Source organism: Streptomyces sp. PTL18, from assembly GCF_059510295.1.
Genome location: NZ_JCAJZO010000016.1, coordinates 108245 through 160262, shown reverse-complemented (window position 1 = coordinate 160262; position 52018 = coordinate 108245). Strand labels below are relative to the sequence as shown.

The window sequence follows — 52018 nt, the reverse complement described above, 5'->3', positions numbered from 1 at the left end:
GTGAGCGGCTGACAGTGCCGACCGCTGCTCGCCGAGACCGTCCCCGATCGGCCGCCTCAGCGCCCGGCGGTGGTGTTCCAGTCGACCAACTGGACGATCACACCGTTGGGGTCCCGCACCTGGAAGGCACGCTCACCCCACTCCTCCTCGGTCAGCGGCATGGTGGACCGTGACACCCTCGGCACGCAGACGCGCCAGCTCGCCTTCGAGGTCGTCGACGACGAAGGCGAGGACGAGTCCGGCGGCGTGCTCGTCGCGCTGGTCCGCCGGGAATATCGGAAGGCCCCGGGCAACGCCTCCACCTCGACGTGAGGCGATGTCCGGGCCGTTGACCAAAGGTGTCGATGGTCGGCGTGCGCCTACAGGTCGAACTCCCCTCCCCCTCCGTGCTCCTCACCCGGGCTGCCGTCCAGCGCAGCCGCACAGTGGTCCATCGCCTCTACCAGGTCGGCTGCTCCACCTGCCCGGCAACTGGCCTGCTCACGTGCCCGACAACTACTGCCGCAACGGGCAACGTTCGCCCCGTCGCGGCGTCCGGCACGCTCCCCCCAAGCTCTTCGAGCAGGGGGTGCCCCCAGAGCACGCACCGGACGACCGCCCGCGGCCTTCTGCACGTAGGCGCTCGACAGCAGGGCGCTGTTGGCGCGGACGGGCAAGTTGGACGGCATCGCGATGCCCTGACCACCGGCCCCGGGCTGCGGCACGCCGACCGCGGCAGCCCGCGTGGTCGACACGCTCGGGCTCCTCGCCGCCCGCTGACCGCACCCCACCGCCGAACCGAGGTCTCCGGGCGCCGGCGCTCCAACCGGGCCGATGACGTACAGGAGATGCCCGCCGGTCAGGTGCGCCCGTACGGGTGCGCGGCGACGGTGTGACCGCCGCCAAAGGTGTGGCGGTCACACCGTCGTGGAGTGCCGTGCGTGTCAACTGGTGGTGAGCATGCCTTCGCGCAACCGGGCGAGCGTGCGGGACAGCAGGCGGGAGACGTGCATCTGGGAAACACCGAGGCGTTCGCCGATCTGCGCCTGGGTGAGTTCTTCGACGAACCGCATGTGAATGATCTGCCGGTCCCGCTCACCGAGTTCGGCGATCATGGGGGCCAGGGCGTGGAAGTCCTCCACCAGTTCCAGTGCCTGGTCGTCGGTGCCGATGAAGTCGGCCAGCGCGGTCTCACCGTCGTCACCGTTGTTGATGGCGGCGTCCAGGGAGGAGGAGTTGTAGCCGTTTGCCGCCAGGCGGGCCTCGATGACCTCCTCCTCGGTCAGGCACATCAGCTCCGACAGCTCCTTGACCGTCGGTGCGCGGCCGAGGCGGCTGCGCAGTTCCTCAGTGGCTCGCGCGAGCTGGACCCGGGCCTCCTGCAGGCGCCGCGGCACGTGCACCGCCCAGGAGGTGTCACGGAAGAACCGCTTGATCTCACCCACGATGTACGGAATGGCGAAGGAGGTGAACTCCACCTCCCGCGAGAGTTCGAACCGGTCGATCGCCTTGATGAGGCCGATCATGCCGACCTGGACGATGTCCTCCATCTCCTCCGGCCCGCGGCTGCGGAACCGGGCCGCCGCGTAGCGGACGAGGGACATGTTCATCTCGATCAGGGTGTTACGCGCGTACTGGTACTCGGGTGTGCCCTCTTCCAGCACCGCCAACTGGTCGAAGAACACCTTCGACAACGCACGAGCGTCCTTGGGTGTGACCCCGGACGGGTCGGCGAGTTGCGGCAGTCCGGCTATGTGCGCGTCGGTCGTCGCCGTGGTCGCTGCCGTCACGTGTTTCCCTCCCGGATCCAAGCAGGTCCCCCTGCCTGCACAAGCTGACGAGCCGTCGTGTACCCGGGCATCCGCCGAGCATGCCTGCCAGACGCGCGGCTTGTCAGCACCGGGTCACCGGCGCCGGTGACGACCACAACGCACACGGCCAGGGGACCGCAACGGTGCAGCGGCCCCCTGGCAGGCTCGCCTGTCCCGGGGATGGCCGGAGGCATCGCCCACACGGCGCGCCCTCCCGCACCGCTCGGGCTACCCGGAGCGGCGGCGGGTTCCCGCGCGCCGCTTCAGCACCCGGCGCTCGGTCTCGCTGGTACCGCCCCACACCCCGATGGCCTGGTTGGTGTCGAGCGCCCACTGCAGACACTCCTCCTGCACGGGGCAGTGGCGGCAGACCGCCTTCGCCTGCTGTGTCTGGAGCAGCGCCGGACCCGTGGTGCCGATCGGGAAGAAGAGATCGGGATCCTCGTGTCGGCACGCGGCGTGGTCTCGCCAGTTGTCCATGAAAGTCACCTGCGATCGAAAGTCGTCCGTGCCCTTGCGAAACGTGTACGCGCTTCGGGTCACCTGCCGACCAGCGGATGAAACTGGGCAGAAAGCCACGCATGGGCAAGCTTCGCGGAATCCTCACAAGTACACGTTCGGCGCAGGCGGACACGAGTGCGCTGTCGGCGTGCGTACTGCAACCGTTGCCTGGTGAGCCACTGCATCGGAGCCGGGCCGGTCTCCTGCCGGAACCTCCGGGCCCGGCCCCCGGCCGGGCAGTGGGTGGTTCAGTCGGCGGACGCCGGGAAGCGCACGGCGAGCAGGGCCCGGTCGTCGGGCATCTCCGTGTCGGGCTGCTGGTGGAGCAGCAGCGAACAGACGCCCCGGGCGTCGAGGCCCGCGGTCGAGCGCGCTGCCTGAAGGAGCTGCTCCAGGCCGACGTCGAGGCTCTGGCCACGTCGCTCGATCAGACCGTCGGTGTAGAACACGAGCGTGGCGCCTTCCGGGACGGTCGTCTCCACCTGCGGGTAGTCGGTGAACGGGACGGGGCCGAGGGGTGGGGCGAGCGCGCCCTCGAGGTACCGGCTGGAACCGTCGGCGTCGATCAGCAGGGGCGGAGGGTGGCCGGCCCTGGAGTAACGCAGGGTACGGGTGCGGCGTTCGTAGGCGGCGTAGCAGGCCGTGGCCATCAGGCCGTGGTGGTAGGTGCCGAGGAAGTCGTTGAGCTCCGCCAGGACCGCGGGTGGGCGGGTGCCGCTGCGCCGGGCGATGCTGCGCAACACGGTGGTGGTCTGGGCCATGGCGGTGGCCTCGGCGATGCCGTGGCCGGCGATGTCGCCGATGGTGAGACCCACGGTGTCGTCGTCGAGAACGTGGACGTCGTACCAGTCGCCGCCGACGTCGACCAGTTGGGTGCCGGGGGCGTATCCGCCGGCGATGTCCAGCCCGTCGACGGGCGGCAGGTTGGGCAGCAGGCTGCGCTGGAGGCGTTCGGCGAGCCGGTGTTCGTGTTCGAAGAGGCCCGCCCTGCGCACCGCCTGGGCGATCTGCTGGCTGATGGCGACGGTGTGCTCGGCGTCCTGCTCGGCTCCCGGAGCGTGGTGGATGACCAGGGTGCCGAGGGTGACGCCCTCGGACTGAAGCGGCAGGCGCTGCTCGGCGTCGCGCGTCAGCCCGGCGGCCGGTGCGGTGTACGGCCGGTCGAGATCCACCCAGGGAGCCGTCGTCACGGGCAGCGTGTCGGCCGGGCCGAGGGACGGGACGATGCGCCGCGGGTGCAACTCGAGCGTCACGTCCGCGGCGTCGAGGGCCTGGGGTGCGCACTTGTACACGGCGTCGCAGACGTCCGTGAGGGTGGCGGCGGCCGCCAGGGCGGCCGTGAGCCGGTACAGGCGCTGCATACGAGCGCGGGCCCGCTGCTCGGTGCGCAGCACGCGGTCCCGCTGCTTGGCGATCGCGTGCCGGTAGGCCATCTGCTGGTTCAGCAGGCTGACGCGTTGGCTGAGCGCCACGAAGCGGTCGCTGACGTCGAGCCGGGACAGGTGCAACTGGACGGCCGGCTCGGGGCCTTCCCACCAGGTGGCCCGGCCGCCGTGACACCGCAGGCGGACGGGGTCGCCGGCGCTGTCGAGCACGGTCATGACGCCGGGCAGCGGGGATCCGCTGCGCGACCACTGCGCCATCCGCTGGACCAGGTCCGCGGGGTCCAGCACCAGGTCCGCGAGTTCCACTCCGGTGCCCAGCGTGTCCACCGTACGGCTCGTGGCGGGATTGGCGGCCACCACCCGGCCCGAGAACGTGCAGACCAGGAGGGCGTGGGGCAGAGGCCTGGCAACGGCCTGGAACTTCGCCAGGTCCATCTCAGCCACCCGCTCCGGGCACCGTGTCGACCGCTTCGTCCTCGAGCGCCGGAGCGTCGCCGAAGTACTCGCGACCCGGTTCTTCGCCCAGGTCGAGTTCGGGTTCGAGGTACACCACTACGCGGCAGCCGGTCGCGCCGCGGGCGATCGTCTCCTCCAGCTCGACGCGCGCGTATCCGAGGTTCTGCGCGGCGATGGTGCCGAAGACGTTCGACGTCATCATGCACATCGACTCCCGCCCGAGCACCTTCTCCGCGAACGGGCAGCTGCGGCTGCCCAGGACGATGGTGTGCTCGTCCTCGGAGATGAGGTAGAAGTCGCCCTTGATGCGCTGTTTGAGATCGACCAGCACGTCGGCGACCTGTTCACGGGTGAGTTGCTGCAGGCCCATGGCCCTGGTGTAGGCCTCGTTGATCTGCAGCCCCACCGACTGGCCGACCAGGCTGATGTAGCCGGAGGCCTCCTCGAGTCCCACCACGGACTCCAGGGACGTCGCCAGCTCGCGGACCAGACCACGCATGAACACGTCCCGGTCCAGATCCACGTGCGCGTCCTTGGCCAGGTTCACGACGGTCCCTCCCTGCCGCGGAGTACCGTGCGCACGGTCTGCGCGAATGTCGACTGACAGGTCCACCTGCCATCACACGGTCCGCTCGCGAGCATAGCGCCCCGCCCACCGCCGCACGAACCCCCGGTTCCGGATCCCCTCGAGGCGTACGCGCGTGCTGTCGTACAGGCGTTCACGGGGTGTGCTCCCGATCAGGCACCCGGTCGCCCGCCCCTCCCCGCACCGCCCGCGCGCCGTGGGCCGCGGTGCGTCCGCGAACACCGGGGCGCTCCCGCTTCCCGGGGCGAGCACTCCCACCGACGGGTGTCCCGTCCACCGTGCGGGAGCGGACTTCACGGACGACCGGCTCCGCTTCGCCCGTCGGGTGCAGCCGCTGCCGGCGTCCGTCGAGCAGCAGCGGCAACTCCTGGAGCGCCGGCGGCGCCTCGTCCCTCCGAGCGCGGGGCACGACGTGGCCGCGTCCGAGAACCTGGTCACCCCGGTACCGCCGTCGGCAGCAGTCGGGCGATGGCCGGTTCCAGTCGTGGCAACGCCCGTTGGCCCATCAGCGCCAGGGTGATCGCCGCCGCGACACCGGCCCAGCCGAACGGTCCCAGCGGTGTGCAGCCGAACAGGTGGCTGACACCGGGCGTCTGGACGAGCGCGACGAGTGCGACGGCGGAGCCGAGGGCGGTCACGCGGACCAGCGGACTGTCGCGGCGGTCGGCCAGGGTCTGGGCGAGCTGGGTGCCGACCACCCCGCACAGGGCCATCGTGCCGTCGCGGCGGACGCTGCCCGGTGTGAAGCGGCCGATCAGCCAGGCCGCCACCGCACCCAGGCACGTGGTCAGCGCGCGGTGGCGGATCTGCCGGATCAGGGGTGCCCCCAGGACCTGGGGCACTCCGTCCACGGACACCGTGCCCTCCTCGTCGTCCCGCTCCCCCGCCGTGGGCTCCTGCCGCCGCGGCGTCACCGCCACCGCCATGGCCGGAAACAGGTCCGTGAACAGATTGACGAGGAGCATCTGACGCGTGCTCAGCGGGGCGGTCCCGGACAGCAGGGTGCCGATGGCGCCGAAGCCGATCTCGCCGGCGTTCCCGCCGATCAGGATCGCCACGGCGTCGGCGACGCTGCGCCACAGAGCGCGGCCCTCGCGGACCGCCTCGACCAGGACGGTCAGGTCGTCGTCGGTGAGCACCAGGTCGGCGGCGTTGCGCGCGGCGGCGGATCCCCGGGCACTGATGCCCACGCCGACGTCCGCGGCGCGGATCGCCGCGGCGTCGTTCGCGCCGTCGCCCACCATCCCGACCACCCGGCCCGCGTCCCGCAGGGCCTCGACGACCTGGAGCTTCTGCTCCGGCGCGACACGGGCCACGACGCCAGCGCCGGCCAGCATGCGGACCCTCACCGACCGGTCAGCGGCGGCCAGTTCCTCCCCCGTGACCACGACGGTGTCCTCCGGCCAGCCCAGTTCGGTCGCGATCGCCCGGGCGGTCTGCGGATGGTCACCGGTCAGCATGACGGGCCGAACGCCGGCCTTCCGCAGACCGCTCACCAGGGCCGGGGACGTCTCGCGCGGCGCGTCGGAGAGCGCCAGCAGTCCGGCGAACTCCAGCCGCTGCAGCGGACGTCGGATGGCGTCGGAGTCCTTCTCGTGCTCGCCCAGGGCGCGCCGGGCCACCGCCAGGACCCGCAGGCCCTCCCCGGCGAGCGTCCGGGCCGTGGCAGAGGCGTGGTCCGGCAGCCCGGAGCAGGCGGGCAGGACGGTCTCCGGGGCGCCCTTGACCACGAGCGTGCGCGGGCCGTCCGCGGCGCGGCCCACCGCGGCGGCATACCCGCGCGCCGCCTCGAACGGCAGGCCCTCGGCCTGCTCCCAGTGCGGATCGGCACCGGCCGCGTCCACGACGGCCGCGTCGGTGGCGTGCACCGGCCGCTCGGAGCCGCCGTTCAGCCGGGGGCAGGCGCGCGCCGCGTCCCGTACGATGCCCGCGACCGCCGCCTGAGTCACCGCGTGGACCGTGCCGTCGGCGTCGGCGACACGGGTCAGGCGCAGCCGGTTCTTCGTGAGGGTGCCGGTCTTGTCGAAGCAGACGGTGTCCATGCGGCCCAGTGCCTCCAGGGTGCGCGGGGTGCGCACCAGGACGCCGCGGTGGCCGAGCCGCCGGGCGGCCGCGAGCTGCGCGACCGTGGCCACCAGCGGCAGCCCCTCCGGGACTGCGGCCACGGCGACGGCCACACCGCCGCTGACCGCCTCCCGGACGGGCGTTCCGCGCAGCAGCGCCAGTGCCGTCACCGCTGCTCCGCCGCCCAGCGTGAGCGGCAGTGCCTTGCGGGTGAGTTCCTGCAGCCTGGCCTGCACTCCGGCGGAGGGCGGGGTGCGCGCGGCGAGCGTCACGGCACGGGCGGCCTCGGTGCTTTCACCGGTCTGCACCACAACGCCCCGGGCCTGTCCGGCCACCACGGTGGTGCCCTCGAAGACCATGCACCTGCGGTCGGCGACAGGGGCGCCGGGGGTCGGGTCGACCTGCTTGGCGACCGGCAGGGACTCCCCGGTCAGCGCCGACTCGTCGATCTCCAGGCCGTCCTCCCGGAGCAGGCGCGCGTCGGCGGGCACGACGTCGTCCGACTTCAGCTCGATCACGTCGCCGGGCCTGAGCCGGGCCGCGTCCACCGTCCGCGGGGCCTCCGCCGCGTCCTCGTGCGCGGAGGCGACGCGCGCCTTCTGCTTCTGCTCGGCCAGCAGACCGGACAGCGCCCGTTCCGCGCGCAGCCGTTGCATGCCGCCCACGAGCGCGTTGAGGTCGAGCGCGCCGACGACGAGCGCCGCGTCGACGACGGAGCCGAGGATGGCGGAGGCGGCGGAGCCGACCGCCAGGACCGGGGTGAGCGGGTCGTCGAGTTCACCGCGCACCGCCCGGGTGAGCTGGAAGGTCCAGCGCGCCGGGGCCAGGGCGGGCAGCCGCCCGGCGGTGCGCGTCGCCTTGCGCAGCCGGGCCGTGACGAGGTCGAACGGGTCCGGTTCGCGGGCCTGTTCGGTCGCCAGCCGGGCCCGGGTCTCCTCGGGCGGCAGTTCGTGCCAGGGCACGCGCGGACGGGGGTGCGGGGCGCGGGCCGCCGCCACGCCCAGCGCGGCGCGCGCCCCGGACACCAGGGCCGTCGCCGCGCTGACGTCGACGGGGACGTGCCGCAGGCCGGGCAGCAGGCCGCGCCGCCCCCGGCCGGCCTTGGACTCGCCGACGGCCACGAGCAGGCCGGAGAGCGCGGCGCCGGAGCGGGCCAGGGTCTGCGCCCGGCGGCCGACGGCGCGGGCCGCGGGGACCGCGGCCAGCAGCCGCCACACGTCGCGCAGCCCGTGCAGGGCCAGGACGTCCGCTCCCCATACGACGGCGGCGTCCCGGTCCGTGAGGGCGACGGCGACGTCGCCGGCGAGCAGCCCGGCCAGGACGGTGCGATCGTCGGCCGAGGCGGGCCGGGCGACCGTGACGACGCCGCCGGAGTCGCCGCGCAGTTCGTGCACCACGTCGTCCCATGGACGCCGCGCGTCCACGACCTGGTCGGCGAGGCCGGTGAACTCCCGCAACGCGGGGTCGTCCACGACCACGACGCGCAGCCCGGCCCGGCGTGCCGCGTCCAGCACCGCCTCGGCCCACGGGTCCGCCCCGTCGCCCTCGGTGCGCAGCGCGCTCGGGTGCAGCACGACCGTGCCGGCCGTCTCCAGCTGCCCCAGCCGCCGCGGGTCGCGTACCAGCACGCCGTCCCGGGACAGCGCGCCGCTCAACACGGCGCGGAAGGCGGCGGGTCCGTAGCGCGCGGCCTTCGGGGATCCCGCCAGCACCGCTTCGGCGGCGTCGTGGAGGTCGCGCTTGACCAGCAGCGTCACTGCGGCTCCGACCAGGCTGCCGGTGGCGGCGCGGGAGGCGTACTCCTGGGCCGGTGCGGGGCGCAGCGGCGGACGCGGAACCTCGCCCGCGGGCACGCCGGACCGCTCCGGGCTGCACACCTCGTCGTGGACCGCGTCGAAGGCGGCCGCGCGAGCCACCGTCTCCGCCAACTGGCAGAACCGCAGTGCTCCGTCGAGCACCAGCGACGTGGGCGACTGCCCGGCACCGTGCGCGGCCGCGTTCGCCCAGGCCAGCGCGAGGTCCATGCCGGTGCGGCCGAGTCGGGCGCGCAGCAGCCCGCGAAAGCGCGGGTTCTCGCGCAGCAGTGTCACGGCCGCGGTCACCAGGCGCGGCGACGCCGGCAGGCCAAGGGCCGACCCGCTCACCGCGGCCGCCGTGCCGGCCATGTCGGCCGCCAGCGCGGTCGCGGCGGCCCGTACCCCGGCGGGCTCCGCCGGATGCGGGAACTCCTCCGGCAGGTCGTCCGCCCGGACCAGCCCATGGCGTTCCGCGAGACCGGTGGCGTGCTCGAGCACCCGGTCGGTGGCCGTTTCCTCGGTCGCGGCCACCACCAGACGGGCCAGCCCGCCGTCCCAGTACGCGAAGGCCACGTCCGGGTGGTCCACCAGTGCCGCGGCCACCCGACGCGCCCTCGTGGCGACTCCCTCCGCCCGCCGCTCCTCCCCGGGATCCGCCCGCCGCAGCGCGAGATGCGCCCGGGTGCCGGACCGCCACGGGCGGGGGCGGCCCGGCAGCGCGTGCCGGGCGACGCGGGCGACACGGACCGCGGCGTCCGCGCTCCGCACCCCCGCCCGCTCCGCCTGGGCCGCGGCTCCCGCGGCCGCGCCCACGGCGGTCGGGGCCGACCGCTCCAGCAGGTGGGCCGCCGCCGGCACGACACGTGCGGCGGCGGTCGAAGGACTCGTCAGCAGTGCGAGGACCATGACGCGCCCTCAGCGGGTGGTACGGGCACGGCGTGTGCCGGAACCCTCGCGTCCGGGGGACGCCGAGGGCTTCCTCGGGGAGGCGGCCTTCGGTGCGGAGGGTGCGGACTTCTTCGCCCGGGACGCCCTTGCCCGCGTTGTGTCGGAGGTGCTCCCCCCGCCCCCGGCTGTCTGGGCCGGGGCCTGTCCGGATGTCTGCGGCCGGGGCTGCGTGAGCCAGGCCACGGCCGCGCCGGCCAGGGCGACGGGCCATTCGACGACACCCACGGCGCCGAGCACTCCGGCCCCGGCGTAGACCGCCGGCCGCCGCCCCCGGGGCGACGCGGCGCCGACCTTCTCCAGCGTTCCCTCGGCCGCCCTGCCCACGATCCCGGCGCCGGGAAGCCGGCCCAGGACCGAGGCCGCCTCGCGCACCGGCCGCGCGACGGCCCTCGGCGACACCGGCCGGGACGACGACTCCTGCTCTGCCATGACTCACCTCATCCGTGGTGACATCGCCTTCTTGCGGGGCCCGGGTTCCCGCGTCGACGCCGACCATCCCCAGGTCTTGGTCACGTTGCGGCCATGGCTGCCGGGTGATGGGCCCCAGAGCGCGGCGCCGGGCCGGCGACGGGCCGGGCGATGGGCCGCAGCAACGCGGCGACGGGCAGCGACGGCTGGGCGATGGGCCGCAGCAACGCGGCGACGGGCAGCGACGGCTGGGCGATGGGCCGCAGCAACGCGACGACGGGCAGGGACGGCTGGGCGATGGGCCGCAGCAACGCGACGACGGGCAGCGACGGCTGGGCGATGGGCCGCAGCAACGCGACGACGGCGGGAGGGACGTTCACCCTCAGCCGGCCAACGCTCAGTGAGCCTCGTGGGCGAACTTCTGCGTGCCGAGATAGATACGGGTGGTCGTACCGGCCGGGCCGGTGTGCAGGCGGACCAGGTCGGCGAGGACGTTCACCAGCAGCAGGCCCCGGCCGCCGGGCCGGACCTTGGGCGGAGGGATGCGTCCGGCCAGCGGATCGGTGTGCACCCCGGCGTCATCGACCTGGCACACCAGTTGCCGGGCCTCCGCCCACAGACGCAGGGTGCCACGGCCCCCGCCGTGCACCACGCTGTTCGTGGTCAGCTCGGCCACCGCCAGCTCGAAGTCCGCCGTCCGGCCCGTCGCCAGGCCCAGCAGGGCCGCCTGCTCGGTGGCGAAACGGCGGGCGGCGGGCAGCGCGGCGGCGTCGAAGGCGAACTCGGCGGCACCCAACGGGGCGGGAGGCAGGGGCTGGTTGTACCGGCTGACGACCTGCTCGGGCGCGTAGGCGCCGCTGTTCCGCTCCTCGCCGCGCTCGATGACCGTCGGATGGGTGGCGTGCGCGTCGGCGAGCACGACGGAATCCAGGCGGGAGGTGTCGTACGGGCACAGGATGCTCACCGCCCGCCCCTCGAAGGCCGCATTGATCAGGGCCTCGTGCTGGACGCACGCGGGGTACTCGGTCGCGGTGCGGCCGGCCCAGATGGGCTCCCCGATGATCCGTACCCGGCCCGTGGGGTGGGCGTCCGCGAAGGCGTGCAGCACCCGGGGGATGATCCGGCCCGGATTGCGGCCGGCTTCGGTGATGTCCAGGAACTCCACGGCGGCGCTCTGTTCGCCGAGGGCTTCTCGCAGCAGACGCAGGTTGTCACCCGGCACGGCCACTGCCACGGGCTCCCCGGCGGCCAGCCCGTCCCGCACGAACGACACGGTGCCGGCCAGGTAGTCGTCCCGGCCGGAGTAGAACAGGGCGGGGTGCCGGAACCGGTCGCCCACCGTCGTGTCACTCATGACTGCGCCACCTCGATCATCGACAGCTCGGGCCAGAACAACTCCAGCGTCCGCCGCAGACTCGCCGGGGACCGCCACAGCACGATGCGTCGTCCGTTCCCCAGAGCCTGGGCGGCCGCCACCAGTGACGCGGCGCCGCGGACGTCGATGAAGGTCACCGCGGACAGCTCCAGGTGGCGCACCGGCTCGTCTCCGCCCACGAGTTCCCCCAGCAGACGCTCCCACGTCGGCTGCGTCGCCAGGCTGATCTCGCCCATCGCCCGCACTCCGGCCCGGTCCGGTAGGGGGCAGCCCTCCAACGCGGCCGCCGGCAGGGGCTGGGAGGCCGCCTGCCGCGTGCCGTGCGGTGTCTCCATCTCTTCACCTCGCGGCTGCTCCGGAACCCAGCCAGTATGGCCCACGGTCCGGCGAGGCCACGCGGCGGCATCCCGCGGCGAACACACGCACGGCGCCGGTCAGCCGAGGGCCCGGTACGCGGAAGCGGTGGTCAGGGTGCACGCCGGGCGAGACAGGGCGTCGCACGTCCGGACGTGACGCGTTCGGCCCGCACGACGAGCACTGTCCTGTGGTGCGAGCGGGGTGAGTGATGGCGACAGCTCTTCGGGTTTCCCGCGCGCGGCGCACAAACGTCGCCAGTGGAGTGACGGCTGATCGGGTGCCGTTCGTGGCTGGAGAGCCGCGCGCCACCGCGGGCTTCGGCGTCGGTACCGGGCCCCTGGCGTGCGACCGCGGGACGCGAGCACGGGTGCGGGCGCCTCTCAGCGTGGGTGAAGGTCGCCGTCGGCTCGGCGGCAGGGCCCGGTGCACGGTGGTAAGCGGGATGCATGAGACCCTCGCGTATCGCCGCCTGCCTGTGCTCACTTCTCACCGCCGTCTGCACTCTCACCGCGACCCCGACGGCACACGCCGCTCCTCGCGGGTACGCCACCGGGTATGTCGCTCTCGGCGACTCCTACTCCGCCGGTGTCGGTGCCGGCAGCTATGTCGCCTCCAGCACCGACTGTCTGCGCAGCAGCCACTCCTTCCCGGCGTTGTGGGCCGCGGCCCACGCGCCGTCCAGCTTCGACTTCCCCGCCTGCAACGGCGCCAGTGCCCGGGACGTGCTGAACAGCCAGCTCGGCCCGCTCGACGCCCGCACCGGGCTGGTCACCCTCACGGTCGGCGGCAGTGACGCCGGGTTCTCCCATGTGATGACGACCTGTGTGCTGCACAGTTCGGCAACGTGCCTGGACGCCATCGAGGAAGCGCTCCACCGCATCGACGGCGTCCTCCCCGACGACCTGGACCGCCTCTACGCCGCCATCAGGGCCAAAGCCCCCCAGGCCCATGTCGTGATCCTCGGCTACCCGCATCTGTACCGGCTCAACGGCAGCTGCAAGGCGGGACTGCCGGACACCACGCGTTCCGCCCTCAACGGCGCCGTCGACCGCCTCGACAAGGTCATCGACGAACGGGCCACGCACCACGGGTTCACCTACGTCGACGTCACCGGCGTCTTCACCGGCCACGAGATCTGCTCCACCGCCCCGTGGCTCCACAGCGTCAGCTGGCTTGCCCCGACCGAGTCGTACCACCCCACCGAACAGGGCCAGTCCCGGGCCTACCTGCCCGCCCTCACCCGCGCCGCCTGAAGGCGCCCACCAGCACGGCGAGGTATCTCCACCGCGGCCGCCTGCGGCGCACCACCGCAGGCGGCCGCACCCGTCGACGTGCTCACCGACGGCGGGACCGACACCGTCGAAGCCGCCCAGGTGCTGCGCGACCACGTCTTCGTCACCCAGGGCAGCGGCCCGGAGCGCCGCCCCGCGGACGGTCGAGTACGGAGACAGCGCGACCAAGAATGGCGCAAAACCGGGTAAATCCACCTGAATGGGGGAACCGTCACTATAAGGAAAAAATCAATCCTCGTGGAGAGGCACAGCGATGTCGTATCCGCAGCAGTCCAGTGGAATGGGCACGCATCCCGAGCTAGCGGAGATGCGGGAGCGGCTCGAGCGCACGGCGGCCAGCGGCGGAGCCATCGCCCTGGAGGGGGCGATCGTTCTGGCGGGTGTCTATGCCGCCATATCACCTTGGGTCGTGCACTTTTCCGGTCAGCCCTTCATCGCCGTCAACAACCTGATCGTCGGCCTCACCGTCGCACTGATCGGGCTCGGTCTGACCCTGGTGCCCGAGCGCATGTTCCGCCTGGCGTGGGTGGTCGCGCCTCTCGGTATATGGCTCATCATCTCGCCCTGGGTGGTCACCGCCACCCACGGCGCGCGGGCCGGCATCGTCGCGAACAACTGCGCGGTCGGTGCGGTGACGGCTGGGCTGGGCCTGGCGGCCATGGGCCTGACCATCGGCGTCGCCCGTCGCGCCCCACAGTGAGACGGCGGCACGGCACAGGCCACGGGGAAGCGTGCCGGCAGCACGTGAGCCGCGCGCCGGCACGCTCCCGGAAGTCTCGGCGGCAGACGGCCCGATCGGGCCGTCTGCCGGGGCGCGGCTCAGCCGGGTGAGGCGGAGTCGAGGAGTTCCGTCACCCGCGTCAGCACGTCCGCGCGGAACAACGTGCGGGCGTGGGCGATGCGGCGCTCCCGGTCGGGGCCGGGGACGGTGAGGCGGTTCAGCGCGTCGAGCAGCTCGTACTCCGTCTCGGCCACCTCCGTCAGCCCGAGGGCGGCCATGCGGCGGACACCTTCCTCGCCATGGCCGGGCAGGGGACGGAACCCGACCACCGGCAGGCCCGCGGCGAGGGCCTGTACGGCGGTCTGGCCTGCGGCGTTGTCCACCAGGGCGCCGGCCGCGCCCATCAGGCCGGGCATGTCGGCGACCCAGCCCAGTGCGAGAACGCCTGGGATCCCGGCGAGGCGCCTGCGGAGCCGGTCGTTACGACCGCACAGCACGACCGGGAGGAAACCGTGCCCGGCCAGCAGCCCGGCGGTGGCGGACAGACCTGGGCCCGCTCCCCAGGCGCCCGCGGAGAGGATCACCGGGGCCCGGCCGGGAGCGAACCGCGTGAAGCGCCCGGACCACTGCGCGGCGGCGGGGCTCGGGGCGAGGAACTCGGGGGCCACGGCAGGCCCGGTCACCTCGGCCGGAGCGGCGATGTCCTCACGTACGGCGCGGGCGGCCTCGTCGGTGACGCAGAAGTAGTGGTCGTTCCCCGGGTGGAGCCACTGCCGGTGGACCGCGAAGTCGATCAGGAAGACGGCGCTCGGCACGTCCAGCCTGCCCTGGGACCTGAGATGGCCGGTCAGTTGGGCCGCCAGGTGGAAAACGGGGACGACGGCATCCGCGCCCGTACGGTTCACGAGGTCCGACAGGCGGCTGCCCGCGAGGCGGGCCAGGGGGACGCCACTGGGGCGGCGGCCGGGGCCGCGACGCAGGAACGCGCGGTAGAGGACGGCGTACGCCCACGGGAAGTGCCGCACCGAGGACTGGTAGAAGCGGCGCAGACCCGCACCCAGGCCGTAGGGCAGGAGGGTGAGCACGTCGACGACGTCCGCCTGCCGGCCCTGCTCGCGTGCGCGTCGCGCGAGCTCCACGGCGACCGTGTCGTGCCCGGCGCCCATGCTCGCGCTCACGATCAGGATCCGGCGCGAGCCGTCCGGGGAGGCCGGCGGGCCGGCCGGGCCGGTGGCCCCTCCCGCCGAACGTGCCGCTCCGGTCGCCCGGCGGCGGGCAGGGGTCGTGGCGGTTCGCGTCGCTCGTCGTCGAGACACGGGGGAAAATACACGCACTGGTACTGATTGTCCCGAGTCGAATGTTCCAAACACGCCCCGTGTCGCGAGTTTCGGGGCGTGATGAGCGGGATACTCACCGTCCGCTTCGTCCGCTGCCAATCCTCTCAGCCCAAGGGTGCTCGAAGACAGGAGCACTCGACCAGCAGCCGTCACAACCCGTCCGTCCGGTGTTCGCCGTCGCAGCCGAGCCGAGGTCAGCCACCATGTCACAAGCTCCCTCCCCTCCCCGATCCGTCCCCGCCCTCTCCGCGGCGGCCCCGGCCGTCGGCGCCACCCCCCGGCACGCCGGTGCCCGGGCGGCCCGCCCGGGCACGGCGCTGGTGACCGGCGCCTCCTCCGGCATCGGGGCCGCCGTCGCCCGCCGGCTGGCCACCGAGGGGGGCTGGCGTCTGGTGCTGAACGGGCGGGACGCGACGCGTCTGGCGCAGGTCGCCGAACAGACCTCGGCCACCGGCTATCCGGCGGATCTCACCCGTCCGGGAGCCGGCCGGCAGCTCGCCGAGTTCGCCCTGGAGCGGCTGGGCCGTGTGGACCTGCTCGTGGCGTGCGCCGGGATCGGCTGGGCCGGCGAGTTCAGCAGCATGCCCTCACGCGCCATCGACGAGGTGATCGACGTCGATCTGAGCGCCACGCTGCACCTGGTGCGGCAGCTCGTCCCCCGGATGGTCCAGGCGGGCTCCGGACGTGTGGTGATCGTAGGGTCGCTGGCGGGCGCGGTGGGCGTGCGCGGTGAGGCCGTCTACTCCGCGGCCAAGGCGGCGCTCGCGGCGTTCGCCGACGCCCTGCGCTACGAACTGCGCGGCAGCGGTGTGCGGGTCAGTCTCGTGGTCCCCGGTGTGGTGGACACTCCCTTCTTCGAGCGCCGGGGCGCGCCCTATCGCAGGTCCAGGCCCAGGCCGGTGCCGCCCGAGCGGGTGGCGGAGGCCGTGTGGTGCGCGGTGAGCCGGAACCGTGACGAGGTGTACGTTCCCCGCTGGCTGCGGCTGCCCGCCCGGATCCGTGGTGCGGCGCCCGGCCTGTACCGGCGGCTCGCCGCCACGTTCGGATGAGTGGCGGGTGAGCGCTCTCACCGTCGTGCTCGCACTGCTCACGGCGCTGTCCAACGCCTCGGCCTCGGTGCTGCAACGGCGGGCGGCGACGGACGAACCCGCGAACGGCCGGGGAGTGCGTCAGGCGGTGCGGTGGCTCGCCCATGTGCTGCGGCGGCCGTACTGGCTGGCGGGTGCCGGGCTGCTCGCCCTGTCCACCGTGTTCCAGGCGGGCGCGCTGGCCGTGGGCAGCCTGGCCGTCGTACAGCCACTGCTGGCCACCGAGTTGCTGTTCACCCTGGCCGTGGGCAGCGTCGTCTTCCGCAGCCGCCCGAGCCGGCGCACCTGGCTGGCGTTCACCGCCCTCGCCGCCGGCCTGGCGCTGTTCCTGGGGACGGCCGCGCCCTCCCCCGGGCGGACCACGGCTCTGCCGGGGCGCTGGCTTCCGGCGGGGGTGGCCGTGGTGTGCGCCGTGGCGGCCGGCGTGGTCTCGGCCCGTGCGGTGCGGGGCGCGCCGCGTGCCGCGCTCTTCGGGTTGACGAGCGCGGTGTCGTTCGCCGCCACGGCAGCGCTGCTGAAGGAGGTCATGGGGCGGCTTCCGCAGGGCGTGGGGGCCGTGCTGACGCAGTGGCCGCCGTATGTCACGGCGCTGGTCGGTGTCGTCAGCTTCCTGTTGTTGCAGAGCACGTTCCGGGCCGGGTCGCTGACCGCGTCCCAGCCGGCGCTGACCCTCGGGGACGCGATCGTCGGGGTGGCGCTGGGATCGGCGCTGTTCGACGAGCAGATCGCGCTCGGCGTGCGGGTGCTGCCCGAGGTGCTCGGCTTCGCGCTCATCGGTGCGGGCAGTATCGGACTGGCGGGCGCCCCGTGGGCCGGCGGCGCCTGGGACTCGGCACCGAACGGGGGCTCCCGCCCCGACGACGCCCCGGTCCACCACCGCCCGGAGCCCGGCGAGGCCCCGGATGCCTGACGACAAGGAGGCAGTTGCCCGATGACTCGTCCTCACGGCCCCCGGGCCGCCGGTCGCGCGGTGGCCCTCCTGGCGCCGGTCGCGGCGGCGGTGGCGGCCGGGCACATCGGCCCGGCCGCCACCTGGCTGCCCGGCCTGCGCCGCCGTTTCCTCCCCGGGCTCGCCGGGATGGGCCGCCCCGAGCACATCGCTCTCACGTTCGATGACGGACCCGATCCCGGCTCCACGCCGTACTTCCTCGACGCGCTGGACGACCTCGGCGTCCGGGCGACGTTCTTCGTGCTGGGCGAGAGTGTGGTGCGCTGTCCGGCACTGACCCGCCGGATCGCGGAGCGGGGGCACGAGCTCGCCGTGCACGGCTGGAACCACGGCCGGCCATGGCTGCCGTCTCCCGCACGCGACATGGCGGACCTGGCTCGAACGGTGGACGTGGTCCACGAAGCGGCAGGCGCTCGCCCCTGGTGGTACCGGCCGCCGTACGGCATCCTCACGTCGGGACGCTGGGCGGCGGCCCGGCGGACCGGCCTGCGGCCGGTGCTGTGGACGGCGTGGGGCAGGGACTGGACGGCCGACGCCACGCCCGCGTCCGTGCGTGCCACCGCGGGTGCGGAGTTGCGGGGCGGCGGCACCCTTCTTCTGCACGACTCGGACCACGCCGCGGCGGTCGGCTGCTGGCGCGCCACGCTCGGGGCGCTGCCCGGCATCGTGGACGGCTGCCGTGAGGCGGGGCTGTCGGTGGGGCCGCTCGGCGAGCACGGCGTGGAAGCCGCAGCGGAGGACCTCGCCGCGCGGAAGGCGGCAGCGGGGAGCGTCCGCGGCGCCCGACACCCGTGGCCGGAGGGATCCGCGGCGCGGGCGCGGTCGGGCAGTCGCCGGTCCCCATGACACCGGTCGGCGGTACCTGCACCGTACGTCACGTCATCCGTACGTTGTCCGTACGTCAGCCGTGCCTAGTCCGTGCCTCGTCTGTACGTCGCCCGTACGTCGCCCGTACGTCGACCGCCGGGCGGCCGGCGGCGGGCAGGTCCGCCGGACGACGCCCTGGAGGCACGGCCCGGCTGCTGACGGTCCCCGATGGCCGGGACGCGGCGTCAGGTGAGCAGGCAGCCCCCTGGCGGCACGCTGCACGAAGGCGTCGGTGCCGCCCGTGTCAGGGGCCGCCGGGATGGCCGGCTCGCGGGTCGATCCGCTCGCGGTGCGCCGAGTCCGGCTGCTGCGGGCTTCCGGGGGCATGCTGGAGAGGTGATCCTGCTCGCCGCGCTGTTCGCCGTCATGGGTGCCGCCAGCAATGCGGTCGGTACCGCGTTCCAGCGCAAGGCGGCGTCCACGGTCGCGCAGGGTGGCGGCCTGCGACTGCTGATCGAGCTGGCCCACCGGCCGGCCTGGGCGATCGGCATCGGCGGCGTCGTCGGCGCCGCACTGTTCCAGGCGCTCGCCCTGGTGAACGGCCCGATGGCACTGGTGCAGCCACTCTTCGTACTCGAACTGCCGTTCGCACTACTGGTCGCCGCTCCCCTGATGCATCGGCGGCTGCCGGGCGCGGCCTGGTGGGCGATCACCGGGGTCGTCACGGGGCTCGCCCTGGTCCTCGGCTCCGCCGCTCCCGCCGGGGTGACGGACCAGGCCTCCATGGTCCGCTGGATCCCGGCCCTCGCGGGCTGTCTGGGCGCCATGGCCGTCGCGGTCGCCGTGGCCCGCCCGGGGCGCCCGCCGCTGTTCCGTGCCGCCGTGCTGGCCGCGGCCTCCGCCGTCGGCAACGCCCTGACCGCGGCCCTGCTGAAGTCCGCCACGGGCAGGTTCGCGGACGGCGGCCTCGTGGCGTTCCTGCAGTCCTGGCAGACGTACGGCTTCGCGCTCACCGGTGTCAGCGCGATCCTGCTGCTGGAGAACGCGCTCCAGGCGGGCTGGCTGACCGCGTCGCAGCCGGCGCTCACCATCGGCGACGCCTCCGTGAGCCTGGTGCTCGGCATCACCCTGTTCGACGAGCGGATCCGGACCGGCTGGTGGCTGCTGCCCGAGGCCGCCGGCGTCGCCCTGATCGTGTGGGGGGTGCTGAGACTGAGCCGGGTGGTGTCGAGGGTCCAAGCGGCCGAGGCGCGCACCCCTCAGGCGTTTGCGGCCGCGGGCCACGGGGACTCGGGGCCGCAGGAACACGAGGGGTGGGACGCCCGCGGTCCGCGTAGCCGAAGGGACGGGGCCCGGAGGGAGAGCAGCCGGAAGGCGGGGGCTGAGCGTGGCGAGCCCCGAGGGAGGCATGCGGATGACGGTTGAGGCCACACGCTACGACCAGGGCGGCGACACGCCGCTCGTGGGCTACGCGCTCCTCGCGACGACGTTCACGGCGGGTGCCGCGCTGTTCGCCGCGGTGGCGCGCCGCCGGGGCGTGCGGTTGCCGCAGCAGGTGCCCCCGTGGGACGTGGCCCTGCTGGGAACGGCGACGTTCAAGGCGTCCCGGCTGCTCACCAAGGACAGGGTGACCAGCTTTCTGCGGGCGCCGTTCACCCGGCGGGAGTCGGAGAGCACCGCCGGCGAAGTGATGGACCAGCCGCGCGGCAGCGGCGTGCGACGCGCCGTGGGCGATCTGCTGTCCTGCCCGTTCTGCACGTCCGCGTGGGTGGCCGGGGCGCTGGTGTGCTCCTACGCCACCGCGCCGCGGGCCACGCGGCTGGTGTGCGCGGGGCTCACGGCTGTCACGCTGTCCGACCTGCTGCAGTACGGGTGGAGCGCGACAGCCGAGGCGGCCGAGGGCTGACGTCGGGCGCCTGTCCGGACGTCAGGCGGGCCCTTCGGGGTCCCCGGCCAGGCGTGCGGCGGTCTCCAGCAGCAGGGCGTGGACGAAGGCCTGCGGGAGGTTGCCGCGCAGCTGCCGCTGGGCGATGTCGAACTCCTCCGCGTACAGACCGGACGCCCCGCAGGCGGCACGGTTGCGTTCGAACCAGCGGTGGGCGTCGATCAGCCGGCCCTGCTGGTGCTCGGCCAGTGCCATGACGAACCCGCACAGCAGGAACGCCCCCTCGGCCTCCCCGAGGGGGCGTTCGTCGTGCCGGAAGCGGTAGACGTAGTGGTCCTGGGCCAGTCGGCGGCGGCAGTCGGCCAAAGTGGCACGGGTGCGGTCGTCGTCGGCGGGCAGGGCACCGCGTACGGCCGGCAGCAGCAGGGCGGCGTCGGCCCTCGCGTCGTCGGGGGTCCGCTGCCAATGGCCCTCGGGGTGCAGGCAGCGTCGCGTGGTGGTGTCGAGCAGGGCGTCGGCGAGCCGGTCGCAGCGGTCGGCGAGGGGACGGCGGGGGACCGCGGCGGCCAGGGCGCGCAGCCCGGCGACGCAGCTCAGCCGACTGTGGGTCCACCACTGGGAGTCCAGTTCCCAGATTCCGGCGTCCGGTTCCTGCCAGCGCTCGGCGATGGCGCGCACCGCGATCTCGGCGGCCTTCCACCCGTCGGCGTCCAGTCGCTGCCGGCGTTCGGCCGCCGCGAACAGCAGAAGCGCCTCGCCGAAGCAGTCCAGCTGGAACTGCTCCCTGACCCGGTTGCCGACACGGCTGAAGCCGCCGGGGTAGCCGGGCAGGTCGAGTTCTCTCTGGTCGGGGACGGCGGTTCCGTGCACGGTGTAGGCGGGGGCCAGGCGCGGGCCGTCCTCCCGCAGCCGCTCGCCGACGAAGCGCACGGCATCGTCGAGGAGTTCGGTGGCACCGGTGACGGCCGCGGCCTGCCCGGCGTAGCTCTGGTCGCGGATCCACACGTACCGGTAGTCGTAGTTGCGTCCCGCCTCGGCGCGTTCCGGCAGGCTGGTGGTGGCGGCCGCGACCATGCCGCCGCCGTGGGTGGTCAGCCCGCGCAGGACGGAATAGGCGCGGCGGGCGTCACGCGGGGCGATCGTGTGGTCGAGCGCGGGCACGGCCTCACGCCAGGCGTGTTCCGTCGCGGCCCAGGCCTCGGCGGCCCTCGGCACGGTGCGGGGCAGGGGCGAGGCGGAGCATTCCAGCACCAGGTCGTGGCGCTCGCCGGGCTGGAGCACGATCTCGGCCGTCAGGCCCCGGCCGCGGGCGACCGCGAACGGGGCGCCCTGCCAGCGCATCCGGTGGGGGCCCGAGGTCAGGTACCACACGCCGTCGTCGGTGCGATGTGTGGCGTCCAGCAAGGAGCGGCCGTAGCCGGCGTGCGGCTCGAGCAGGACCTGTACGTGGGCCACGGTGTCGACGGCGTGCAGTTGCCGCAGCAGCACCAGCCGGCCGGGCTCACCGGGGAAGGCGAGGGCCTCGCGGCACTCGATGAGGCCGTCGGTGGTGACCCAGCGACTGCGCCAGATGAGAGTGCCCTCCTCGTAGTGGCCGCCGAAGACGTGGCGGGCCCTCGGTGTGATGGCGTAGACACCGCCGCCGCCGATGAGGGAGGCGAAGACGGCGTCGTTGTGCCAGCCGGGTGAGCACAGCCAGCCGATGTCGCCGCACGGCCCGATCAGCGCGCCGCGTTCCCCGTCGGCCAGCAACGCGTAGTCGTGCAGCGCGTGCGGCGGGAACGGCGTGTTCATGGGTACTGCCTCCTGACCTGGCCGACTGGGGTGGGGCGCGCGGCGTTTCGCGCCACAGGGACCTCAAGCCGTACGGCTACCCCGTTTGAGCTGGGGCATTGGTGCCGACGTGGGTGAGAACCGTCCCGGCGCGACGGGAGAGATCCGGTGATTGGGCTGCGACCGGTGGGGAAACCGGTGCCGCATGTCAACGACCCGGCGACGCCCGCCGTCCCGTCCGGTGCCCCCGCCGCGTCCCGCCGCACCGCCGCGGGCGCGCCCGGGAGCCGCCTCCCTGCCCGTCGGGTCGCGGGCGCGCCGTGGGTGTTCACCCTGTGTCACTCACCCGGATGACCTACACCACCGAGCCGCCGTCGCCGCGCCGACGGACGCTGATCGGGGTACTCGACGGTCTTCCGCGACGTCAGCGGCCCGGCGCCCGCATCAGGGGGCCGAGAGGCCGTCCGCGTAGGGAGGAGTTCTTCATGGCCAGCCCTTTGTCACGGAACTGGGAGCACGCCGTCGTCACCGGCGGTGCGGGGTTCGTCGGTTCCCACCTGTGCGCCGCCCTGCTGGACGCGGGCGCCGCGGTCACCTGCGTGGACGACTTCAGCACGAGTCGGCCGGAGAACGTGGCCGCGTTGCTCGACCGCCCCGGGTTCACGCTGGTGCGGGCCAACGTGGCGCAGGGGCTGACCGTCGACCGGAAGCCGGATCTCATACTCCACTTCGCCTCCCCGGCGTCGCCCGCCGACTACCTGCGTCTGCCCCTGCACACGATGGACACCGGCAGTCTGGGCACGCGCAACGCCCTGGACCTCGCCCACCGCTCGGGCGCGCGCTTCCTGCTCGCCTCGACCTCCGAGGTCTACGGGGACCCGCAGCAGAACCCGCAGGACGAGCGGTACTGGGGGCATGTGAACCCGGTCGGTCCGCGCAGCGTGTACGACGAGGCCAAGCGGTTCGGTGAGGCCCTCACCACCGCGCACGCCGAGGCGAAGGGCACCGACACCGGCATCGTGCGGCTGTTCAACACCTACGGTCCGCGGATGCGCGGCCACGACGGCCGGGCGGTTCCGACGTTCGTGCGGCAGGCACTGGCCGGGGAGCCGCTGACCGTCACCGGTGACGGACGCCAGACACGGGCCCTGTGCTACGTCGACGACACCGTCCGCGGCATTCTCGCGGCGGCGGCGCACGGTATGCGCGGCCCGGTGAACATCGGCAATCCCTCCGAGATCACCATGCTGGATCTGGCCCGTCTGGTGATCCGTATCACCGGGTCGGCGTCGGAGATCCGGTTCATCGAGCGGCCGACGGACGACCCGGCGGTGCGCTGCCCGGACATCACGCTGGCCCGCGACAAGCTGGGCTGGGAGCCGGAGGTGGACGCCGAGGAGGGCCTGCGCCGCACCATCGACTGGTTCCGCGCCACCGCCGGCGGCTGACCCGCGCACCCGGCTCCCGGGGCAGCGGTGTCGCCCCTCGCGGTCCGGGCCCGGTCACCGCCGTCCGCCGTCCCCCTCGCATCCGGCCCTCTCCCCCGCTCCCGTCCGGCTCAGGTATCGCCGAAAGGCATCGGAACCCCATGCGCATCCTCGGAATCAACGCTCTGTTCCACGACCCCGCCGCCGCCCTCGTGATCGACGGCCGGACCGTCGCCGCCGCCGAGGAGGAGCGGTTCTCCCGGCGCAAGCACGGCAAGCGGCCGGTGCCGTTCTCCGCCTGGGAACTGCCGGAGAAGGCCGCCGCGTGGTGCCTCGGGCGCGCCGGACTGCGCCCCCAGGACCTCGATGCCGTCGTCTACTCCTACGATCCGGACCTGGCCCGGCCCGCCGAGGCCATGGGGCTCGACGACCCCTGGGACCATCTGCGGCAGACCTACGCCCGCGAGGTCCCCGGCTTCCTGAAGACGGCGCTGCCGGGCCTGGATCCCGGCATCGTCCGTTTCGTGCCGCACCACATGGCGCACGCCGCGTCCGGCGCCTTCGCCGCGCCCGGCGCCGAGGACTCCTCCGCGCTGGTCCTGGACGGCCGTGGCGAGCGCGCCTCACACCTGGCCGCGCGCCGGGTCGGGAGCCGTCTCGAGCCCCTGTACGCGCAGGAACTGCCGCACTCCCTGGGCCTGGTCTACGAGGAGCTGACCGAGCACCTGGGGTTCCTCAGGTCCTCCGACGAGTTCAAGGTGATGGCGCTCGCCTCGCACGGCCGCCCGCGCATGCTGGCCGAGCTGCGCCGCCATGTGTATCCCACGGGCGACGGCGGCTTCCACGCCTCCGGGGTGCCCTGGCACGAGCTGTGCGCGCCGCGCGGCCCGGACGAGCCGTGGACGCAGGACCACGCGGACGTGGCCGCCGGCGCCCAGACCGTGCTGGAGGAGACGCTGCTCGACCTGGTGCGCTGGCTGCACGGAAGGACGCACCACAGCGTGCTCACGCTCGCCGGGGGCGTCGCGCTGAACTGCGTCGCGAACTCACGGATAGCCCGGGAGGGGCCCTTCTCCCGGGTGTGGGTGCAACCCGCGGCCGGTGACGCGGGCACGGCGCTGGGCGGGGCCCTGCTGCTGGCCGCCGGGCAGGGCGACGAGCCGGAACCGATGCCGGGCGCCGATCTGGGCCGGGACTGGTCGGACGCGGAACTGGGGGCGTGGCTGAAGACGGCGGCGGTGCCCTTCGAGCGGCCCGCCGACATCGCCCGGACCGTCGCCGAGGCCCTCGCGGACAACGGGATCGTCGCCTGGTTCCAGGGCCGTTCCGAGTACGGTCCCCGGGCGCTCGGGCACCGCTCGCTGCTGGCCCACCCCGGACACGCGGGCAACCTGGAGCGGCTCAACGACGTCAAGGGCCGCGAGCAGTTCCGGCCGGTGGCGCCGATGGTGCTCGCCGACCGTGCCGCCGAGATCTTCGACGGTCCGCTGCCCAGCCCGTACATGCTGTTCGTGCACGACGTGGCCGAGCCCTGGCGGGACCGCATCCCCGCGGTCGTGCACGTCGACGGCACGGCCCGCATCCAGACGGTCGACCCGGCCAAGGAACCGCTGGTCGCCCGCATGCTCGGTGAGTTCGAACGGCTCACGGGACTGCCCGTGGTGGTCAACACCAGTCTGAACACGGCCGGCCGGCCCATGGTGGACGATCCGCGTGACGCGCTGGAGTGTTTCGGCTCCTCACCCGTCGACCTCCTCGCCATCGGCCCGTACGCGGTGCGGCGCGGGGACTTCTTCCGTGGCGCCGACGCGAGGGGGACGTGATGGCGGAGCGCGGAGACGACGCGGCGGTCACCGTGTACGCCGACGACGCGTACGCGGTGGTGATACCGACGCTGGGACGGCCGAGCCTGAGCGCGTGCCTGCGGGCGCTGTCCGAGGCGTCCGGGCCCCGGCCGGTGCGGGTGGTCCTCGTCGACGACCGCCCCGCAGACGAGGGCGAGGCGCTCACGGTCGACATCCCGGGGCCGCTGCGCCCGGTCACCACGGTGGTGCGCGGCCGTGCCCGGGGTCCGGCCGCGGCCCGCAACGACGGATGGCGGGCGGCCGGGCGGGTGCCGTGGATCGTGTTCCTCGACGACGATGTGGTGCCCGGCCGTACCTGGGGCGACGATCTCGCCCTGGACCTGGCGGAGGCGACGGAACGGACGGGCGCGATCACCGCCCGGATCGACGTCCCGCTGCCGGTCGACCGCCGGCCCACCGACTGGGAGCGCAACACCGCCGGGCTCGCCACCGCACGGTGGATCACCGCCGACATGGCGTACAGGCGCAGGGCTCTGCAGGCCGTCGGCGGCTTCGACGAACGGTTCCGTCGGGCCTTCAGGGAGGACGCGGACCTCGCGCTGCGGGTACAGGACGCCGGATGGACGGTGACCGACGGGTCCCGCACCACCACGCATCCGGTACGCCCGGCCGACCGCTGGATCTCGGTGCGCCTGCAGGCGGGGAACGCGGACGACGTGCTGATGACCCGGTTGCACGGACCCGGCTGGTGGGGCAGGGCGGGGGCGCCACGGGGACGGCTGCCCGGTCATCTGGCGGTGACAGGAGCGGCGGTGGCGGCCCTCGCCTGCGCGGCCCTGCGCAGGCCCCGGGCCGCGGCGGTCTGTGCCGCCGGCTGGCTGTCCGGTACCGCCGAGTTCGCCCTGGCGCGCATCGGTCCGGGGCCGCGGACCCCGGACGAGGTGACCACCATGGCACTGACCAGCGTGCTCGTTCCGCCCGCCGCCACCTGGCACTGGCTGCGCGGTCACCTCGTCCACCGGGACGTGCCGCCGCGCGGCCCGTACGCGGCCGGGGCGCAGCCGCAGGTGAAGCGCCGGGCGCTCGAGGAACGGGTGCACCCATGAGCGGACGTCACCTGCTGCCCCGTCACCCCGAGGCCGCCGTACGCTCGGCGACCGGCCCCTGGCTGTTCGACGGACCGCGGGGCGGCCCACACCGCGCGCGGGGCGCCCTGCCGGCCGTGGTGCTGTTCGACCGCGACGGCACGCTCGTGTCGGACGTGCCCTACAACGGTGACCCGGCGCGCGTCGAGCCGATGCGGGCCGCGCGCGAGGCCGTCGACGCCGTCCGTGCGCGGGGCATTCCCGTGGGGGTGGTCAGCAACCAGTCCGGCGTGGCCCGCGGACTGCTGACGCGCGCTCAGGTGGAGGCGGTGCGGCGGCGGGTGGAGGAGCTGCTCGGCCCGTTCGACGTGTGGGCGGTGTGCCCGCACGGCCCGGGCGACGGCTGCGGCTGCCGAAAGCCCGCACCGGGCCTGGTGGTGTCCGCGTGCGCCCGGCTGGGCGTCCCGGCGGAGCGCGCCGTCGTCATCGGGGACATCGGCGCCGACATGGGAGCCGCCCGCGCGGCAGGTGCCCGCGGCGTGCTGGTGCCGACCCCCGTGACCCTCCCGGAGGAGATCGAGGCGGCCGAGACCACGGCCGGCGACCTGCTCGCGGCGGTGCGCCTGGTGCTGGACCCCGAGGACGGCTCCGGTCCCGGCCCGCACGCCGCCTCACCCGCGGGGGAGGCGCGATGACGGACACGCGCCCCCTTCCCCGCACCCTGGTCGTGCGCCTCGACAGCGCCGGTGACGTGCTGCTGGCAGGCCCCGCCGTGCGTGCCGTGGCGGCCGGTTCCTCGCACACGGCGATGCTGTGCGGGCCGCGCGGGGTGCAGGCGGCGAGGCTGCTGCCCGGCGTGGACGAGGTGCTGGAGTACGACGCCCCATGGGTGGGTCTGGAACCGGCGCCGGTCTCCCGCGCGGCGACGCGGCAGCTCCTGCAGACCCTGACCGCGGGCTGCTTCGACCGGGCCCTGGTGCTCGTCTCGTACCACCAGAGCCCGCTGCCGGTCGCGCTGCTGCTGAAGCTGGCCGGGGTCGGCTGGACGGCCGCCGACAGCGAGGACTACCCGGGTGCCCTGCTCGACCTGCGGCACCGCCGGCTGCCGCACCGGCACGAGGCCCTGGCCGCGCTGGACCTTGCTCGGGACGCCGGTTTCGCGCTGCCGCCGGACGACGACGGGGCGCTGCGGGTCACCCCTCCCCCGGACGCCACCCACCTCACCGGGTCGGAGCCGTATGTGGTGCTGCATCCCGGTGCCGCGGTGCCGGCCCGGGCGTGGAGCCCCGAGCGGGCGGCGCGGGCCGCGGCCGCCCTGGCCGCCGAGGGCTACCGGGTGGTGGTCACCGGAGGCCGTGGGGAGCGGGAGCTGACCGCGAAGGTGGCCGGACCGCACGGGCTGGACCTCGGCGGACTCACCGATCTGCGGCAGCTGGCGGGGGTGCTGGCCGGGGCGCGGGTGGCCGTGGTCGGCAACACCGGGCCGGCGCATCTGGCGGCCGCGGTGGGCACTCCGATCGCCTCCCTGTTCGCGCCGGTCGTACCCGCCGAGCGCTGGTCCCCGTACGGCGTCCCCCACGTGCTGCTCGGGGACCAGAGGGCGGCGTGCGCCGAGACCCGGGCCCGGCACTGCCCGGTACGGGGACACCCGTGCCTCGACGGTGTGAGCGATGCCGAGGTGCTGGCCGCCGTGGCGGCGCTCGGTGAGACAAGGCCCGCGGCGGTGCACGGCGCGGATCGGGCGCGAAGGACGGACCGGGCGGATCACCGCACGGACGCGTCGCCCCGACCGGGTGACGCGTGCGGCCCGAAGGACGTGTCCCAGGACGCCTCCGGACCCAAGGACGTGTCCGGGCCGGGCCGCGGTCCCGAGACGGAACGAGGAGCGACCGTATGAACATCCTGTTGTGGCATGTGCACGGCTCCTGGACGACGGCGTTCGTGCAGGGCCCCCACACCTACCTCGTTCCGGTGACACCCGGTCGCGACCCCGACGGACTCGGGCGGGCCCGCACGTTCTCCTGGCCGTCCTCGGTGCGCGAGGCGACCCCCGAGCAGCTGCGCGACGCGGACGTGGACCTGGTCGTCCTGCAACGGCCGCACGAGCTGGAGCTGGCCGAACGCTGGCTCGGCGGCCGCCGCCCCGGCCGTGACATCCCCGCGGTCTACCTGGAGCACAACGCACCGGGCGGCGACGTGCCGAACACCCGGCACCCGTTCGCCGACCGCAGGGACCTCACGCTGGTGCACGTCACCCACTTCAACCGGCTGTTCTGGGACTGCGGCAGCACCCGCACCGAGGTCGTGGAGCACGGCATCGTCGACCCGGGACACCAGTACACGGGCCGGCTCGCCCGCGGGGCCGTCGTCGTCAACGAACCGGTGCGACGCGGCCGTTGCACCGGTACGGATCTGCTGCCCGCGCTGGCGGAGGCGGCGCCGCTGGACGTGTTCGGGATGCGCACCGAGGGGTTGGCCGGCCATCTGGGGCTGCCCGAGGAGCGGTGCCGCAGCGCGGACCTGCCGCAGGCCGGGCTGCACCGGGAGATGGCCGAGCGCCGGTTCTATCTGCATCCGGTGCGCTGGACCTCCCTCGGCCTGTCCCTGCTGGAGGCCATGCACCTGGGCATGCCCGTCGTGGCGCTCGCCACCACGGAGGTGGTCGAGGCGGTCCCGCAGGGCGCGGGCGTGCTGTCCACCCGGCCCGATGTCCTGGCCCGGGCAGCCCGGCACTATCTGCACGAACCCGAAGCCGCGGCCGAGGCCGGCGCCCGTGCCCGCCAGGCGGCCCTCGGCCGGTACGGGCTCAAGCGCTTCCTGGACGACTGGGAGCGCGTGATGACGGAGGCTCGCTCATGACCTCATCCCTGCACCCCGTCCAGCCCGGCACCGTCGACGCCGACGGCCCCGGTTCCCTGTCGATCGCACTGGTCTCGGAACACGCGAGCCCCCTCGCCACCCTGGGCGAGGTGGACGCAGGCGGGCAGAACGTCCACGTCGCCTCTCTGGCCGGGGCGCTCGCCGACCGGGGACACCGGGTGACCGTGTACACCCGCCGCGACGACACGGACCTGCCGGACCGGGTGCCGCTGCGCGAAGGGGTCGAGGTGCGCCATGTGCCCGCGGGTCCCCCGGAGCCGCTGCCCAAGGACGAACTGCTGCCGTACATGGCCGAGTTCGGGCGCTGTCTGGCCGGGGTCTGGCGGGTGCGGGCGCCGGACGTGGTGCACTCGCACTTCTGGATGTCGGGGCTGGCATCGCTGCGGGCCGTGCGCGAGCTGGGGCTGCCGCTGCTGCACACGTACCACGCGCTCGGCACCGTGAAGCGACGGCACCAGCAGCTGGCCGACACCAGTCCGCCGCGGCGGATCGCCTACGAGACGGAGGTGGGCCTCGGCTGCGACCGGGTGATCGCCACCTGCCGGGACGAGGTCGTCGAGCTGGGCAGGATGGGCATACCCGCCGGGAAGGTCAGCATCGTGCCGTGCGGGGTGGACGCCGAGCTGTTCACGCCGAAGGGTCCGGTCGCGGAACGCGGCACCCGCCGGCACCGGCTGCTCCAGCTGGGCCGTCTGGTGCCGCGCAAGGGCGCGGCGGTGTCCGTCGCCGCGCTCGCCCTGCTGCCGGAGACGGAACTCGTCGTCGTCGGCGGCCCGTCGGCGGACCGGCTGGACGACGACCCTGAGGTGCGCCGGCTGCGTCGCATCGCCGAGGAGTACGGCGTCGCGGACCGGGTGATCTTCATGGGCGGAGTGGCGCCGCGCGACGTTCCGCCGCTGGTGCGCGCGGCCGACGTGGTGGTGTGCCCCGCGGACTACGAGCCGTTCGGCATCGTTCCGCTGGAGGCCATGGCCTGCGGCAGGCCGGTCGTGGCCAGCGCGGTGGGCGGCCAGCTGGACACCGTGGCGGACCCGACCACCGGGCGCCTGGTGCCGCCCCGGGATCCCGAGGCCCTCGCCCGGGCCGTCGGCGAACTGCTCGCCGACCCCGAGCTGCGGAAGGCGTGCGGCGCGGCGGGCCGTCGTCGGGTGCTGCGCAGGTACGGCTGGGGGCGGGTCGCCGCGGCCACCGAGGCGACGTACTGCTCCGTCCTGGACGCCCAGGCCGCCGCCACGGGGGTGATGTGAGCACGTACCGTCCGCCCGGCCCTCGACAGCGTTCCCGACCCACCGCGGAGCTCCGACGTCCGAAGGAGGTGCGGGTCCGGCCGACGTCCCCGTGACGCGGTACGCCCGATCAGCATGACCGATTCCTCTGCACTTGCACTCGATGCCGCGCACCTGCACTGCCGTTCACTGGAGCAGGCTCTCGTCCGCCTGCGCCGGGACGGTCTGCACCGGATCGCGGAGTGGGGCGGCCGGCTCGCGATCGTCCTTCCCGCAGGCGGCCGGCTGCTGGCCGCGGGCAACGGCGGCAGCGCCGCGCAGGCCCAGCATCTGACCGCCGAACTGGTGGGCCGTTACCGGCAGGAACGGCCGGCCTACTCGGCGATCTCGCTGCACGCGGAGACCTCCAGCGTGACCGCGATCGGCAACGACTACGGCTTCGACCAGGTCTACGCCCGGCAGGTGGCCGCCCACGGCCGTCCGGGGGACGTGCTCGTGCTGCTGTCCACCTCCGGCCGAAGCGCCAACCTGATCAGCGCCGCCGTGACGGGCCGCGCGGCGGGGCTGCGCGTGTGGGCGCTCACCGGGCCGGGCCCCAATCCGCTGGCCGAGGCGGCCGACGAGGCGCTGCGCATCGACGTCGGCACCACGGCGACCGTCCAGGAGGCCCATCTGGTGGCCGTGCACCTGCTCTGCGAGAGTTTCGACGCGGCGCTCGGCGCCACCACCGCGCACACCGCCGCCTCGCGTACGGTCGCCGCGCACGGGAGGGCGTCGTGACGGGACGGGGTCCGCTCGTGGTCGTCGGGGACGTGCTGCTCGACGAGGACATCGAAGGGGTCGCCACCCGGCTGTCGCCGGACGCTCCCGCCCCGGTCGTCGACGTCACCGAGGACCGGCGTCATCCCGGCGGGGCGGGGCTCGCCGCCGCGCTGGCGGCCCGCGGGGGGCGCGAGGTGGTGCTGGTGACCGCGCTCGGCGACGACTCGGCCAGCGAGGCCGTACGCCGTGCTCTGCGCGGCCGGGTGCACCTGGTGGAGATCCCGCTGATGGGCAGCCTGCCGGTGAAGACGCGGGTGCTGGCGAGCGGTCGGCCCCTGGTGCGGATCGACCGGGGCGGCGGCACGCCCGGCGAGCCGGACGCCGCGGTGCGGGAGGCGCTGGCGCAGGCGCACGCCGTCCTCGTCGCCGACTACGGGCGGCACACGGCCGGTGCCGTGCGGGAGCATCTGGCGGCCGTCGTGCCGCGTACACCGCTGGTGTGGGACCCCCACCCCCGGGGTGACACTCCCGTACCGGGGGCCCGGCTCGTCACCCCGAACGCGGCGGAGGCGTCCGCCCTGTGCCCCGGCGACGGGGACTCGCTGCGCGCGTACGCCGACCGGGCCGCCCGGCTCGCCGAGCGCTGGCAGGCGGCCGGTGTCGCGGTGACCCTCGGGGACCGCGGGGCCCTGCTGGCCCGGCCGGGCGACGGCACGCCGATGCTGGTGCCGCCCCCGTACCGGGCCAGTGGGGATCCGTGCGGTGCGGGCGACTGTTTCGCGGCGACCACGGCGGCGGCGCTGGCCGACGGCGCGCTGCCGGAGGAGGCCCTGCAGCGGGGCGTCGCGGAGGCCGCCGCGTTCGTGTCGGCGGGCGGGGCCGGGAACCCGGCGCTGTGGCGGGCCTCGCCCCCTCCTGCGGCGCAGGCTCCACGCACCGACGCCGTCGCGATCGCCGAGCACGTCCGTGCGCGGGGCGGCACGGTGGTGGCCACCGGCGGTTGCTTCGACCTGCTGCACGCGGGGCACGTGGGCCTGCTGGAGAGTGCGCGGCGGATCGGCGACTGCCTCATCGTCTGCCTGAACTCCGACTCCTCGGTGGCCCGGCTGAAGGGGCCGGGGCGCCCGCTGAACACGGTGGCGGACCGGGTGCGGGTGCTCGAGGCGCTCGGCAGCGTGGACGCCGTCGCGGTGTTCGACGAGGACACCCCGGAGACGCTGCTGAAGCGGCTGCGGCCGGATGTGTGGGTCAAGGGCGGCGACTACTCCGTCCAGGACCTGCCGGAGGCGGAGGCGCTGCGGGCCTGGGGCGGGCAGGCGGTCGTCCTGCCCTATCTCGACGGCCGCTCCACGACACTGCTGGCCCGCCGCGCGGCGCGGGCCGCCGTGCCCCCGGTACCTCCGTCGTGACGGCGGCCGAGGCGCACCCCCCGCGGGTGCTGGTGCTGCGGGCGCTGGGGCTCGGCGATCTGCTGACGGCGGTGCCCGCGCTACGGGCGCTGCGGCGGCAGCTGCCCGGCCACCAGATCGTGCTGGCCGCGCCCGGGCGGCTGACGCAGGCGGCCCGTGCGACCGGCCTGGTGGACCGGCTGCTGCCCGCCTCGGCCCCCGGCCGGGCGGTGCCGGCCGAGCTGGCCTGGACCGGGCCCGCCCCCGAGCTGGCGGTCGATCTGCACGGCAACGGCCCGCCGAGCCATCTGCTGCTGCAGCGGCTCGGGCCGCGGCGGCTGTTCGCCTACGCGCACCCGGACACCCCCGGCATCCCGGGTCCGGTGTGGCGGGAGGACGAACACGAGCGGGAACGGTGGTGCCGCCTGCTGGCCTGGTACGGGGTCCGGGCCGACCCGGAGGATTTGTCGGTCCCGGCGCCCGCGCCCCCCTCCCCCGCACCCGGCGCCGTCGTGGTGCACCCCGGGGCCGACGCGGCCGCGCGGTGCTGGCCGCCGGAGCGGTTCGCGGCCGTGGCGCGGGAGGTGCGCCGCTCGGGGTACGACGTCGTGGTGACCGCGGGCGCCGGGGAGGGCGTGTTGGCGCGGAACGTGGTGGCGCGGGCGGGGCTGCCGCCGGACGCGGTCGTGGGCGGCGACGGGGACGTGCCGTTCGACCGGTTGGCCGCTCTGGTGGCCGGGGCCCGCTGCGTGGTGGTCGGCGACACCGGGCTCGCGCATCTGGCCACGGCGCTGGGCACGCCCTCGGTGGTCCTGTTCGGCCCGGTCGCTCCTCGGCTGTGGGGGCCACCGGCCGACGCACGGCACCGGGTGCTGTGGCACCCGGGGGACGACGACGCTCCGCGGCCGGGGGACGCGCACGGAAGGGTGCCGGACGAGCGGCTGCTGAGAATCACCGTCGCCGAGGTCACCGAGGCGGTGCACGGTCTGCTGGAGCCGGGGCCGGGCCGTGAGGTGCGGGGTGAGGGATCCGGAGCACTGACGACGGGTCCGCGGGGCCCGCGGCTGACGGCACGCGGCTGACGGGGACGCGGCGGTGGCCCCGGGGAAGGGGAAGGCCGCCGGTCCCCGGTTCCGGCCCCGGCCGCCGCCCCGTCCGCTCCCGGCGGCAGCCTGAGCGACGCGCCGGACGGGCCTCATGTCCGTCCGGGCATCAGGCCCGGGCGGCGGCGGTGCCAGGGCGGTCCTCGGAGCGGACGGGGCGGCGGCGCAGCCCCCGGAACGGCCCCAGCAGCGGCGGTGCCGGAGCAGCCCCCGGAACGGACGGCGGCTGCGATGTCGGCCCGGCGGTCTCCCACCCCGCCCGGACGGCTCAGGCCGCGGTGCCCAGGTTCGGTATTCCGCGGTCCTCCCTGCGGAGGACCACCGCCGGCGCGGTGCCGCGGCGGCGCAGGGCGAAGCCCGCTCCGATCGTGCCCGCGACGATCACACCGCCGCCGATCAGGGCGCCGCGGGCCCCTGCCGTCTGCATGAGGAGGCCGAGCGCCGGCGGGCCGCCGAGGCTCCAGGCCGTGCTGATGGTCCTCCACACGCCGAGCACACGGCCGCGCAGATGGGCGGGAGGATCGGTCTGCAAGACGGTCGTGCCGGCCGTGTCGGAGACGGACTCCACCACGGCCATGGGCAGGACGAGCACCAGCAGCACCACGAGCGTGGGCGAGAGCCCCGCCAGGACCTGCAGGAGACCGCCCACGGCGGCCAGGGTGCCGACGTGCCGCACGGAGGGCCGGCGCAGCCGGGCGCCGAGCACGGCGCCGATGATGCCGCCGACGGCCAGGACGGTGGACACCGTGCCGAACGCCCCGGCGCCGCCCGCGAGCGGGCCGGTGACCAGGACGGCCAGGGTGAGGCCGTAGTTGCGCCCGAAGACCGAGCTGATGCCGGTGATGCCCGCGAGGGCGACCAGCCGCGGACGGCGCGCGAAGAACGCCAGACCCTGTCGGACGGTCATGTCCGGGGCGGCGGGCCGGCCGCCGCGCCGAGCGGGGGCGGCGGGCCCGGCGTCCGTGGGGGCCCGTACGGCGCCGGGTGCGGGGCGCAGGAACGGGATGACCGAGGCGACGAACAGGAAGGAGACCCCGTTGGCGGCGTAGGCGGCTCCCGTGCCGAAGAACCCGACCGCGACACCGGCGAGCGCGGTACCGGCGAGCCGGCCCGAGCTGTGCACCAGCGAGCCGACGCCGATGGCGGAGGGGACGTCCTCCGGCCGGACGAGGTCGTTGCCCAGCAGGGCGCACGCGGGTCCGTCGACAGTGGCGATCAGGCCGGTGACGGCGGCCAGCGCCATCAGCACGGGCACCTCGAGCCGGCCCAGTGCGACCAGCACGGCCGTCACGAAGGCGACCGCTCCGAGGAGCGCCTGGCTGACCGTGGCGGTCAGCTTCCGCGGCAGGCGGTCGACGGCGGCACCGCCCGCCAGGCTCACGAGCAGGGCGGGGGCGGCCTGGACGGAGATCGACAGACCGGTGGCGGCGGCCGACCCGGTGATCTTCAGGACCAGCAGGTTCTGCACCGTGAGCTGCATCCAGGTGCCGGCGTTGGAGACGAAGTTCGCCAGAGACCACCAGCGCATGCTGCGGTACTTCAGGGATCTCCAGGGCGAGGACGACCCGGCCGCCGGAGCGGCGGAGGCGGCGTCCGGCGCGGGAGCAGCCGGCACGGGGGCAGGAGAGGGCGCGGAAGCGACAGGGGAAGAAGGCACGGTGATCTTCGGGGAGGGGTCCCTGGGGACTCACGGCGAACATCGGCGGGAGCTCGGTACACCGGCTGCGCTGCGCGGTCGCTCCACCGGATCTGGCGGGTGCCGTACCACCGGTGAGCCGCGGCGCGGGCCCGGATGAACGACGTCGACCATCGTGGCAGACAGGACCCCCGAGTCATCGCCTCGGGCCCGGAAGGGGGTGCCGCGCAGACGCCAAGTCCCCGACCTCGTCGGGGACTTGGCGCTCCTGTGCACTTGCTCACAGCATCCGTGGCCGACGCCGTGAGGTTCAGTCCTCCCCGGCGAGTACCCGAAGACCAGGCGGTGAACACCCGACCACCCTTTCGACCCTTCTGCGTGTCGCACGGCACATACGCCGGACCGTGCCGCGAAGCTGATCCGTGCGGAGGCACGGTCCCGGTCCGAGAGAGGAAGTGTTCGATGCAACCGGTCGTCTCGGGGCCGCGAGCACTGGCCGCCATGGTGGTCGACCAAGGGGACCTCGACGCGGCCCGCGCCCAGATGGGTTTCTCCCTCGCCTGGCACATCGTGCTGGCCTGCCTCGGCGTGGGCCTGCCACTGCTGACCTTGGTCGTGGAGTGGCGCGGCGTGCGGACCGGGGACCCCTCGTACCGTCTGCTCGCCCGCCGCTGGGCCCGCGCCATGGGAGTGCTCTTCGCCGTCGGCGCGGTGTCCGGCACGATTCTCAGCTTCGAGCTGGGCCTGCTGTGGCCGGGTCTGATGGGAACCTACGGCCAGGTCATCGGCCTGCCCTTCGCCATGGAGGGGATCGCCTTCTTCATCGAGGCGATCTTCCTGGGCATCTACCTGTACGCGTGGGACCGGCTGTCGCCCCGCACCCATCTGCTGACCGGTGTGCCGATCGTGGTCGCGGGTGTGGCGTCGGCGTTCTTCGTGGTGTGCGCCAACGCCTGGATGAACCAGCCCCGTGGCTTCACGCTGCGTGACGGCAAGGTGGTGCACGTGGACCCGTGGGCCGCGATGTTCAACCCGGCGGCTCCGCCGCAGACCACGCACATGATCCTCGCGGCCCTGATGGTCGCGGCCTTCCTCACCTCCAGCGTGTACGCGGTGGCGCTGTTGCGGGGCCGCCGGGACCGCTACCACCGGCTGGGCTTCACCCTTCCGCTGATCCTGGGTGCGATCGTCACTCCGGTGCAGCTGTTCGTCGGGGACTGGGCGGCGCGATTCGTCGCCCACTACCAGCCGGTCAAGCTCGCCGCGATGGAGGGCGTCTACCGCACCGGCGACCACGTGCCGCTGACCATCGCCGGTGTCGCGGGCCCGCGCGGCCTGCGGTACGGGCTTCGGATCCCCGACGGGCTGTCGCTGCTGGTCGGCTACAGCCCGAACACGGTGATCAGGGGCCTGGAGCAGGTGCCGCCCGATCTGCGTCCCCCGGTCACCGGTGTGCACCTGGCCTTCGACCTGATGGTCGCCTGCGGCCTATTCCTCCTCGCGGTGAGCGTGTGGCTGCTCGTGCTGGGGCTGCGCCGCAGGCGCCGAGGCGCACCCTGGCTGGAGGGCGAGAGCCGCCCGCTGCGCGCCTTCCTCGCGCTCGGCGTCCTCACCGGGCCGGCGGCGGTGGTCGCCCTCGAGTGCGGCTGGACCGTGACCGAGGAGGGGCGCCAGCCGTGGATCGTGTGGGGGCTGCTGCGGGTCCACGACGCCGTGAACGTGGCCCCGGGGCTGATGGCCGGGCTGTGGCTGGTGGTCGTCGTCTACGTCCTGATGACGGTGGCCACGGTCTACGTGCTGCGCCGTCTGACCCGCGACCGGCCCGTTCCGCTCGCTCCCCAGGAGCACGACGTGCGGGGGTACCCCGTTGTGTGACCGTTCGCCCTTGCCGTGTGTCCGCCCCACCCCGACGGCTCGGCCCACCGTGACGGGGGGAGGCTGATGCTCGCCAACACGGCCCTGGCCGTCATGTGGGTCGGCCTGACGTGCTACGCCCTCTTCGGCGGAGCCGACTTCGGGGCGGGCCTGTGGGACCTGCTCGCCGGGGGCAGCGAGCGCGGCAGGGCACCGCGGCGGCTCATCGAGCACAGCATCGGCCCGGTGTGGGAGACCAACCACGTGTGGCTGATCTTCGTGGTCGTCATGCTGTGGACGGGGTTCTCGCCGGTGTTCGCCGCGGTGATGTCCACGCTCTACATCCCGCTGACCCTGACGGCTCTCGGGATCATCGCCCGGGGTGCCGCCTTCGCGTTCCGCAAGGTGAGCACGGAGGTGTGGCAGCAGCGTCTGTTCGGCGGCTTCTTCGCGCTGTCGTCGGTGGTGACGCCCTACTTCCTCGGCTCGGTCGCGGGAGCCGTGGCCTCGGGGCGCGTTCCGCCCGGCCTCGCGAAGGGGGACCTGGTCACCAGCTGGCTCAATCCCACCTCCGCGCTGGGCGGCGTACTGGCCGTGCTCACCTGCGCGTTTCTGGCCGCCGTGTATCTGAGCGGGGATGCCGCACGGACCGGGGAGGAGGACCTGGCGGTCTACTTCCGGCGCCGGGCCCTGGCCACCGGGGTGGTGACCGGTGCGGTGGCGCTGGCCGGGATCGCCGTACTGCACGCGGACGCGCCGCAGCTCTTCCACGGCCTGACGCACCGGGCGCTGCCCCTGCTGGTGGCCTCGGCCGCGCTCGGCCTGGTGAGCCTGGCCCTGCTGGTCCGGGCGAGGCTGACGTCGGTGCGGGTCACGGCGGCCACGGCGGTCGCCGCGATCCTGTGGAGCTGGGGCGTCGCCCAGTACCCCGCCATGCTGCCCCCATCGGTGACCGTCCGTGACAGTGCCTCGCAGTCGTCCGTCCTCGGGGCGAGCCTCGCGGCGCTGGCGGCCGGTGCGCTGCTCCTCGTCCCGTCGCTGCTGTGGCTGTACTCGCTGTTCCAGCGCCGCCCCGCGTCCGCGGAAGGACACGGTGAGCGCGGCACCTGAGTGCCGCTCCCCGCCGTGGCGGTACGGGGATCGTGCGACCGGGCTGCGCATGGCCTCGCCGGGCCCCGGGTACTCGGGGGTCCGGCGCTTTTGGCGGCGCCGTGTCCACCGCAACGTCTCACCGCCTGGAGGAGCCATGGCCGGTGTCAGCCCCACAGATCTGCAGAAAGCACTGTCCGGCGCGGAGTACCCGGCGGACACCGAGCAGCTCAAGAAGGTCGCCCGGGACAACCGTGCCTCCAAGGAGATCACCGAGCGCATCGATCACCTCGGGAAGAAGAAGTTCCAGACCCCGGCCGAGGTGAGCAAGGCGGTGTTCGAGAACGAGTGATCCTGCGTCCGAGGTGCTGCGGCCGGGGCCGAGAGGTCCCGGCCGCGGTGCGTGCGGCCGCGGTCAGCCGACGTACCTGCGTGCCGGGGAGGTCCGCCTCGCCTCCTCCAGGGCCACCAGCCGGGCCTCCAGGTCGGCGGGCACCGGATCACGCTGTCTGAGGACCCAGGGGAGCCCCGCCGCCGCCCGCGTGAACGCCCGCACGGACGCGTGGTCCCGGGGAACGGTGCGCATGAGGTACCAGGTGCGGCGCAGCGCGGACGGCCAGGGGCGTCGCAGCCAGGTGAACCAGAGGGTGTTGCGCAGCCCGAGGACGCGCCGTTCGGTGCTGTCCCGCGCCGGGGACGCGGCGTGATGGATGGTCAGTTCCGGTGCGTGGCAGAGCCAGTGATCCTGACGGAGCAGGTCCGTGGCGAGGAGTTCCTCCTCACCGCCCAGCCACAGTCCGGGGTGGAAGCCGCCCGTGGACCTGAAGGCGCTGACGCGCATGACGGTCGCGGCGGCGAGGAACGACCCCAATGCGGGGCCGGGCAGCCAGTCGGGGCCCGAGAGGGGCGAGTCGCGCAGTTCGGCGACGACGGGGTCCTCCTCCCCCGACGGCTCGACCACGATACGGGCCGTCACGGCCGCGAGCCGGGGGTGGGCGTCCAGGAGGTCAGCGGCCCGCCGCAGGGATCCCGGCTCCCACCAGGTGTCGTCGTCGCAGAAGGCCACATAGGGGGTCCGTACGTGGCGCACGGCCAGGTTGCGGCCGACGGCTCCCAGGTTGCGGCCGGGGCACAGCAGCCGGACCTCGGGGAAGTGCCGGGTGACGGCGTCCGCGGTGCCGTCGGTGGATCCGTTGTCGGTGACGACGACCTGGGGCCGCTCGGGGAGGTCCCGCAGGATCCGCAGGGTGCGCAGCAGTTCCGGGCGCCGGTCGCGGGTGATCACGACGACCGTGGTCCGGGGATCGGGGTGGAGGTCGTCGCCGTGTGGCGCGCCGCTGCCGGTCCGGGGTGTGGTGGCGCTCACGTCGGAGGGGTCGTGGGGCATGTCCGCTCCTCCTCGGTCGTCGGTGCTCATGGGGTGGCCCGCTCCAGCAGGCGGACGGCGTGCTCGACCCGTGCGGGCAGCGGTTCTCGGTCCCGGAGGGCCGCGGGGAGCCGGGCGATCGCGCCGCGCAGCGCCGCCGCGGCGTCGCGCTCGCCGCGGGCCGCCGCGGCGGCCAGGCGGGCGGTGTGGCCGAGGGCCACCGTGACGGGTCGGCGGAGCCACGCGGTGAGCAGGGCGTTGCGCCGCTGGACCGCCGAGCGGCCGGGGCGTCCGCCGGATTCCGGGTGGTGATGGGCCGTCACCGACGGCACGTAGTTGACGCCCCAGCCGCGGGCGGCGAGGTCGTAGGCGAGCAGGGTCTCCTCGCCGCCGAAGAAGAGCACCCGGTGGTAGCCGCCGGCGTCGAGGAAGGCCCGGCGGCGGACCACCGCCGCGCAGGCGAGGAAGCCGAGCACCGGGCGGCCCGGCAGACCGGGGTCGGGCGGTAGCGGCGAGTGCGCGAGGACGGAGTTCAGCGGGTCCTCGGCGGCGTCCGGGCCGACCAGGGTGCGGGCGGCCAGCAGGCCGAGCCGCGGGTGGGCGTCCAGGACGTCCGCGGCGGTGTCCAGGGCGCCCGGCGCCCACCAGGAGTCGTCGTCGCTGAAGGCGACGTAGGGCGTGGTGGCGTGCCGCACCGCGAGATTGCGGCCCAGCGCGCCGGTGTTGCGTCCGGCGGCCAGGACCCGGGCGTCCAGCGGGTGGTCGCGTACGGCGGCCACGGTTCCGTCGGTGGAGCCGTTGTCCACGACGATGACGGGGGGCCGCTCGGGCAGGTCGGCCAGCCGGTCCAGAGTGCGCAGCGCGCTGTCGCGGCGGTCGCGGGTGATCACGACGACGGTGACACGGGAGGCGTGCCGCTCGGGTGGCGTGTCGATGTCCTTCACGCGCACGCGCCATCCCGGAGGACCTTGTGCACGCCGCGCAGCACGGCGTGGGCCGTGATCCCGTACGGCTCCGGGCGGGCGCCCGTGTCCGCGCGGGGACCGTGCTCGCCGCCGGGGAGGACCGCGGGCCCCGGGCAGGGAGCCGGCGCCCTCACCACGCCCCTCCCCCGTCCGCCGCCGCGTGCGCCACTGCCTCCGGGGTCCCGTCCGTAAGGCGGCGATGGCACACCTGGGAGCCGAGGAACCCGGCGCCTCCGGTCACCGCGGCACGGCCCCGGAAGGGCCGGGCCGTCGGCAGCGGGGAGAACGTCGGCGTCGGCGTCATCAGCACGTTCTTCCTTCCGCCGATGGCGATGCACGTGTGCGTGCGGCGGCCGGGCGAGTGCCCCGGCGAGTCGTTTTCATGCTCCGGCCTGCGGTGGGCGCGTGCCACAGGGGTGCCGGGCCGTACCGCCGACCGCGTGCGGCAACGGCGGCGCGCCCGGCTCGCACGAGCCGAGCCGCGCGGCCGGAGGAGCCGCCCGGCATCTCCTTGGCCGAACGGGGTATTTCGCCGCCATGCGGGTGAGCGTGATTGACGTGGGTTCGAACACGATCCGTCTGATGGTCGCGGACGCGGAGCGCGGAGTGCCTCTTCCGGTGCACACCGCGAAGTGGAAGCAGCGGCTGTCCGACCAGACGGACGCGGACGGGCGGATGGCGGACGCGGCCGTGGAGCAACTGGCCCAGTCGGTCGCCGAGGCGGTCGTGACGGCCGAGCGGTGGGGCTCCGGTCCGCCCCTGGCGTTCGCGACCGCGGTGGTGCGCGCCGCACCCAACCGCCGGGAGGTCCTGGAGGCGGTGCGCAGCCAGACGGGTGTGGCCCTGTGCACGCTGCCCGGCGAGACGGAGGCGGAGCTGACGTTCCTCGCGGCTCGGCGCTGGATGGGCTGGCGGTCGGGGCCGCTCGCGTTGCTCGACATCGGCGGCGGTTCCCTGGAGGTCGCGCTGGGCCGGGGCAGCCTGCCGGACTTCGCCGCGTCGCTGCCGCTCGGGGCGAACCGGCTGACCCGTGAGTTCTTCGCCGAGAACGATCCGCCCACCCCGGCGGACATCAAGGCGCTGCGCCGCACGGTGCGTCACCGGTTGCGGGACGTGGTCACGCGCGCCCGGTGGGAGAGCCCGTGCACGGCGGTGGCGACCTCGCGCACGTTTCAGCAGCTGGCACGGTTGTGCGGGGCCCCGCCCGGACGGCACGGCCCGTTCGTGCACCGCGAGTTGCGCCGGGGTGATCTGCGACGGGCCATCGACGACCTGGCCTCGCGCCGCGCCGGGGAACGGGCCGACCTGCCGGGCATCTCCGCGCCACGGGCCCGTCAGAGCCTGGCCGGTGCCTTGGTCGGGCACACCGTCATGAAGCTGGGGAACTTCAGCACGGTGGCCATCTGTCCCTGGGCGGTCAGGGAGGGAGTGCTGCTGCGGTCCATCGAGGACGGCCTCGAGTGGTGGGCGAAGGTCGCCCTGGACGGTGGCGGGGAGACGTCGTCCGGTGCCGCCGTTCCGCTGCGGGTGGCCGAACCGACGGCCTGACCGGGACACGGGCAGGTGCCCTCGCGGTGTGCGGTCAGCCCGGGCGCCGGGGGGCCTCGCCGGCCCGGTCCGTCAGGGCTGCCACGAGTGCCGGGGCGTTGTCGTCGTCCGGGTCCTCCAGGAACTCACGGCGCACCTGCCGGGCCGCGACCCGACCGGAGGTCAGGCACCACTGCCACCAGTGGTCCAGCCGCCGGGTGGTGAGTCGGTCGACGGGGACCAGCGCGGGCCAGCCACAGGCCTCGGCCTGGGCGGTCAGCTTGGCGCCTCCCTCGACGGGGTCCACCGCCAGGACCGGCACTCCGCCGCGCAGCGCGAGCACCAGCCCGTGCAGCCGGTCGGTGACCACCAGGTCCATCCGGGACAGCACGGACTCGAACTGTCCGGGCGTGGCGCACAGCCGCCAGTCGTGGGTGTCGAGCCGGGTCTCCAGCTCCACGCGCGCGCAGTCCTTGCCGGCCAGCCACCGGGTGACCGTCTCGGCGGCCTCGTCGTGCCGGCGCCTCTCCCCGTACTCCTGCTGCCCGTGGGTGAGGATCACCCCGACGACGGGCGTGGTCGTCTCGCTGGGGGCGTGGGTGGACAGGTCGGGCACCGGCCCCATCGCGGGCGCGTCCCGCGGCAGGACCCGGTGGAATCCGGTGACGGCCGGGTCGTCGGCGTCCAGAACCGAGGTCCCGACCGCGATCCGCACACAGTGCGCGAACCGCCGGTGCAGTTCCTCGATCCCCGGCCCGTGCAGCGGCCCGCAGATGAAGATCAGATGCGAATAGGCGGCGGGACGTACGTCGTCCAGGTGCAGCGCCGACGGCCGGAAGCCGGGACTCCAGGCCACGTCGTAGGGTATCCCCTGGTGATGCAGCACATCCTCGACCCGACGCAGGGCCAGCACGTCTCCCGCGGTGGCCTCGCCGTCCAGGAAGCTGAACCATCCGGTCAGCAACGTCCTCAGATTCCTCGCACACACAACGCCTCACGAGTGCCCCCCTGTCACGCGCTCACTCATCCCGTCGGGGGTTCACGGCCACCGAGCCGGCGGGCCCCGCGGCTGCGTCATCGTCCGGGCCCTCGGAGCCCGCAGGGCGCGGGCCGGGGAGTTCCCGGAGGCCCGCCGACGAGGTGCCCGTCATGACCGAAGCCGATCAGGGACCGGCGGCCGCGGCGGCCCGGTTCACCGGGCGTCCGGTGACCGGTGTGCGCCGGGCGTCCGGTGCGCTCACGGAGGCCGTCCTCGACGGTGGCCGGGAGGTGATGGTCAAGCGCGGCGGCGATCCCGGCTCCCTGCGGGCCGAGGCGGCCGGACTGCGCTGGCTCGCGGAGGCCGGTGCGGTGCGTGTCCCCGCCGTGCACGGTCACGACGACCACTGGCTGGTGACCGACCGGGTGCCGCCCGGGCGGCCGAGTGCCGGGGCAGCGGTGCGCTTCGGACGCGACCTGGCGGCCCTGCACGCATCCGGTGCTCCCGCGTTCGGTGCCCCGCCGCCCGGCGGTCCCGAGGACGCGTACATCGGCCTGGCGCCCCTGCGCAACGTCCCCGGTGCGGACTGGCCGAGCTGGTACGCCGAGCACCGGGTGCTGCCCTATGTGCGCCGAGCGGTCGACGACGGCACGGTGCGGTCCGCCGAGTCGGCCGTGTTCGAACGCGTCTGCGCGCGACTGCCGGAACTGGCCGGTCCTGCGGAGCCGCCCGCCCGGCTGCACGGCGACCTGTGGAACGGCAACGTGCTGTGGGGCGCCGACGGCCACGCCTGGCTGATCGATCCGGCCGCGCACGGGGGGCACCGGGAGACCGACCTCGCCATGCTGCACCTGTTCGGCTGCCCGCACCTGGACCGGGTGCTGGCCGGCTACCGGGAGGCGGCTCCGCTCGCGGACGGCTGGAAGGACCGGGTCGCGCTGCACCAGCTCTTCCCGCTGCTGGTCCACACGGTGCTGTTCGGCGGCGGCTACGCGGGACAGGCGCTGGCGGCGGCCCGCGCGGCCCTGGCGGCCTGACCCACCGCGCCCCTGTGCCCCGGTCGGGTACGGTCGCCTGGTCACCGCAACCCCGGGAGCCGCCGTGTCCCGCGCCACCGACGCCTCGTTCGACCTGTTGCCCGGCGCCGACGACTCGCCGGTGATCCTCCATGTCCCGCACGGCGCCCGGGAGATTCCGGCCGACGTGCGTGAGGGCATCCTGCTCGACGACACGGCCCTGACCCGGGAACTGGATCACATCACGGACGCGCACACCGGCGAACTGGCCGCTCTCGCGGCGAAGGCGGCCGCCGTCGCCCCCTGGCGGTTCGTCAACCGGCTGTCCCGGCTGGTGGTCGACCCCGAGCGGTTCCCCGACGAGCGGGAGGAGATGCTCGCCGTGGGGATGGGCGCCGTCTACACCCGCACCACGCACCGTGAGGCTCTGCGCGCGGCCGGCACCGACCCCGGACCGCTGCTGCGGCGGTACTTCCACCCGTACACGCGGGCGATGGCGACGGCGGTCGCGGACCGGCTGGCCGCCACCGGGCGGGCCGTCGTCCTCGACATCCACTCGTATCCGACCGCCCGTCTCCCCTACGAGTTGCACGGCGACGGCCCCCGGCCGCCGGTCTGCCTGGGCACGGACTCCTTCCACACGCCCCCGGACCTGCTCGCCCTGGCGCGCGAGGCGTTCGCGGGGTTCGGCGGAACGGGGGTCGACAGCCCGTTCTCCGGGAGCTACGTCCCGCTGGAGTTCCACGGGAGGCTGCCCCGGGTCACCGCCCTGATGGTGGAGATCCGCCGGGACACCTACATGACCGAGCCGGGCGGTGGCGCGGGCCCCGGTCTTCCCCGCCTCGCCTCCGCGCTGGCGGCCCTGGTGGACGCGGTGTCCTGACGGCCGCCTCACCGCTGGTCGCGGCAGCAGCGGGAGCCTGCCCACGATCCACTTCAGCCGGCGGCGCGGGTCGAGACGGTGGGATCCACCGGTGCGCGCCGGCTCCGCCGTGGCCGCGCCACTTTCTGTTATCGCCCGCGCCCGGAGCCGTCTCCTGTGCGCAGTCGTCCGCATCGGACATCCCTGACGAAAACCGAGGACCCACGCACGTGAGAGCACAGATCAGCCGCCGGAGCATGCTGAAGATCGCCGGTGCGGCCGCGGGCGCGGCCGGCGTCACCGCCGCCGTGCCCGCCACCGGGGCGTCGGCGGCGGGCACCGGCTTCGCGCACCCCGGGCTGCTGCACACCCGGGCCGACCTCGACCGCATGGCGGCCAAGGTGAAGGCGGGCGCAGCTCCCTACACGGCGGGTTTCGCCAGGCTCACCGCCAACCGGCACGCGCAGAGCACCTGGACGGCCCGCCCGGCGGCGACCGTCTACCGGGGATCGGGCACCCCGGAGAACTACTCGGTGCTGTACAACGACGTCCACGCCGCCTACCAGAACGCCCTGCGCCGGCACGTCGGCGGCGACGCCGCGCACGGGGACACCGCCGTGGCCATCCTCAACGCCTGGTCCGCCACCCTGACCGAGCTGGACGGCACGGCGGACCGGTTCCTCGCGGCCGGCCTGTACGGCTACCAGTTCGCCAACGCCGCCGAACTCGTGCGCGACCACGACGGGTTCGACCTGGCCCGCTTCCAGAAGATGATGCGGTCCGTCTTCCTTCCGCTCAGCTCCGACTTCCTCACCCACCACAACGGCGCCTACGCCGGCAACTACTGGACCAACTGGGACCTGGCCGCGATGGCCTGCGTCCTCGCCGTCGGCATCCTCTGCGACGACCGCACCGCGGTCGACCAGGCGGTCTCCTACTTCCGCCACGGCGAGGGCATGGGCGCGGTCGCGAACGCCATCCCCGTGGTGTATTCCGACGGCCTCGCCGAATGGGCGGAGGCGGGCCGCAACCAGGGGCATGCCCTGCTCGGCGTCGGCCTGATGGGCACGGTGTGCGAGATGGCCTGGAACCAGGGCATCGACCTGTACGGGTACGACGACAGCCGCTTCCTCAAGGGCGCCGAGTACGTGGCCAAGTGGAGCATGGGCGGATCCGTGCCCTACGCGCCGCTGACCCGGAGGAAGGGCGCACCGGGGGTGTGGTCCGGCAGCGAGACGACCGACAGGGCGGCCGCCGTGAACCCGGCCATGACGCGCCCGATCTGGGCCATGATCGCCAACCACTACACCGAGCGCCGCGGGCTGGACGCGCCCCACGTCACACGCATCGCGGCCAGGACGGCGCCGGAGGGCGGCGGCGGGGACTACGGGCCCAACAGCGGCGGATACGACCAGCTGGGCTTCGGCACGCTGACGTTCACCCGCGACCGGGCGTCCGCGGCCGAGGCGACGAGGTCCCCGACGCCCGCCTCCGGGACCGGTGCCGGTGCCGCAACCGGGTCCTCCGGGACCGGTACCGCAGCCGGGTCCTCCGGGCCGTCGTCCACGTCCCGTCCGAAGCCCGGCCGGGACAGGGACCTGGCGAACAGCGGCTCCTCGGACGTGCCCGCCTGGACCGCCGCGTCGGGCGTCACCGCCATCGCCGGCGGACTGCTCCTGCTGCGCCGCCGCGGACGCGCCGGACGAGACAGCGCCTGAGCCCAAGGGCCGGCGGTCGCACGCCGCAGGACCGCCGGAGTCCTCCGCGCGGACACGTGGAGCGCCGGCCGGCAACGCTCCGTACCCGCGTGCCGATCCCGGTCCCCTTCGGGATGCGCGCTGCGCCGTCTGGGGGAAAGGTGAGGGGAGGATCGACTCGCAGAGGAGACAGAATGTCGACGTCACAGCCCGATGCGTCGCGTCGTCCGGCCGATGACCGTGCCACGCCGGACGAACTGCTGCACGCGTGCCCGCTCGAGGCCTCGGCGGAGGACCTGGTCCTCGCCTCGGGGCGGGACATCACCCCCAGGACCCTCGCCTGGGCGGAGCGGAAGCTCGCCTCCGAGGGGCACGCCGCGCTGGACAAGCTACTGCCCTAGCGACTCCCGGTCCGGAATCACCGCGCCGGGGCCGGGGACGGGCCCCGGGACCGTGATTCCGGACCGGAGCGGCTGCTGGGGGGCGTGCCTCGGGACGTCATCGACGAGCAGCGCGTCGGCGGCTGCGACGGCGTCGCGCACGTCCCGGGTCCCCGTCGTGACGCACAGCGTGTAGCTGACATCCGCCAGCGCTCGTGCCGCTTCGGCTGTCTCCCGTTCGGCGAGCGCGATCCGCAGGGTCGCGTACCGGGTCAGCAGTCTCCTGACGGCCTTCGGATCCGGAACCAGCACGGTAGGGCCCTTTCTCTGGTTTTTCCGTCCCGGCTCCCCTGTCCCGGGTGAAGCATGCACAACTCATCTCACAGCGGCCGCCTTTTTGGCGTGATCTCGACCCTGTACTCCCCAAAGTCGCCCTTCACCCGGCGGGACCGCGGCGCGACACGCGATCATGACCCACCCTCCCCTGCTGGCTCTTGACGTGCGCGGACCATACTGGGAGGCGCCCCTGTCCCCTTTCCCCAGAGTGATCCATGGCAAAGTCCTCCACCGCCCGTGCCACGGCTCCCGACACCGTGTGGCTGGCCCGCGGGCGACACCCCGGCCCGGGCGCCGAGGACGCCGTCCGCCGCCGCCTGCGCGACCTGAGGAACGACGACCTCATCCAGGACGAGACCGAGTTCGACGGTTCCCGGGACGGCGCACCCGCGCGCGCCTTCGAGGCGCGGTGGCTCGTCGCGGACGATGTCGTCGTACGGGCCAGGCTCGACGTCGGCGCACCCGGCGACGACGGCGCCCAGGACTGGGCTCTGGTGGCCGAGGCGGATCGGGCCTGGGAGCTCCACTGGCCCTCACCGGCCACCGTCTTCTGGCCCGACGACCCGGACGTGCCCTGGGACCACGACGTGGTGTCCGGGCTGCGCTTCAGGGGGATCAACCCGCTTCCTTCGGAGGACCGGGCGCTGCGCCGCCTGCTGAAGGACTGCGCGCGCCACTCGTGGGGCATCCACGTGGTCGTCCACGAGGCGATGACTCCCGACGCGCGCGGGCTGCGCCCCCTCGCGCCGCTGCTGCCGCCGAGCCTCAGGCACCGCGTGGTGGAACACCGGGCCGCGCCCGAGCAGTTCCAGGTGGTCAACTGGGCCCTCTACGACCTCGGGGCCCGGGTGCCCCGAGGCGGGGCCGTGGTGCTGCCCGCGAAGCCGTCCTCCCCGGGCGCCGAGGACAACGGGTTCAGCGTGCGCACGGTCTTCCTCGACGGTTCGCGCCCCACGGAGCTCATCGACGCCGTACGGCGCTGCGCCGAGCAGCCCGCGCCCCTGCCGGAGGGCGCCGAGGAAGCCCTGTCGGCGCTGCGCGAGCAGTGGCATCTGACCACCCTCGAGGAGGAACTGGCCATGGCGCGCCGCCGGCTCGCCGCCTACGCCGAGGCGCTCGAGGCCATGACGAAGTCGCGGGACATGTACAAGGAGGCGGCCGAACTCGCCCACGAGGCGCTGGCGGCCTACCAGGAGTCCGCTCCGCCGCCCGCACCGCGCCGGCCGCGCAGGAGGGGGGGCTTCTCGCTGCGCACGCTGGCCAGGCCCCTGGAGCGCGCGATGGACGGGGTCAGGTCGCTCGGTGTACCGGACCAGCAGGACCGTGGCACCGCCCCGGAGGAGGAGCCCTCCGCGGAAACCTCCCCCGTCCGGCCGTCGGACGCCGGGGACCCGGAGTAGCCGCCCGGCCCGGTGGCCCGACAGCAGAGGGCCCCGCCGCGTGCCGGGGGGAGGGGCATCGGCGGGGCCGACGGCTCGAGGCACCAGGGGGGAGAGCGCCCACGAGCGGTCCGAGGTGCTGCTGCCCGGCTTCCCGGGAAGTATGCGCGGCCGGATTCACGTCCGGGTGTCCGCCATTCGTGATGTCCGGGTGTGGGTGGTGGTTTCCGGGGTACCCGGGGCCGAACTCACTGTCGTGTGCCGCTCGGCAGGGAGATGTTGATCACTTCAGGAGCGCGGGTCGCGGTGCATCGGTTGCCCGACCCGGGGTAGGCGAGCCCCGCCACGCCGTACGGATGGGAGGACCTTGTGTCGGCTGAGCAGACGCCGCTGTCCATCGATGTGACGATGCCCCGGGAGGATGTCGCGCTGGTCACTGTGAAGGGTTTCCTGGATGTCGACACGGCGACGGAGTTGCACCACCACCTGGCGAACCAGATGCACCACGGCCGCCGGCATCTGCTGCTCGACCTGTCGGAGGTGCCCTTCATGGACTCGTCCGGCATCAACATCATTCTCAACGCCTACAAGGAGACCCGTCAGGCCGGCGGCTCGATCGGCCTCATCGACCCGGCCCCGGCCGTGCAGCGGATCCTGGACCTGACCGGGGTGAGCCTGACGGTCCCGTCCTTCACGTCCGTCCAGAACGCGCTGGACGACACGGGCGACGCGTTGAGCCGACCCTGAGGCGCACCATCGCCCACGTGGCACGGCATCGCGGAGCGGTGCCGTGCCACGTGGGCGCCGACGAAACCGGTCACCGCGCGGGGTGACCGGTTCGGTGTGCCGACGGCCGGTCAACTGACGTTGTGGCACGGGAAGTTCGCCCGCCCGTATGGTGTCCCCGTTCGTCGCCGCCCGCCTCGAACGGCCCCGACTCCATGGACACGACGGCAGTGGACGGGGTCCCCCGATCGTTGGACGGTCTCCGGGACTTCCTCGGGTGCCGAGGGGGGATCTCCGATGATTACAGTGGTCGCCCGACACAAGGAACCGCGCTCTCCGGGCAGGCTCCCCGGCCGTCGCGGGAGGGTACGTACGAAGGAGACAGGGACGTGACGGACCAGGAGTCGGCAACGAACCCAGGAGCCTCGACAAGGGCCGTGGGGGACTTCCTGCTGCGACGTCGGGAGCAGATCTCCCAGCGCTGGGCCGACCAGACACTGTTCCGTACGGTGTTCACGGTGTCCCGGGACGAGGCGGTGGAAGCCGCCGGGTCCCTGGTGGAGGCGCTCGCCGCGGTGGCCGCCTCCGGACGGATCGAGGACCTGCGCGCCCCGGGGTTCGCGGGGATGCGCGAGCAACTCACGCGCATGGCGGCCTCGCGGGCCCGTGCGGGCGCGACGCCGTCGCAGATCGCCGACGAGGTGGCGGCCCTGGGCCCCTCGATCAGGGAACTGCTGGGCGCCGAACTGTCCGGGTCGGACGGCGAGGCGAGCGGATCGCACGCCGTCGCGCTCACCGCCCTGATGGGCACGCTGCGGGTGCTGGTCATGGAGACCGCCCTGAGCACCGGCGAGGAGATCATCGAGCGGCAGCGCCTGCAACTGCTCGAAGTGGCCACGCCCGTCATCAAACTGTGGAACGGCATCGTCGCCGTACCGCTCATCGGCACCCTGGACAGCGCCCGCAGCCAGGTGGTGATGGAGAGCCTGCTGGACGCCGTCGTCGCCCAGCAGGCCCGGTTCGCCATCCTGGACATCACCGGAGTACCCACCGTGGACTCCCTGGTGGCGCAGCACCTGATGAAGACGGTCGCGGCGACCCGCCTCATGGGCGCGGAGTGCATCGTCTCCGGTATCCGGCCGGCGATCGCCCAGACCATCGTGCATCTGGGGATCGACCTGGGCACGGTCCTCACCCGGGCGAGCCTGGCCGATGCCCTGGCGTACGCCCTGCACGAGCTGGGCGCCGTGATCGTCGACCGGGCGGGCCAGGGAGGAGGCCGGCGGTGACCGGCGGTTCCGGGAACGCGACGGGTGTCTCCGTCCCCGTGCTCAAGCTCGGTGACGTACTCCTCGTCACCCTCCACGGCGAACTGGAGGACAAGGCCGCCGAACAGCTGCAGCAGGACGTCAGCGAGGCCATCGTGGGCAGTTCCGTCACCGGCGTGGTCATCGACGTGTCCGGGGTCGAGATCGTCGACTCGTTCCTCGGGCGCGTGTTCGCGGAGATCGCGGCGAGCGCCAAACTGCTCGCCGCGGACACCGTCGTGGCGGGCATGCGCCCCGCGGTGGCCATCACGCTGGTGGAGCTCGGCCTCACGCTGCCGGGGCTGCGCACCGCGCTCGACACCGACGCGGCCCTGAGGATGCTGACACAGGCGGCCACGCCCCTGCCCCACGGTCCAGCACGCCAGGAGAACGCGTGACGGAGACATCGGGCCGCGTCACCACATGCCTGCCCATCCGAACGGACATGGATCTGGCCTGGGTGCGGCAGCATGTGCGGCAGGCGGCCGCCGAGATCGGTTTCGGTCTGGTGGATCAGACCAAACTGATCACCGCGGCCAGCGAGCTCGCACGCAACACGCTCGTCCACGGCGGCGGCGGACAGGTGGAGCTCGCCTTCCTCGACAACGGCCGCGCCTCGGGGCTGCGCCTGTCCTTCGTCGACGAGGGGCCGGGGATCCCCGACATCGAGCAGGCCCTCACCGACGGCTACACCTCGGGCGGCGGTCTGGGGCTCGGGCTCGGCGGAGCCCGGCGACTGGTCCACGAGTTCTCGATCGACTCCCGTCCCGGCGACGGCACCCGGGTCACCGTGGTCTGCTGGGCCGCCGGGCCGCCGCGACCCCGCGAGGAGGTCCGATGACCCACGTCCGGGACGTGCCCGTGTACGACTCGACCCGGGTCCGGGATGTCGCGGTGGCGGCGCAGGAAGCCTGCGGCCACGCCGGGTTCGTCGACGCCCGTACGGCCGCGGCCGTGCTCGTCTCCACCGAGCTCGCCACCAACCTGCTCAAGCACGCGGGCGGCGGTCGGATCCTCATCGAAACGGTGGACGCGGACCTCACCGCGGAGGAGGCCGCTCAGGGGCCGGCGCTGCAGATCGTCGCGATCGATCACGGCCCGGGCATCCCCGACCTCGCGGCCGCGTTGGGCGACGGCTTCTCCACCACGGCCTCGCTCGGTGCCGGCCTCGGCACCTGCCGGCGCATAGCGGACGACTTCTCCCTGCACAGCGCACCCGGGCGGGGCACCGTCGCCCTGGCCCGGATAAGGGCGACGTCCGGTCGCCGGCGGCACGGGCACGCCCGGCAGGGGCAGGCACGCCACGACCACACCCCGGTGCGCGCCGGCGGCGTCAACATTCCCCTGGCCGAACCCCATTCGGGGGACGCCTGGGCGTGTGTGAGGTTCGGGGAGCGGGTCACCCTGCTCCTCGCCGACGGCCTGGGCCACGGCCCGGCCGCGGCCCAGGCCTCCGGCGCGGCCGTCCGGCAACTGCGGGACAGCGCACATCTGCCGCCGGCGGAGCTGCTCGGAGTCCTGCACACGGTGCTGCGCGACACCCGCGGCGCCGCCGTCGCGGTCGCCCAGCTCGACCTCGCGCAAGGGAGTCTGGAGTTCTCCGGCATCGGCAACATCGGCGCCCGGTTCCGTTCCGGCGGCGGCTGGCAGCACCTGCTGTCGCATCCGGGCATAGTCGGCGCGCACCGGCCGGCGCGCATCCCCC

The 52018-nt window shown here is 74.3% G+C and carries 48 protein-coding genes and 1 pseudogene (1 of these 49 only partly in view); 32 read left to right on the top strand and 17 right to left on the bottom strand.

Annotation, left to right across the window (positions count from 1 at the left end):
• The first annotated feature begins 159 nt into the window (after window positions 1–159).
• Window positions 160–312 (top strand): hypothetical protein, encoded by a 153-nt coding sequence (locus AC5WS8_RS26785; protein WP_496106024.1) that lies wholly within the window; start codon window positions 160–162, stop codon window positions 310–312.
• A 611-nt stretch (window positions 313–923) separates the two neighbouring features.
• On the opposite strand, the gene AC5WS8_RS26780 is transcribed toward AC5WS8_RS26785, so the two are convergent.
• The 9 genes from AC5WS8_RS26780 to AC5WS8_RS26740 form a co-directional block, all read right to left on the bottom strand.
• Window positions 924–1769, bottom strand: a complete 846-nt coding sequence (locus AC5WS8_RS26780) for an RNA polymerase sigma factor SigF (protein ID WP_496106023.1) — start codon at window positions 1767–1769, stop codon at window positions 924–926.
• A gap of 249 nt (window positions 1770–2018) precedes the next feature.
• The gene (locus AC5WS8_RS26775; protein ID WP_496106022.1) at window positions 2019–2270 is read right to left on the bottom strand and encodes a WhiB family transcriptional regulator; all 252 of its coding nucleotides are present in this window, start codon (window positions 2268–2270) and stop codon (window positions 2019–2021) included.
• A gap of 269 nt (window positions 2271–2539) precedes the next feature.
• A complete protein-coding gene (locus tag AC5WS8_RS26770; protein WP_496106036.1) occupies window positions 2540–4111 on the bottom strand; it encodes a PP2C family protein-serine/threonine phosphatase in 1572 nt (523 codons plus the stop codon).
• Between the two features lies 1 nt (window position 4112).
• Window positions 4113–4679, bottom strand: coding sequence for a methanogen output domain 1-containing protein (locus AC5WS8_RS26765; RefSeq protein ID WP_496106021.1), 567 nt, complete (start codon window positions 4677–4679; stop codon window positions 4113–4115).
• A 473-nt stretch (window positions 4680–5152) separates the two neighbouring features.
• Window positions 5153–9484 (bottom strand): cation-translocating P-type ATPase, encoded by a 4332-nt coding sequence (locus AC5WS8_RS26760; RefSeq protein ID WP_496106020.1) that lies wholly within the window; start codon window positions 9482–9484, stop codon window positions 5153–5155.
• A gap of 9 nt (window positions 9485–9493) precedes the next feature.
• Entirely contained in the window at window positions 9494–9955 is a 462-nt protein-coding gene (locus AC5WS8_RS26755; RefSeq protein ID WP_496106019.1) for a hypothetical protein, read from the bottom strand.
• Between the two features lie 80 nt (window positions 9956–10035).
• The gene (locus AC5WS8_RS26750) at window positions 10036–10314 is read right to left on the bottom strand and encodes a hypothetical protein (protein ID WP_496106018.1); all 279 of its coding nucleotides are present in this window, start codon (window positions 10312–10314) and stop codon (window positions 10036–10038) included.
• A 17-nt stretch (window positions 10315–10331) separates the two neighbouring features.
• On the bottom strand, window positions 10332–11288 hold the full coding sequence (locus tag AC5WS8_RS26745; RefSeq protein ID WP_496106017.1) for an anti-sigma factor RsbA family regulatory protein: 957 nt from the start codon (window positions 11286–11288) through the stop codon (window positions 10332–10334).
• Window positions 11285–11644: an STAS domain-containing protein gene (locus tag AC5WS8_RS26740; protein WP_496106016.1), complete on the bottom strand. Its 360-nt coding sequence runs from the start codon at window positions 11642–11644 to the stop codon at window positions 11285–11287. The genes AC5WS8_RS26745 and AC5WS8_RS26740 overlap by 4 nt, the downstream gene beginning before the upstream one ends.
• A gap of 468 nt (window positions 11645–12112) precedes the next feature.
• On the opposite strand from AC5WS8_RS26740, the gene AC5WS8_RS26735 reads away from it, so the two are divergent.
• The gene (locus AC5WS8_RS26735) at window positions 12113–12919 is read left to right on the top strand and encodes an SGNH/GDSL hydrolase family protein (RefSeq protein WP_496106015.1); all 807 of its coding nucleotides are present in this window, start codon (window positions 12113–12115) and stop codon (window positions 12917–12919) included.
• 292 nt (window positions 12920–13211) lie between these two features.
• Complete coding sequence (locus AC5WS8_RS26730; protein WP_496106014.1) at window positions 13212–13658, top strand: SPW repeat protein; 447 nt, start codon at window positions 13212–13214, stop codon at window positions 13656–13658.
• A 119-nt stretch (window positions 13659–13777) separates the two neighbouring features.
• On the opposite strand, the gene AC5WS8_RS26725 is transcribed toward AC5WS8_RS26730, so the two are convergent.
• On the bottom strand, window positions 13778–14845 hold the full coding sequence (locus AC5WS8_RS26725) for an MGDG synthase family glycosyltransferase (protein WP_496106035.1): 1068 nt from the start codon (window positions 14843–14845) through the stop codon (window positions 13778–13780).
• A gap of 374 nt (window positions 14846–15219) precedes the next feature.
• On the opposite strand from AC5WS8_RS26725, the gene AC5WS8_RS26720 reads away from it, so the two are divergent.
• The 5 genes and pseudogenes from AC5WS8_RS26720 (at window position 15220) to AC5WS8_RS26700 (ending at window position 19766) form a co-directional block, all read left to right on the top strand.
• The gene (locus tag AC5WS8_RS26720; protein WP_496106013.1) at window positions 15220–16065 is read left to right on the top strand and encodes an SDR family NAD(P)-dependent oxidoreductase; all 846 of its coding nucleotides are present in this window, start codon (window positions 15220–15222) and stop codon (window positions 16063–16065) included.
• Window positions 16066–16072: 7 nt separating this feature from the next.
• Entirely contained in the window at window positions 16073–17014 is a 942-nt protein-coding gene (locus AC5WS8_RS26715; protein WP_496106012.1) for a DMT family transporter, read from the top strand.
• Window positions 17015–17035: 21 nt separating this feature from the next.
• Window positions 17036–17899, top strand: a complete 864-nt coding sequence (locus AC5WS8_RS26710; RefSeq protein WP_496106011.1) for a polysaccharide deacetylase family protein — start codon at window positions 17036–17038, stop codon at window positions 17897–17899.
• A gap of 357 nt (window positions 17900–18256) precedes the next feature.
• Window positions 18257–19111, top strand: a pseudogene (locus tag AC5WS8_RS26705) (DMT family transporter); the annotation flags it as partial.
• A 163-nt stretch (window positions 19112–19274) separates the two neighbouring features.
• Window positions 19275–19766 (top strand): DUF1360 domain-containing protein, encoded by a 492-nt coding sequence (locus tag AC5WS8_RS26700; RefSeq protein ID WP_496106010.1) that lies wholly within the window; start codon window positions 19275–19277, stop codon window positions 19764–19766.
• 21 nt (window positions 19767–19787) lie between these two features.
• Here the strand turns inward: AC5WS8_RS26700 and AC5WS8_RS26695 are convergent, their stop codons facing one another.
• Complete coding sequence (locus tag AC5WS8_RS26695; RefSeq protein WP_496106009.1) at window positions 19788–21539, bottom strand: glycoside hydrolase family 15 protein; 1752 nt, start codon at window positions 21537–21539, stop codon at window positions 19788–19790.
• Between the two features lie 464 nt (window positions 21540–22003).
• On the opposite strand from AC5WS8_RS26695, the gene AC5WS8_RS26690 reads away from it, so the two are divergent.
• From AC5WS8_RS26690 to AC5WS8_RS26645, 10 genes are all read left to right on the top strand, one after another.
• Window positions 22004–22966, top strand: coding sequence for an NAD-dependent epimerase/dehydratase family protein (locus AC5WS8_RS26690; RefSeq protein WP_496106008.1), 963 nt, complete (start codon window positions 22004–22006; stop codon window positions 22964–22966).
• A 140-nt stretch (window positions 22967–23106) separates the two neighbouring features.
• Complete coding sequence (locus AC5WS8_RS26685) at window positions 23107–24768, top strand: carbamoyltransferase family protein (RefSeq protein ID WP_496106007.1); 1662 nt, start codon at window positions 23107–23109, stop codon at window positions 24766–24768.
• Window positions 24768–25856: a glycosyltransferase family 2 protein gene (locus tag AC5WS8_RS26680; protein WP_496106006.1), complete on the top strand. Its 1089-nt coding sequence runs from the start codon at window positions 24768–24770 to the stop codon at window positions 25854–25856. Before AC5WS8_RS26685 ends, AC5WS8_RS26680 begins: the two co-directional genes overlap by 1 nt.
• Window positions 25853–26530, top strand: a complete 678-nt coding sequence (locus tag AC5WS8_RS26675) for a D-glycero-alpha-D-manno-heptose-1,7-bisphosphate 7-phosphatase (RefSeq protein WP_496106005.1) — start codon at window positions 25853–25855, stop codon at window positions 26528–26530. Before AC5WS8_RS26680 ends, AC5WS8_RS26675 begins: the two co-directional genes overlap by 4 nt.
• Window positions 26527–27732: a glycosyltransferase family 9 protein gene (locus AC5WS8_RS26670; RefSeq protein WP_496106004.1), complete on the top strand. Its 1206-nt coding sequence runs from the start codon at window positions 26527–26529 to the stop codon at window positions 27730–27732. The genes AC5WS8_RS26675 and AC5WS8_RS26670 overlap by 4 nt, the downstream gene beginning before the upstream one ends.
• A complete protein-coding gene (locus tag AC5WS8_RS26665; RefSeq protein WP_496106003.1) occupies window positions 27729–28694 on the top strand; it encodes a glycosyltransferase in 966 nt (321 codons plus the stop codon). The genes AC5WS8_RS26670 and AC5WS8_RS26665 overlap by 4 nt, the downstream gene beginning before the upstream one ends.
• Window positions 28691–29962, top strand: a complete 1272-nt coding sequence (locus AC5WS8_RS26660; RefSeq protein WP_496106002.1) for a glycosyltransferase — start codon at window positions 28691–28693, stop codon at window positions 29960–29962. Before AC5WS8_RS26665 ends, AC5WS8_RS26660 begins: the two co-directional genes overlap by 4 nt.
• A 114-nt stretch (window positions 29963–30076) precedes the next feature.
• On the top strand, window positions 30077–30721 hold the full coding sequence (locus AC5WS8_RS26655) for a D-sedoheptulose-7-phosphate isomerase (RefSeq protein ID WP_496106001.1): 645 nt from the start codon (window positions 30077–30079) through the stop codon (window positions 30719–30721).
• Complete coding sequence (gene rfaE2 / locus AC5WS8_RS26650; RefSeq protein ID WP_496106000.1) at window positions 30718–32112, top strand: D-glycero-beta-D-manno-heptose 1-phosphate adenylyltransferase; 1395 nt, start codon at window positions 30718–30720, stop codon at window positions 32110–32112. Before AC5WS8_RS26655 ends, rfaE2 begins: the two co-directional genes overlap by 4 nt.
• Window positions 32109–33173 (top strand): glycosyltransferase family 9 protein, encoded by a 1065-nt coding sequence (locus AC5WS8_RS26645; protein ID WP_496105999.1) that lies wholly within the window; start codon window positions 32109–32111, stop codon window positions 33171–33173. Before rfaE2 ends, AC5WS8_RS26645 begins: the two co-directional genes overlap by 4 nt.
• A 289-nt stretch (window positions 33174–33462) precedes the next feature.
• Here the strand turns inward: AC5WS8_RS26645 and AC5WS8_RS26640 are convergent, their stop codons facing one another.
• Entirely contained in the window at window positions 33463–34851 is a 1389-nt protein-coding gene (locus AC5WS8_RS26640; RefSeq protein WP_496105998.1) for an MFS transporter, read from the bottom strand.
• Window positions 34852–35292: 441 nt separating this feature from the next.
• Between AC5WS8_RS26640 and AC5WS8_RS26635 the strand changes: the two genes are divergently transcribed.
• From AC5WS8_RS26635 to AC5WS8_RS26625, 3 genes are all read left to right on the top strand, one after another.
• Window positions 35293–36705 carry a cytochrome ubiquinol oxidase subunit I gene (locus AC5WS8_RS26635; RefSeq protein ID WP_496105997.1) on the top strand — a complete coding sequence of 471 codons (1413 nt, stop codon included), beginning with the start codon at window positions 35293–35295 and terminating at the stop codon, window positions 36703–36705.
• A 66-nt stretch (window positions 36706–36771) separates the two neighbouring features.
• Window positions 36772–37794 (top strand): cytochrome d ubiquinol oxidase subunit II, encoded by a 1023-nt coding sequence (locus tag AC5WS8_RS26630; protein WP_496105996.1) that lies wholly within the window; start codon window positions 36772–36774, stop codon window positions 37792–37794.
• Window positions 37795–37930: 136 nt separating this feature from the next.
• A complete protein-coding gene (locus AC5WS8_RS26625) occupies window positions 37931–38125 on the top strand; it encodes a DUF2795 domain-containing protein (protein WP_496105995.1) in 195 nt (64 codons plus the stop codon).
• 63 nt (window positions 38126–38188) lie between these two features.
• Here the strand turns inward: AC5WS8_RS26625 and AC5WS8_RS26620 are convergent, their stop codons facing one another.
• From AC5WS8_RS26620 to AC5WS8_RS26610, 3 genes are all read right to left on the bottom strand, one after another.
• Window positions 38189–39160 carry a glycosyltransferase family 2 protein gene (locus AC5WS8_RS26620; protein WP_496105994.1) on the bottom strand — a complete coding sequence of 324 codons (972 nt, stop codon included), beginning with the start codon at window positions 39158–39160 and terminating at the stop codon, window positions 38189–38191.
• A gap of 26 nt (window positions 39161–39186) precedes the next feature.
• Window positions 39187–40089 (bottom strand): glycosyltransferase family 2 protein, encoded by a 903-nt coding sequence (locus AC5WS8_RS26615; protein WP_496105993.1) that lies wholly within the window; start codon window positions 40087–40089, stop codon window positions 39187–39189.
• A 145-nt stretch (window positions 40090–40234) separates the two neighbouring features.
• A complete protein-coding gene (locus AC5WS8_RS26610; protein WP_496105992.1) occupies window positions 40235–40408 on the bottom strand; it encodes a hypothetical protein in 174 nt (57 codons plus the stop codon).
• 233 nt (window positions 40409–40641) lie between these two features.
• Between AC5WS8_RS26610 and AC5WS8_RS26605 the strand changes: the two genes are divergently transcribed.
• Window positions 40642–41652: a Ppx/GppA family phosphatase gene (locus tag AC5WS8_RS26605; protein WP_496105991.1), complete on the top strand. Its 1011-nt coding sequence runs from the start codon at window positions 40642–40644 to the stop codon at window positions 41650–41652.
• 34 nt (window positions 41653–41686) lie between these two features.
• Here AC5WS8_RS26605 and AC5WS8_RS26600 read toward each other — a convergent pair whose 3' ends face one another.
• Window positions 41687–42592: a polysaccharide pyruvyl transferase family protein gene (locus AC5WS8_RS26600; RefSeq protein ID WP_496106034.1), complete on the bottom strand. Its 906-nt coding sequence runs from the start codon at window positions 42590–42592 to the stop codon at window positions 41687–41689.
• Between the two features lie 188 nt (window positions 42593–42780).
• On the opposite strand from AC5WS8_RS26600, the gene AC5WS8_RS26595 reads away from it, so the two are divergent.
• From AC5WS8_RS26595 to AC5WS8_RS26580, 4 genes are all read left to right on the top strand, one after another.
• Window positions 42781–43647, top strand: a complete 867-nt coding sequence (locus AC5WS8_RS26595; protein WP_496105990.1) for a fructosamine kinase family protein — start codon at window positions 42781–42783, stop codon at window positions 43645–43647.
• A 64-nt stretch (window positions 43648–43711) separates the two neighbouring features.
• Window positions 43712–44509: an N-formylglutamate amidohydrolase gene (locus AC5WS8_RS26590; RefSeq protein WP_496105989.1), complete on the top strand. Its 798-nt coding sequence runs from the start codon at window positions 43712–43714 to the stop codon at window positions 44507–44509.
• Between the two features lie 236 nt (window positions 44510–44745).
• Window positions 44746–46206 carry an alginate lyase family protein gene (locus AC5WS8_RS26585; protein WP_496106033.1) on the top strand — a complete coding sequence of 487 codons (1461 nt, stop codon included), beginning with the start codon at window positions 44746–44748 and terminating at the stop codon, window positions 46204–46206.
• A gap of 173 nt (window positions 46207–46379) precedes the next feature.
• On the top strand, window positions 46380–46586 hold the full coding sequence (locus AC5WS8_RS26580) for a hypothetical protein (RefSeq protein WP_496105988.1): 207 nt from the start codon (window positions 46380–46382) through the stop codon (window positions 46584–46586).
• On the opposite strand, the gene AC5WS8_RS26575 is transcribed toward AC5WS8_RS26580, so the two are convergent.
• Complete coding sequence (locus AC5WS8_RS26575; protein ID WP_496105987.1) at window positions 46575–46877, bottom strand: DUF5133 domain-containing protein; 303 nt, start codon at window positions 46875–46877, stop codon at window positions 46575–46577. The two genes, AC5WS8_RS26580 and AC5WS8_RS26575, sit on opposite strands and share 12 nt — an antisense overlap.
• 239 nt (window positions 46878–47116) lie before the next feature.
• Between AC5WS8_RS26575 and AC5WS8_RS26570 the strand changes: the two genes are divergently transcribed.
• The 6 genes from AC5WS8_RS26570 to AC5WS8_RS26545 form a co-directional block, all read left to right on the top strand.
• Window positions 47117–48301 carry a hypothetical protein gene (locus AC5WS8_RS26570; protein ID WP_496105986.1) on the top strand — a complete coding sequence of 395 codons (1185 nt, stop codon included), beginning with the start codon at window positions 47117–47119 and terminating at the stop codon, window positions 48299–48301.
• A 348-nt stretch (window positions 48302–48649) separates the two neighbouring features.
• A complete protein-coding gene (locus AC5WS8_RS26565) occupies window positions 48650–49027 on the top strand; it encodes an anti-sigma factor antagonist (RefSeq protein WP_496105985.1) in 378 nt (125 codons plus the stop codon).
• Between the two features lie 368 nt (window positions 49028–49395).
• Window positions 49396–50295, top strand: a complete 900-nt coding sequence (locus AC5WS8_RS26560) for an STAS domain-containing protein (RefSeq protein WP_496105984.1) — start codon at window positions 49396–49398, stop codon at window positions 50293–50295.
• Window positions 50292–50711, top strand: a complete 420-nt coding sequence (locus AC5WS8_RS26555; RefSeq protein WP_496105983.1) for an STAS domain-containing protein — start codon at window positions 50292–50294, stop codon at window positions 50709–50711. Before AC5WS8_RS26560 ends, AC5WS8_RS26555 begins: the two co-directional genes overlap by 4 nt.
• 47 nt (window positions 50712–50758) lie before the next feature.
• A complete protein-coding gene (locus tag AC5WS8_RS26550; RefSeq protein ID WP_496106032.1) occupies window positions 50759–51154 on the top strand; it encodes an anti-sigma regulatory factor in 396 nt (131 codons plus the stop codon).
• Window positions 51151–52018: the 5' portion of a SpoIIE family protein phosphatase gene (locus AC5WS8_RS26545; protein ID WP_496105982.1), read on the top strand. The gene runs 218 nt beyond the window's last position; only the first 868 of its 1086 coding nucleotides appear in the window; its start codon is at window positions 51151–51153; its stop codon lies off the right edge, out of view. The genes AC5WS8_RS26550 and AC5WS8_RS26545 overlap by 4 nt, the downstream gene beginning before the upstream one ends.

Bases quoted from the DNA above. Each gene is read 5' to 3' on its own strand.
- AC5WS8_RS26785 (WP_496106024.1), top strand. From the start codon at position 160: ATGGTGGACCGTGACACCCTCGGCACGCAGACGCGCCAGCTCGCCTTC.
- AC5WS8_RS26775 (WP_496106022.1), bottom strand. From the start codon at position 2,270: ATGGACAACTGGCGAGACCACGCCGCGTGCCGACACGAGGATCCCGAT.
- AC5WS8_RS26770 (WP_496106036.1), bottom strand. From the start codon at position 4,111: ATGGACCTGGCGAAGTTCCAGGCCGTTGCCAGGCCTCTGCCCCACGCC.
- AC5WS8_RS26760 (WP_496106020.1), bottom strand. From the start codon at position 9,484: ATGGTCCTCGCACTGCTGACGAGTCCTTCGACCGCCGCCGCACGTGTC.
- AC5WS8_RS26755 (WP_496106019.1), bottom strand. From the start codon at position 9,955: ATGGCAGAGCAGGAGTCGTCGTCCCGGCCGGTGTCGCCGAGGGCCGTC.
- AC5WS8_RS26745 (WP_496106017.1), bottom strand. From the start codon at position 11,288: ATGAGTGACACGACGGTGGGCGACCGGTTCCGGCACCCCGCCCTGTTC.
- AC5WS8_RS26740 (WP_496106016.1), bottom strand. From the start codon at position 11,644: ATGGAGACACCGCACGGCACGCGGCAGGCGGCCTCCCAGCCCCTGCCG.
- AC5WS8_RS26735 (WP_496106015.1), top strand. From the start codon at position 12,113: ATGAGACCCTCGCGTATCGCCGCCTGCCTGTGCTCACTTCTCACCGCC.
- AC5WS8_RS26730 (WP_496106014.1), top strand. From the start codon at position 13,212: ATGTCGTATCCGCAGCAGTCCAGTGGAATGGGCACGCATCCCGAGCTA.
- AC5WS8_RS26725 (WP_496106035.1), bottom strand. From the start codon at position 14,845: ATGGGCGCCGGGCACGACACGGTCGCCGTGGAGCTCGCGCGACGCGCA.
- AC5WS8_RS26720 (WP_496106013.1), top strand. From the start codon at position 15,220: ATGTCACAAGCTCCCTCCCCTCCCCGATCCGTCCCCGCCCTCTCCGCG.
- AC5WS8_RS26710 (WP_496106011.1), top strand. From the start codon at position 17,036: ATGACTCGTCCTCACGGCCCCCGGGCCGCCGGTCGCGCGGTGGCCCTC.
- AC5WS8_RS26700 (WP_496106010.1), top strand. From the start codon at position 19,275: ATGACGGTTGAGGCCACACGCTACGACCAGGGCGGCGACACGCCGCTC.
- AC5WS8_RS26695 (WP_496106009.1), bottom strand. From the start codon at position 21,539: ATGAACACGCCGTTCCCGCCGCACGCGCTGCACGACTACGCGTTGCTG.
- AC5WS8_RS26690 (WP_496106008.1), top strand. From the start codon at position 22,004: ATGGCCAGCCCTTTGTCACGGAACTGGGAGCACGCCGTCGTCACCGGC.
- AC5WS8_RS26685 (WP_496106007.1), top strand. From the start codon at position 23,107: ATGCGCATCCTCGGAATCAACGCTCTGTTCCACGACCCCGCCGCCGCC.
- AC5WS8_RS26680 (WP_496106006.1), top strand. From the start codon at position 24,768: ATGGCGGAGCGCGGAGACGACGCGGCGGTCACCGTGTACGCCGACGAC.
- AC5WS8_RS26675 (WP_496106005.1), top strand. From the start codon at position 25,853: ATGAGCGGACGTCACCTGCTGCCCCGTCACCCCGAGGCCGCCGTACGC.
- AC5WS8_RS26670 (WP_496106004.1), top strand. From the start codon at position 26,527: ATGACGGACACGCGCCCCCTTCCCCGCACCCTGGTCGTGCGCCTCGAC.
- AC5WS8_RS26665 (WP_496106003.1), top strand. From the start codon at position 27,729: ATGAACATCCTGTTGTGGCATGTGCACGGCTCCTGGACGACGGCGTTC.
- AC5WS8_RS26660 (WP_496106002.1), top strand. From the start codon at position 28,691: ATGACCTCATCCCTGCACCCCGTCCAGCCCGGCACCGTCGACGCCGAC.
- AC5WS8_RS26655 (WP_496106001.1), top strand. From the start codon at position 30,077: ATGACCGATTCCTCTGCACTTGCACTCGATGCCGCGCACCTGCACTGC.
- AC5WS8_RS26635 (WP_496105997.1), top strand. From the start codon at position 35,293: ATGCAACCGGTCGTCTCGGGGCCGCGAGCACTGGCCGCCATGGTGGTC.
- AC5WS8_RS26630 (WP_496105996.1), top strand. From the start codon at position 36,772: ATGCTCGCCAACACGGCCCTGGCCGTCATGTGGGTCGGCCTGACGTGC.
- AC5WS8_RS26625 (WP_496105995.1), top strand. From the start codon at position 37,931: ATGGCCGGTGTCAGCCCCACAGATCTGCAGAAAGCACTGTCCGGCGCG.
- AC5WS8_RS26620 (WP_496105994.1), bottom strand. From the start codon at position 39,160: ATGCCCCACGACCCCTCCGACGTGAGCGCCACCACACCCCGGACCGGC.
- AC5WS8_RS26610 (WP_496105992.1), bottom strand. From the start codon at position 40,408: ATGACGCCGACGCCGACGTTCTCCCCGCTGCCGACGGCCCGGCCCTTC.
- AC5WS8_RS26605 (WP_496105991.1), top strand. From the start codon at position 40,642: ATGCGGGTGAGCGTGATTGACGTGGGTTCGAACACGATCCGTCTGATG.
- AC5WS8_RS26595 (WP_496105990.1), top strand. From the start codon at position 42,781: ATGACCGAAGCCGATCAGGGACCGGCGGCCGCGGCGGCCCGGTTCACC.
- AC5WS8_RS26585 (WP_496106033.1), top strand. From the start codon at position 44,746: ATGCTGAAGATCGCCGGTGCGGCCGCGGGCGCGGCCGGCGTCACCGCC.
- AC5WS8_RS26580 (WP_496105988.1), top strand. From the start codon at position 46,380: ATGTCGACGTCACAGCCCGATGCGTCGCGTCGTCCGGCCGATGACCGT.
- AC5WS8_RS26570 (WP_496105986.1), top strand. From the start codon at position 47,117: ATGGCAAAGTCCTCCACCGCCCGTGCCACGGCTCCCGACACCGTGTGG.
- AC5WS8_RS26550 (WP_496106032.1), top strand. From the start codon at position 50,759: ATGGATCTGGCCTGGGTGCGGCAGCATGTGCGGCAGGCGGCCGCCGAG.